The 57,671-nt window shown below is 42.8% G+C and carries 48 protein-coding genes and 2 pseudogenes (2 of these 50 running past the window's edge); 21 read left to right on the top strand and 29 right to left on the bottom strand.

Translation table 11 applies throughout. The annotated features are described in order from the left end of the window. Positions 1–329: the 5' portion of an HMA2 domain-containing protein gene (locus H6G86_RS01365; protein ID WP_190932770.1), read on the bottom strand. The gene continues 316 nt to the left of window position 1, outside the view; only the first 329 of its 645 coding nucleotides appear in the window; its start codon is at positions 327–329; its stop codon lies beyond the left edge, outside the window. A gap of 501 nt (positions 330–830) precedes the next feature. On the opposite strand from H6G86_RS01365, the gene H6G86_RS01360 reads away from it, so the two are divergent. Beyond that, positions 831–3,179 (top strand): WD40 repeat domain-containing protein, encoded by a 2,349-nt coding sequence (locus H6G86_RS01360; RefSeq protein ID WP_190932769.1) that lies wholly within the window; start codon positions 831–833, stop codon positions 3,177–3,179. Between the two features lie 9 nt (positions 3,180–3,188). On the opposite strand, the gene H6G86_RS01355 is transcribed toward H6G86_RS01360, so the two are convergent. The 5 genes from H6G86_RS01355 to H6G86_RS01335 form a co-directional block, all read right to left on the bottom strand. Then, positions 3,189–3,767, bottom strand: a complete 579-nt coding sequence (locus H6G86_RS01355) for an HMA2 domain-containing protein (protein WP_190932768.1) — start codon at positions 3,765–3,767, stop codon at positions 3,189–3,191. Positions 3,768–3,893: 126 nt separating this feature from the next. Continuing rightward, entirely contained in the window at positions 3,894–4,199 is a 306-nt protein-coding gene (locus H6G86_RS01350; protein ID WP_190932767.1) for a DUF5132 domain-containing protein, read from the bottom strand. A gap of 70 nt (positions 4,200–4,269) precedes the next feature. Further along, positions 4,270–6,522, bottom strand: a complete 2,253-nt coding sequence (locus H6G86_RS01345) for a heavy metal translocating P-type ATPase (RefSeq protein ID WP_190932766.1) — start codon at positions 6,520–6,522, stop codon at positions 4,270–4,272. A gap of 137 nt (positions 6,523–6,659) precedes the next feature. Continuing rightward, a complete protein-coding gene (locus H6G86_RS01340; RefSeq protein WP_199338118.1) occupies positions 6,660–7,499 on the bottom strand; it encodes a hypothetical protein in 840 nt (279 codons plus the stop codon). 37 nt (positions 7,500–7,536) lie between these two features. After that, positions 7,537–8,625 carry an HMA2 domain-containing protein gene (locus tag H6G86_RS01335; protein ID WP_190932765.1) on the bottom strand — a complete coding sequence of 363 codons (1,089 nt, stop codon included), beginning with the start codon at positions 8,623–8,625 and terminating at the stop codon, positions 7,537–7,539. A gap of 439 nt (positions 8,626–9,064) precedes the next feature. Between H6G86_RS01335 and H6G86_RS01330 the strand changes: the two genes are divergently transcribed. Continuing rightward, a complete protein-coding gene (locus H6G86_RS01330) occupies positions 9,065–10,069 on the top strand; it encodes an ABC transporter ATP-binding protein (protein ID WP_114084864.1) in 1,005 nt (334 codons plus the stop codon). Continuing rightward, positions 10,070–10,882: an ABC transporter permease gene (locus H6G86_RS01325; RefSeq protein WP_190932764.1), complete on the top strand. Its 813-nt coding sequence runs from the start codon at positions 10,070–10,072 to the stop codon at positions 10,880–10,882. It begins immediately after the preceding gene. 35 nt (positions 10,883–10,917) lie between these two features. Here the strand turns inward: H6G86_RS01325 and H6G86_RS01320 are convergent, their stop codons facing one another. Then, positions 10,918–11,292 (bottom strand): four helix bundle protein, encoded by a 375-nt coding sequence (locus H6G86_RS01320; RefSeq protein WP_190932763.1) that lies wholly within the window; start codon positions 11,290–11,292, stop codon positions 10,918–10,920. Between the two features lie 110 nt (positions 11,293–11,402). On the opposite strand from H6G86_RS01320, the gene H6G86_RS01315 reads away from it, so the two are divergent. The 4 genes from H6G86_RS01315 (at position 11,403) to H6G86_RS01300 (ending at position 15,603) form a co-directional block, all read left to right on the top strand. Then, positions 11,403–13,079, top strand: a complete 1,677-nt coding sequence (locus tag H6G86_RS01315; protein ID WP_190932909.1) for a GldG family protein — start codon at positions 11,403–11,405, stop codon at positions 13,077–13,079. Between the two features lie 50 nt (positions 13,080–13,129). Further along, positions 13,130–13,756: a DUF4340 domain-containing protein gene (locus H6G86_RS01310; RefSeq protein WP_190932762.1), complete on the top strand. Its 627-nt coding sequence runs from the start codon at positions 13,130–13,132 to the stop codon at positions 13,754–13,756. 26 nt (positions 13,757–13,782) lie between these two features. Further along, complete coding sequence (purU, locus tag H6G86_RS01305) at positions 13,783–14,637, top strand: formyltetrahydrofolate deformylase (protein ID WP_190932908.1); 855 nt, start codon at positions 13,783–13,785, stop codon at positions 14,635–14,637. Between the two features lie 150 nt (positions 14,638–14,787). Next, on the top strand, positions 14,788–15,603 hold the full coding sequence (locus H6G86_RS01300) for a GNAT family N-acetyltransferase (protein ID WP_242064647.1): 816 nt from the start codon (positions 14,788–14,790) through the stop codon (positions 15,601–15,603). A 175-nt stretch (positions 15,604–15,778) separates the two neighbouring features. Here H6G86_RS01300 and H6G86_RS01295 read toward each other — a convergent pair whose 3' ends face one another. The 3 genes from H6G86_RS01295 to H6G86_RS01290 all read right to left on the bottom strand — a co-directional run bounded on the left by H6G86_RS01295 (position 15,779) and on the right by H6G86_RS01290 (position 17,890). Next, complete coding sequence (locus tag H6G86_RS01295; protein WP_190932760.1) at positions 15,779–15,988, bottom strand: hypervirulence associated TUDOR domain-containing protein; 210 nt, start codon at positions 15,986–15,988, stop codon at positions 15,779–15,781. 68 nt (positions 15,989–16,056) lie between these two features. Beyond that, positions 16,057–16,191: a hypothetical protein gene (locus H6G86_RS39370; RefSeq protein ID WP_277883517.1), complete on the bottom strand. Its 135-nt coding sequence runs from the start codon at positions 16,189–16,191 to the stop codon at positions 16,057–16,059. Positions 16,192–16,246: 55 nt separating this feature from the next. Then, complete coding sequence (locus H6G86_RS01290; protein ID WP_190932759.1) at positions 16,247–17,890, bottom strand: lipoxygenase family protein; 1,644 nt, start codon at positions 17,888–17,890, stop codon at positions 16,247–16,249. Positions 17,891–18,214: 324 nt separating this feature from the next. On the opposite strand from H6G86_RS01290, the gene H6G86_RS01285 reads away from it, so the two are divergent. After that, positions 18,215–18,892: an ATP-dependent Zn protease gene (locus H6G86_RS01285; protein WP_190932758.1), complete on the top strand. Its 678-nt coding sequence runs from the start codon at positions 18,215–18,217 to the stop codon at positions 18,890–18,892. Positions 18,893–18,925: 33 nt separating this feature from the next. Here the strand turns inward: H6G86_RS01285 and H6G86_RS01280 are convergent, their stop codons facing one another. Next, positions 18,926–19,948 carry a GGDEF domain-containing protein gene (locus H6G86_RS01280; RefSeq protein ID WP_190932757.1) on the bottom strand — a complete coding sequence of 341 codons (1,023 nt, stop codon included), beginning with the start codon at positions 19,946–19,948 and terminating at the stop codon, positions 18,926–18,928. Positions 19,949–20,931: 983 nt separating this feature from the next. On the opposite strand from H6G86_RS01280, the gene H6G86_RS01275 reads away from it, so the two are divergent. Both H6G86_RS01275 and alaS read left to right on the top strand, forming a co-directional pair. Next, the gene (locus tag H6G86_RS01275; protein WP_190932756.1) at positions 20,932–21,102 is read left to right on the top strand and encodes a hypothetical protein; all 171 of its coding nucleotides are present in this window, start codon (positions 20,932–20,934) and stop codon (positions 21,100–21,102) included. A 28-nt stretch (positions 21,103–21,130) separates the two neighbouring features. Next, entirely contained in the window at positions 21,131–23,773 is a 2,643-nt protein-coding gene (alaS, locus tag H6G86_RS01270; RefSeq protein WP_190932755.1) for an alanine--tRNA ligase, read from the top strand. 81 nt (positions 23,774–23,854) lie between these two features. On the opposite strand, the gene H6G86_RS01265 is transcribed toward alaS, so the two are convergent. From H6G86_RS01265 to H6G86_RS01255, 3 genes are all read right to left on the bottom strand, one after another. Continuing rightward, positions 23,855–24,523 (bottom strand): AIM24 family protein, encoded by a 669-nt coding sequence (locus H6G86_RS01265; RefSeq protein WP_190932754.1) that lies wholly within the window; start codon positions 24,521–24,523, stop codon positions 23,855–23,857. A gap of 652 nt (positions 24,524–25,175) precedes the next feature. Then, entirely contained in the window at positions 25,176–26,714 is a 1,539-nt protein-coding gene (locus H6G86_RS01260; RefSeq protein WP_190932753.1) for a sensor histidine kinase, read from the bottom strand. Positions 26,715–26,906: 192 nt separating this feature from the next. Beyond that, positions 26,907–28,619 (bottom strand): sensor histidine kinase, encoded by a 1,713-nt coding sequence (locus H6G86_RS01255; protein WP_190932752.1) that lies wholly within the window; start codon positions 28,617–28,619, stop codon positions 26,907–26,909. A gap of 246 nt (positions 28,620–28,865) precedes the next feature. On the opposite strand from H6G86_RS01255, the gene H6G86_RS01250 reads away from it, so the two are divergent. Next, a complete protein-coding gene (locus H6G86_RS01250) occupies positions 28,866–29,687 on the top strand; it encodes an SDR family oxidoreductase (protein ID WP_190932751.1) in 822 nt (273 codons plus the stop codon). A 424-nt stretch (positions 29,688–30,111) separates the two neighbouring features. Then, entirely contained in the window at positions 30,112–32,016 is a 1,905-nt protein-coding gene (gene dnaK, locus H6G86_RS01245) for a molecular chaperone DnaK (protein ID WP_114084881.1), read from the top strand. A 112-nt stretch (positions 32,017–32,128) separates the two neighbouring features. Here the strand turns inward: dnaK and H6G86_RS38475 are convergent. The 6 genes and pseudogenes from H6G86_RS38475 to H6G86_RS01220 all read right to left on the bottom strand — a co-directional run. Next, positions 32,129–32,260, bottom strand: a pseudogene (locus H6G86_RS38475) (ATP-binding protein); the annotation flags it as partial. A gap of 112 nt (positions 32,261–32,372) precedes the next feature. Then, positions 32,373–34,253 (bottom strand): ABC transporter ATP-binding protein, encoded by a 1,881-nt coding sequence (locus H6G86_RS01240; RefSeq protein WP_190932750.1) that lies wholly within the window; start codon positions 34,251–34,253, stop codon positions 32,373–32,375. 329 nt (positions 34,254–34,582) lie between these two features. Then, entirely contained in the window at positions 34,583–35,590 is a 1,008-nt protein-coding gene (locus tag H6G86_RS01235) for an aldo/keto reductase (protein ID WP_190932749.1), read from the bottom strand. Between the two features lie 82 nt (positions 35,591–35,672). Further along, on the bottom strand, positions 35,673–36,416 hold the full coding sequence (locus tag H6G86_RS01230; RefSeq protein WP_190932748.1) for an SDR family oxidoreductase: 744 nt from the start codon (positions 36,414–36,416) through the stop codon (positions 35,673–35,675). A gap of 329 nt (positions 36,417–36,745) precedes the next feature. Continuing rightward, positions 36,746–37,519, bottom strand: a complete 774-nt coding sequence (locus H6G86_RS01225; RefSeq protein WP_190932747.1) for an SDR family oxidoreductase — start codon at positions 37,517–37,519, stop codon at positions 36,746–36,748. Positions 37,520–37,531: 12 nt separating this feature from the next. Further along, the gene (locus H6G86_RS01220; protein WP_190932746.1) at positions 37,532–37,912 is read right to left on the bottom strand and encodes a (R)-mandelonitrile lyase; all 381 of its coding nucleotides are present in this window, start codon (positions 37,910–37,912) and stop codon (positions 37,532–37,534) included. A gap of 209 nt (positions 37,913–38,121) precedes the next feature. Here H6G86_RS01220 and H6G86_RS01215 point away from each other — a divergent pair, with 209 nt between their 5' ends. From H6G86_RS01215 to H6G86_RS01190, 6 genes are all read left to right on the top strand, one after another. Next, positions 38,122–39,108 carry an AraC family transcriptional regulator gene (locus tag H6G86_RS01215; RefSeq protein ID WP_190932745.1) on the top strand — a complete coding sequence of 329 codons (987 nt, stop codon included), beginning with the start codon at positions 38,122–38,124 and terminating at the stop codon, positions 39,106–39,108. 499 nt (positions 39,109–39,607) lie between these two features. Beyond that, entirely contained in the window at positions 39,608–40,630 is a 1,023-nt protein-coding gene (locus H6G86_RS01210) for a tetratricopeptide repeat protein (RefSeq protein ID WP_190932744.1), read from the top strand. 347 nt (positions 40,631–40,977) lie between these two features. After that, the gene (locus tag H6G86_RS01205; protein ID WP_114084886.1) at positions 40,978–41,196 is read left to right on the top strand and encodes a ssl0294 family protein; all 219 of its coding nucleotides are present in this window, start codon (positions 40,978–40,980) and stop codon (positions 41,194–41,196) included. A gap of 227 nt (positions 41,197–41,423) precedes the next feature. Further along, positions 41,424–42,590 carry a pyridoxal phosphate-dependent aminotransferase gene (locus H6G86_RS01200; RefSeq protein ID WP_190932743.1) on the top strand — a complete coding sequence of 389 codons (1,167 nt, stop codon included), beginning with the start codon at positions 41,424–41,426 and terminating at the stop codon, positions 42,588–42,590. A gap of 56 nt (positions 42,591–42,646) precedes the next feature. Beyond that, entirely contained in the window at positions 42,647–43,084 is a 438-nt protein-coding gene (locus H6G86_RS01195; protein ID WP_190932742.1) for a secondary thiamine-phosphate synthase enzyme YjbQ, read from the top strand. 183 nt (positions 43,085–43,267) lie between these two features. Further along, positions 43,268–44,323 carry a Rieske 2Fe-2S domain-containing protein gene (locus H6G86_RS01190; RefSeq protein WP_190932741.1) on the top strand — a complete coding sequence of 352 codons (1,056 nt, stop codon included), beginning with the start codon at positions 43,268–43,270 and terminating at the stop codon, positions 44,321–44,323. Between the two features lie 504 nt (positions 44,324–44,827). Here the strand turns inward: H6G86_RS01190 and H6G86_RS01185 are convergent. The 5 genes from H6G86_RS01185 to H6G86_RS38360 all read right to left on the bottom strand — a co-directional run bounded on the left by H6G86_RS01185 (position 44,828) and on the right by H6G86_RS38360 (position 49,833). Then, positions 44,828–46,234 (bottom strand): ATP-binding protein, encoded by a 1,407-nt coding sequence (locus tag H6G86_RS01185; protein WP_190932740.1) that lies wholly within the window; start codon positions 46,232–46,234, stop codon positions 44,828–44,830. Positions 46,235–46,391: 157 nt separating this feature from the next. After that, the gene (locus H6G86_RS01180) at positions 46,392–48,056 is read right to left on the bottom strand and encodes an FAD-dependent oxidoreductase (RefSeq protein ID WP_190932739.1); all 1,665 of its coding nucleotides are present in this window, start codon (positions 48,054–48,056) and stop codon (positions 46,392–46,394) included. Between the two features lie 64 nt (positions 48,057–48,120). Further along, entirely contained in the window at positions 48,121–48,330 is a 210-nt protein-coding gene (locus tag H6G86_RS01175; protein ID WP_190932738.1) for a hypothetical protein, read from the bottom strand. 657 nt (positions 48,331–48,987) lie between these two features. After that, the gene (locus tag H6G86_RS01170) at positions 48,988–49,407 is read right to left on the bottom strand and encodes a response regulator (RefSeq protein ID WP_190932737.1); all 420 of its coding nucleotides are present in this window, start codon (positions 49,405–49,407) and stop codon (positions 48,988–48,990) included. 114 nt (positions 49,408–49,521) lie between these two features. Continuing rightward, a complete protein-coding gene (locus tag H6G86_RS38360) occupies positions 49,522–49,833 on the bottom strand; it encodes a response regulator (protein WP_206758420.1) in 312 nt (103 codons plus the stop codon). A gap of 132 nt (positions 49,834–49,965) precedes the next feature. Here H6G86_RS38360 and cpcB point away from each other — a divergent pair, with 132 nt between their 5' ends. Together cpcB and H6G86_RS01160 are read left to right on the top strand one after the other, a co-directional pair. After that, positions 49,966–50,484, top strand: a complete 519-nt coding sequence (gene cpcB / locus H6G86_RS01165; RefSeq protein WP_190932736.1) for a C-phycocyanin subunit beta — start codon at positions 49,966–49,968, stop codon at positions 50,482–50,484. 65 nt (positions 50,485–50,549) lie between these two features. Next, positions 50,550–51,035, top strand: a complete 486-nt coding sequence (locus H6G86_RS01160) for a bilin-binding protein (RefSeq protein WP_114080581.1) — start codon at positions 50,550–50,552, stop codon at positions 51,033–51,035. A gap of 173 nt (positions 51,036–51,208) precedes the next feature. Here the strand turns inward: H6G86_RS01160 and H6G86_RS01155 are convergent. After that, positions 51,209–52,477: pseudogene (locus H6G86_RS01155) on the bottom strand (pyruvate:ferredoxin (flavodoxin) oxidoreductase); the annotation flags it as partial. A gap of 369 nt (positions 52,478–52,846) precedes the next feature. Between H6G86_RS01155 and H6G86_RS01150 the strand changes: the two are divergent. Beyond that, entirely contained in the window at positions 52,847–53,065 is a 219-nt protein-coding gene (locus H6G86_RS01150) for a hypothetical protein (RefSeq protein ID WP_190932735.1), read from the top strand. Positions 53,066–53,168: 103 nt separating this feature from the next. Here H6G86_RS01150 and H6G86_RS01145 read toward each other — a convergent pair whose 3' ends face one another. The 3 genes from H6G86_RS01145 to H6G86_RS01135 form a co-directional block, all read right to left on the bottom strand. Beyond that, positions 53,169–53,546 (bottom strand): response regulator, encoded by a 378-nt coding sequence (locus H6G86_RS01145; RefSeq protein WP_174710419.1) that lies wholly within the window; start codon positions 53,544–53,546, stop codon positions 53,169–53,171. Between the two features lie 144 nt (positions 53,547–53,690). Then, positions 53,691–56,243, bottom strand: coding sequence for an ATP-binding protein (locus H6G86_RS01140; RefSeq protein WP_190932734.1), 2,553 nt, complete (start codon positions 56,241–56,243; stop codon positions 53,691–53,693). Continuing rightward, positions 56,240–57,671: the 3' portion of a response regulator gene (locus tag H6G86_RS01135; RefSeq protein ID WP_190932733.1), read on the bottom strand. It continues 422 nt past the right edge of the window; the window shows 1,432 of its 1,854 coding nt (coding positions 423–1,854); the start codon falls outside the window, past its right edge; the stop codon is at positions 56,240–56,242. Before H6G86_RS01135 ends, H6G86_RS01140 begins: the two co-directional genes overlap by 4 nt.

The following is a 57,671-nucleotide window of genomic DNA, read 5'->3' as shown; positions in this document are numbered from 1 at the left end:
AGATTAACCAGATGTTCGCACATTTGATTATCTGAAATTACACCTACTTTATAATTGATTACAATGGATGCAGCTTTTGGGTTAGCACGGACATTTGTAACTCTAGGATCGGATTCCATCGATAATTTAAGTTTATTAGCATACTCAGTATCTCTGGCTAACAGAGGAATACGAAAACGAATCCGCCCAGGAATTGTATGGACAATGCTATAGAATATCTTTTGGGATGACTCTGCTTTCTTAGCTACGCTTTTAGTTGCCTTTTGTGGTGGTAAATCCAGGTTAATACTAGCAGCGTTGCCAGAGTTAGACCGTTTCATAGAAGTCATCGTACTTTTTTTAATTTCAAAAAATAAAAAACGCAACCATGCTGATAAACTTATCTCTTGATGTTTTAAGAGAGCGCTTTATTGTACTGGATTAACTTTACTCTAGTTATACCTATTTTTCTGAATGAATAAATCTATCTCAGTAGTGAATCTAGTTATCGTTGCTATCAAGTTGATTAAGTTTCTTTAATGTGTTTATTTTAATTTACAGCGATTTAACCACAGAGTTTTATTGACATATAAGGAGTTTCATGTCTTATGTTTGAGTTACTATACTCTTAAGTAGTAACACTAAGGCTATGTATGGATTTACTGGATGACAGTATTACCCTGATTTTATGTAAGCCTTGCTTATTTATTTTATCAAAACAGAATTCAGTAGTCAGGAGTCAAAATTTAGAAGGAATTTTGACCGAAAAAGCGGATAGCGCAGCGTCTCGTAGAGAGCGTCTTGATTATGACTTCTGAATTCTTCTTCAATTAGTTTCTAGGTATATGTTTATGCAGCAAGGGTTAATGTTACTAATTCAACTGGTACTAGAGTTTGCACCTGTTGTTGCAGAGCTAGTACAAAATAGAAATAAATCCAGTTTAGGACTGAGTAAATATGAACCGATTGAGGCAATTCCCGAAATACTTAAAGTTCTAAATCCTTCAAATAAAAAAAGCGGTTATGTTGAAGATTTTGAACAAGCAAGAATTTTTCAACAGCAATTAGTAGCCGACAATCACCAAACGCGATTAAGAATAGCTGCACAAGAGCGAGAAACAGCGCTTAAGTTACCAGAAGTCAATAAAATTTTTGATAGCTGGCCCTTAAGATTATACCCTTCACAAATTTTAGACCACACAAATTATGGACACACTCCACTTAAAATTTTTATCGCTCCTCCTCAAGTAGATTTTGACCAATTTGGCGATCGTAGAGATGAAAATATTTTTCAATTTGAGTTAATGTTAGCTGAAGGATTACGAGATTTTCTCAACAAACATTACTCTTTACACAGTCAAGTTAGACCAACAGAGTTATTGGCAGGAGCCTGGGATAGTAAGCGCTTTCACAGTGAATCAAGTATTAAAGTTCTGTTTGGAATGTTGAAAACAGAGCCAAGTTTGATTTTAGAGTCAGAAAATGATGGAGATTATTTAAATTTTAGGATTGCCTACTGGGGTTTAGGGCAAGACAATTATTATTATAAAACAATTGCTCGCTTACCTTACCGAGAAATTCTAGAAGAGTCTGCTAAAAGACGGGCATTAGAATGGAAGAAAATTAGAGATGAACTTGTGGCATTAGGAGAAAAATTAGAGGAAGTTAATCAGCTTGGAAAAGATAATGTGATAAATTTAGAAATTTTAGAAAAAGTAGAAAAATGGCATGAAAAAGGAATTGATATTAGTAAGTTATCTTTACAATATCAAGTCAATCGTCAGGATTATGAAAAACTTTGTCAGGTTTTGATTACCTATCACTGTTTGGTTGCAGGTTGGGTAGCAGATATTTACCACCTGGTTGATCGTGGTGTACCTCCGCTACTACCAGAGTTGCTGCCGAGTTTGCTGTCAGATACTTTTGATTTACAATCAGTACGGGTTATCGCCTCTGGTTACAAACAAGTTTACCAAGCTCTGGAAAATGAGCGCTGTTACTGGATTCCAGAATTGGCTTTACAATTAGCCCAGAGTTTATGCCATTTAAGCGATGCCTACGGCGGTAAACTACGCTCTTGGGCAAACGAACAGCTAAATTATTCTGTGAGTACATGGTTACAATTACGTCAAATCTCACCACACGATTCTCCTAACCCGCTTGAGGCAATGCAATCAGCCGTCAGCGTTAAAGATGAGGAATATGTAAAAAAGTTAAGAGAATATTTTGTCGCGGTGGGTGATACTCAGAGTATTGCTGATGTTGATGAAATTTTAAATCGCATCGCCAACCTCAAACACGAAGTAACAGTACAACATATCCTTCTCAGACATACCCTAACTGGACATTCAGAAAAAGTGACATCTGTCGCCATTAGTCCTGATTCTGAAACTTTAGTTAGCGGTTGTGCAGATAAAACCATCAAAGTATGGAATCTTAAGACTGGTAAACTTATCCGCACTCTTACAGAAGATTTAGGCAAAATTTCCTCTGTTGCGATTAGTCCTGATGGACATTATTTCGCTGTTGGTATTAGTCAACACCCCAAAAGTAATGTCAAAGTATGGAATCTCAATTCTGACAAACTTCTCCACACTCTGTTAGGACATCAAAAATCGGTTAACTGCATCGCAATCAGTCCTGACGGGCAAATTCTTGCCAGTGGTAGTAATAAAATCAAAATTTGGAATTTGCATAAAGGCAATCGCATTTCTACCCTTTGGCATTCATTCGCAGTTAATGCTGCTGCTATCAGCCCCGATGGTACAATCCTTGCTAGTGGTAGTTATGACAACAAAATTAGGCTGTGGAACCCACACACGGGAGATCCATTACGCACCCTCAACGGACATTCAGGTGAGGTGAAATCAGTAATCATCAGTCCTGATGGAGAAATTCTCTTTAGCGCTAGTGCAGACAAAACTATCAAAATTTGGCATTTAACTACAGGCAAAGTGTTACATACCTTGACTGGACATTTAGAAGAGGTAAGATCCTTAGCTGTTAGTCCTGATGGAGAAATTCTCTTTAGCGGTAGCGTAGACAAAACCATCAAAATTTGGCATTTGCAGACGGGAGAGTTACTGCAAACTATCACAGAACACTCAGGGGCAGTAAACTCTATTGCTATTAGCCATGATGGTCAATTTTTGGCTAGTGCTAGTTCTGATAAAACCATCAAAATTTGGCAGATAAATTAAGCTTTTTGGTTACTCGTTTGCTGATTCTTCTTGGCTAGTTCCATGCAACTTAATAAAGCTATCAAAAGCATACCATGCTAAAACATACCAAGGAATAACTTCTAACTGCAATCCTTTATTTAGTAATTGTCGCAGTGAAAGACTAGCTAATCCCAAAGGGAAAAGAATTCGCAGATCAAAAGCACCATCTGTTAACTGTTTGACATGCTGGTTTAAGTCAACAAGCGCAGATGAGACTTCTGCTGCTGCCTCGGTGTTACCCTCGGTAACATCAGCAAAAATTATTCCTAAATCTTTAAGTGTTGATAGCACATTCTCTAGACTCCCATCTTTAGCATCGTCATTGATAACAATACTGCCATGATGGACATTTATCTTCACTTGATTAATGTGAGGATTTGCTAACAAAGCAGTGGCGATGCGTTGCATTTTTTCTGGTTGACGATGAGAATGAGCCACTCTCAACCGCAATCTTCCAGGAGTCGAACTTACAACTTTTGTAGATATCGGTTGTGGTGATGTCTTGAAGCTGGTTTTGTCTATAATTTCCGGCATTTTATTGTAAGTGCTATAACCATTTGTCAACATACAATTTTTTTGCTATTTTCGTAGGTGCGTTAGGTGGAATACCGTAACGCACCTTACTAATTTGATATTTTGGTAATTGAAAGTTGCCTATGGCCAAGATTTTAACTTGCTAATGGGCAGATGAAATTACGCACCATTATCGGCGACATTATCCACATTGGTGGCACTAGCTTCAAATACGGGTGTTTCTTTTTCATCAGCGAGTTCAGCTCTGGCTTCGGCTACCATGTCTTCCCAGGTTTCTCCCATTTCTGCAATGGTTCCTTTGCTTCTTTCATAAAGACCAATTCCGCCTTTGATGACTGACTTGACGAAGGGTTTACCAACTCCAGCGACAATGGGCAGCAGAACAGGTGCTAAGAGGACTGCACCAATTCCAACTATAATACCGGGAGCGCCTGCATCTTCAACAAAATCACTAATTTTAGCCATATTCAATTTCCTCCTATTAATTGAGAAATCTGGGAAAGCTTTTTAAGATACTCTTGCCGGCATAGTTGCATCATCTTGCCGATGGTAGAGTTTTATGTTGACGACTTTTAAGAATTGGACGCAAACCGTTGACTCCGGCAACTACGGTTGAGCCATTGTTAACTACTGTTGCAGCTAAGGGGTTAAGACCAAACAAAACGGCGATCGCTAATGCGGCTAAATTAGGAACAGCAACAATTCCTGTGTTTTGCCGAATCAATTGCTTGGCTTGACGAGCGATCGCGATCGCTTCTAATAAACCATACAAGTCATTCTGCATCAACACTAAGTCTGCTGTCTCGCGGGCAATCTCAGAACTGTTGGCAAAGGAGACGGAAACATCGGCGTAGGCTAAAGCTGGCGAATCGTTGATCCCATCGCCTACAAATGCAACTGTTTTACCTTGTTCGTGTAGTTGGCGGACAACTGTTGCCTTTTGTTCTGGAAAAGCTTCGGCGTGAGTATGCTTTGGCAAAATACCAAGTTGAGCAGCTACTGCTGTAGCAGTTCGCTTGTTATCGCCGGTTAACATGTGAATCTCTACACCTTCGACCTTCGAAAGTGCTGTGATGACTTCCCGGCTTTCGGGACGGAGAATATCACTATATTTAATAATACCTTGAAGTTGACCGTTGCTGGCTACATAAATCGCTGAATTTGCAGATTTTTGTTGACCATTTAACGCTGCGGTATCAATGCCACTGGAGCGCAAAAAGCGATCGCTCCCAACATAAACTATCTCTCCATCAATCAGAGCTTGCACGCCCAAACCTAGTTGATAATCCCACTTACTACGCGGCAAAATTTCCACTTGCTCTGCTTCGCCATAGCGAATAATTGCCTCTGCTACTGGATGAGTTAAACGCTGTTCGGCGGCAGCTGCCAATTCCAACACTCGCAATCTTGAGGTTGCTGGATTGAGACTTTCCACACTGACTACATCGACTTCTCCTTTAGTCAGTGTCCCCGTTTTATCAAAAACTATAGTATCAACTTCTGCTAGTTGTTCTAACGCCCGCCCGCTACGGATGAGAATTCCCCGCCGCGCTGCATAAGTTAATGCTGCTAAAACTGTTGTCGGGACGGAGACTCGAATACCTGTAGCAAAGTCTAGAGTTAAAATGCTGGCTGTCCGTGAAGGGTTACGGGTTGCGGCAAATACTGCCCCAGCAAGTAACAAAGTTGGCATAACAGCTTTTTGAGCAAATTTCGTGGCATAATTCTCCATCCGCGTATCGTGGACAGGCGCTTCTTGCATTAACTTAATGCTCTGTCCGGCGCGGGTATCATTGCCTATCCATTCTGCAAGAATATAAATTCGTCCTTCTCGTACTAACGTTGAGGCAAAAACTGGTTGTCCTTTTTTCTTCAGTACTGGCATCGACTCGCCAGTTAGTTTCTGCTCATCTAGCAGGGCCTTACCTCGCAAAATGCTACCATCAATCGGCACTTGTTCGCCAGGGTAAACAATTACTGTATCGCCACGCTGCACATCTTGAATGGGAATTTGCTGCTTTTCGCCATTGCGTTCCACCCAGACAAATTGCCCCAGAGAATTAAGTAAATCTAGAGTTTGTTGAGCAGAAGAACGAGCCGTGCGATCGCGGATATTTTCGCCTACTTCAATTAAACCGAGCATCAGCGATGGTGTGAGAAATTGCCCTTGGAAGGTAGTAATAGCGATCGCCATTAAATCCAAAAAGTCAATATTCAATTTTTGCTCTCCCCTAATACCTTCCCAGGCTCGTTGCATAACGGGTAGTGTAGCTAGAGCGATTGGAAGCACCACTATCAAAGGCGGGATCGGTAATCCTAACGGGCCTCCCAGCACTGCTAAAGTAGTCGCAACAGCCGAGAGTTGTAAACCTGGCCAAGAGTTCTCTTTTTTGGTTTCCGATAATGATGTAGAGTTTTTGAGAACGACTACTTCACTTGCAGCCTGAATCAAATCGTGAAGGTGCGATCGCATCTTCGCATCGGAAACTTGATCAGATTTATAAGTAACTGCAACCGACATTGCCGCAGGCTTGACACGAACATTCTTCACCAGCGCATCTGCTGTTAACAATACTTCGAGACGCTTGGCATAATCGGCATCACAGCGTAAACGAGGTAGGCGAAACCGCAGCCTTCCCGGAGTTGTATGGACAATGCTGTAGGTAACGTTAGGGAACTCTCTTCGAGAATGTCCATTAGTGTCAGTTAAAGAAGCTTTTCCATTCCCTTCCAACACAGTGAACTGAGATTTTGGAGGTGATGGGAGTTGCAGTGCTACTTTTGCCATTACTTTTCTTTAATCCAAAATTGTTACACTTCGATAAAAATCAGGCTCTCTGCTGGGGTATAGAGCAAATTAGCCACCAATCCTGCGAGATTGATTAGCTATCAATTTGGTTATTTGTAATTTGCTGAATTTCTTAGCTAACTTATGGCTGTGGCGGGATCATTGGCAGATTCAATTAAATTGATTAGATGAGATATTGGTGTTGACAAAAAGCTTTGCACTCGCTTCTGAGAATCCCGCATCATTCCAGTTTTATAGGTAATGACAACTGATCTCGCAGCGCTATTAACTCGCTCACTGGTAACTGTCGAATCTGATTTGAGTAATGCCTCTAACCGTTGGACATATTTGGGATCGCAGGCAATTTGAGGCACACGAAACCGCACTCTTCCGGGAATTGCATGAGCAATGCTATAAGCTACTTTTGCAGGCTTTCTTGCTTGTTGAATTACAGAATGAGCCGAAGATACCGAATTGCTTTTAGTCTTAGAGACTGATGCATCCGCAGAAGATAAAGAGAATATTGCTGATTTCTGCTTCTGTGGTTGCATTGTTGGCTTTCTATCCTGCCTGTCTTCTGTTGCCACTAACGCTGAGTGTGGTTTCAATTGGTTTGCATTTGCTAGCACTACTTTTTCATTACCAGCCAACTGAATCAAATTAGCCAAATGCGATCGCATATCAACATCTGACACTGTATCAGATTTATAGGTAATGGCAATTGACCCTACCATACTATTATTGACTTGCCGATCTATTACCAAAGGCTCATTAGCAAGCAAGGCAACAAGACGTTCCACATATTTTGGATCTTCGCTAATCTGAGGGATGCAAAACGCCACTTGTCCAGGAAATGCACAAATAATGCTATACACTACCCTTGAAGGCGGCGTTGCTGGGTAATTAATCTTGTCTGTGACTGTTCGCTCTGGTTTTTTGTCTAAATCAGCTACCGATTCTAAATTTAAACCAGCCATAATTCCCCTCCAGTATTCCGCAAATTGAAACTGTATATTAGGTTTCCAAGGGTAAGTTCGCCATAATGCCTAATGAGAAAAACATCGCAGGCGGTTTTAAGTTAGTCCACAGACTGGATAACTCTGAAGTTATTTCGCTTGCTGTTGTTGAGTTGAGAACTTCAGGAGTCTGACTAACATTTAAACTTGTTTGATGTGACTTTGTTGCGTCTGTAATTTGATTCATCTGACTAACTTCTTGGAGGGGTTGGTTAGCCATTGTGATTGGCTGTGTTACGGGGTTTATCTCCAACGCTAATTCCATCAAACTCACCCAATGAGATAATGGAATGTCACGAGACTGATAAGCGATCGCGATCGATGCTGCATCAAAATTCATCCGCACACTTGTAACTTCAGCATCGGTTTTCACTATTCTCTCAAGTCGCCGCCCGTAAGCTCGATCTTGAGCGATTTTTGGCACATGGAAGCGAATACGTCCGCTAATTGCATGGATTACGCTATAGTCAATCTTTGCAGGTGCTACCACCTCGCTAGCTTTCTCAAGATTATTTGTTGACTTTTCTTGTTGGATAGTAGATTGGCGTTCCTCTTTTGATAATTCCGATATCGCAGAACTGGTATGATTAACGTCGTTTTTTTCTGATGTCGGAACTTGAGAGCCAAGATAACCAATTACACCACGGGTTGCATCCGCCGCAATCATATAAACTGGAATCGATACCCAGCCATGAATTCCTAACCCTCCTGTTACCGCCAAGCCTGTTATCATCGGAATTAAGGAAACACCCTGCTCTTTCCAAAATAAAGGTGATTTCCAAGCTGCAAAGGGATCGGTTTTGCTAGGTGAATCAGATGAAGCCTGCGGCTGTTGAATCTCAATATCGGATCTTAACGCCAAAATTTGCGGTAATGACAGCTTCTCTTCATCAAAATTAATTACCAAACTGCCCGTTTGCCCATTTACAGCAACTTCCCTCACTCCCTCTAAGGAGCCTAAATCTTGGGCTATGCTGTCTAATATCGAGTTCAAACTACTGTCAGTGCTGCGGAGTCGCACGCGTCCGGTAGTGACATGAACTATTTGCAACCCACCTGGAGGCTGTAACTTCGTTGACTGTGCCATCTTAGTTGCTTTGTTCTGTAGAGATTAAATTAGGAGATACTTTAGCGACAATCAATATTTAATTTTTCACGATTACTAATATCTTTAGTCATTTAACTGATTACCCAATAGCCAAATCAAGTTAATAGGTTAACAATAGATTAAATTTAGCTTAACTATGAGTATAAAGTATGTGTCTTCAGAATTATTTTTAACAATAATTTTCATGATAATGATTATCTAAGAAAGACGGACTTCCGAAAGCTCCCACTTCAGCCTTTAGGCAGGTGCGAGTTATTTAGTTTAGACATAATAGAGGTAGATTCTCGCTCCCAGAGTTGAACATAATTGCTGAGTACACAATTATGCTAATAATTTGTGTTCAAATACAGAAACCAGAGTATTTGGGTATTTCTAAGGGAGTAAAGTCTGAAAGAATTGATATTGTGTATAAGATTTTATGATCGAAGTTGAACATCTGAGTAAAATATACGGTTCCACCCCAGCGATTACTGATGTCACTTTTAGCGTCGAACCTGGGGAGATTTTAGGGCTTCTGGGCCCCAATGGTGCTGGTAAAACTACAACCATGCGGATTCTGGCGGGTTATTTACCGGCAACAAATGGTAATGCCCGGATTGCCGGTTATGATGTCCATGAAAATTCCCTGGCTGTGCGCCAACGAATTGGTTATTTACCCGAAACACCGCCGTTATATCCAGATATGACTGTGGAGGGATTTTTGCATTTTGTTGCCCAAATTAAGGGAGTACCAGCAGGCGATCGCGCCAAGAAGGTAACAGCCGCCATCAAACGCTGCAACTTAGAAGATAAGCGGCGGGTAATTATTCGCAAACTCTCTAAAGGATATCGCCAACGTGTAGGAATTGCTCAAGCGATCGTTCACGATCCACCAGCGATTATTCTCGATGAACCCACCGTTGGACTCGATCCCCGACAAATAATTGAGGTGCGGAATTTAATTAAAAGCCTTGCTGGGACTCATACAATTATTCTTTCGACGCACATTCTGCCAGAAGTGAGCATGACTTGTAGCCGTGTCGCCATCATTAATCGCGGCAAAGTTGTGGCAACTAATACACCAGAAAACCTGATGACTCAGTTGACAGGCGGTTCCGGGTATGAGTTGGAAATAGAAGGAGAAGCTGCCCTAGCGAAACAGGTATTGCAAAATGTCGCGGGTGTGAGTCTGATCGAATCAATTCCCACCGCCGGGGGTCATCACCCACAGACAAATCGCGCTTATCTACGGGTGATATCGCAACCGGGAAAAGAACCAGGAAAGGATATTGTTGCAACCTTGGTGCGTGCAGGCTTTGGTTTACATGAACTACGGCGAGTTAACGCTACCTTAGAAGATGTGTTTTTGCAACTGACCACAGAAGAAAAGAATTTCGAGACTGAGGTAGACTTAGCAGCAGACAACGAAGGAGAGGCAGCGTAAATGGGTGTAGTACTGAGTAATATTATTGCCATTTATCGCCGAGAGTTACAGAGTTATTTTGTATCACCTTTGGCTTATGCGATCGCAGGCATATTTTGGTTCATCGCCGGGTTATTTTTCGTGATGATTTTGCTAGGTCCAGATGGCATTTTGGTAGGAGTCGCCGCAATAGATGCACAAGGTCAACAACTAGGAGTACCAACACCACCGATAGATGTCCCCTACGAATTTGTCCGAGCATTTTTAGATCGTATGGGATGGCTATTGTTATTTATCTTGCCAATCCTCTCGATGGGACTCTATGCCGAAGAACGCAAGCGCGGCACTTTAGAACTATTAGCCACGTCACCAATCACCAATTGGGCGGTAGCTGTAGGTAAGTTATTAGGCGTGCTAACATTTTTTATCACAATGGTTGTACCCATGCTAGTGTTTGAAGCGATCGCCATCGGCGGATCAAATCCACCAATGGCCCTTTCAATTCCCTTGTTGGGTCATTTGGGATTAATCTTACTAGCAGCAGCAATATTATCTGTAGGAATGTTTATTTCTTCCTTAACAGACAGCACAATTTTGTCTGCCGTCCTCACATTTGCAGTAATTTTATTATTGTTATTGATTGATTTAATCGCCAAAATTGTCCCTGGGCCAGTGGGTGAAGCTTTAGGTTATTTATCATTGTTGAAACATTACAACACCTTAACTCAAGGGATTTTTGATACCAGCGCCTTAATTTTATTTGCTAGTTACATTTTTTTGGGCATCTTTCTCACCGCTCAATCAATTGATGCACTGCGTTTTCAAAGGCAATAATGATTTGTCATTTGTCATTTGTCCTTGGTCATTTTTTATTTATCATCTGGGACATTGCCAATTGAGTTTAAATAGGAGTTTAATTTAGGTGCTAGTTCGTTAATGATTGTTTTGATTGCATTTATCTGTTCGGTAGTTAAAAGGTTACGAGTATAAGCCCGTCTTAACCAATGTTGAGTTTCATTCAAAGAGCCTCTCGCTATTTTGATAAAACGTCTATTATCTTGAAAACTACCTCTTCCTACACCTTCTGCTATATTGGCACCAATACTATCTGCCGAACGTACAATCTGTTTACCAATCGTATCTTTTGCAAAAAAATCCCATTTCTCAACAATTTTCCAAATGTCGTCTGCCAACTGTTCTGATAATTGATAAACCTGTAATTCTTGGAAACGCTTTGTTGCCATTCATTCAGTTGTATAGACTTATTTTTATCCACTCAATTTTCGTCGATATATTTTACAATGTCACTATTTTTAAACAAATGACCAATGACAACTGACAAATGACAAATAAGATGAAGATAGTTGCAAAGAAGAAACTGTGGAAATATCTATTTTGGTTGGGCCCGTTCTTAATTGTTGTCGGCTTAACAGTTGGGTTAGTTTCTGAACAGTGGGGACTAATTCCATTAGTATTTCTGATTACGGGAACTGCGATCGCTGGGTTGGGGATAATATGGCAAAGCTATGAGACTAATTGGTGGAAACGTCGTTCTACCCAAGCTGGGACTAATGCCCTAGTAGCAACTCTAGCAGTATTGGCAATTTTGGGATTGATTAACTTTTTAGGGACTCGCTACCACTTGCGGTCAGACTTAACAGAAAGCCAATTGTTTACCCTTGCGCCACAGTCACGAGAATTGGTGAGTGTTTTACCACAACCAGTTAAGGTGTGGGTGTTTGATATTAACCAAAACCCCCAAGACCGAGAATTACTAGAAAATTATCAACGGCAAAGCTCAAAATTTAAATATGAGTACATCGACCCCCAAGCTAGACCAGGATTAGCAGAAAAGTTTGGCGTTAAAGATTACGGGGAAGTTTATTTAGAATCTGGAGATAAACGGCAATTAGTACAAACAGTAAATCAAAATGAGCGGTTGTCAGAAATCAGATTAACTAGTCGGCTGCAACAACTAACAAATTCAACCACAGCTAAAGTTTATTTACTCCAAGGTCATGGCGAACGCCAACTTTCACCTGGGAAAGATGCAATATCACAAGCAGTTCAAGGATTAGGCGACAAAAACTTCACAACATCACCACTGAATTTAGGAGAAACTTCCAAAGTTCCTCAAGATGCGTCTGTTGTGATAGTGGCTGGCCCCAAGCGAGGGCTATTTGAAGGCGAAGTCAAAGCTTTGCAAGAGTATCTTAATCGCGGTGGTAACTTACTGCTGATGATTGATCCTAATACCGATCCCAAACTTAACAGCTTGTTACAAGAGTGGGGTGTTCGTCTGGATAATCGTTTAGCAGTCGATGTCTCTGGCGAAAGCGTCGTGGGACTTGGCCCTGCTGCACCTTTAGTCACAGAATACGGGCAACATCCAATTACCAAAGATTTCGGTAACGGCAATTCTTTTTATCCCATAGCCCGACCCCTGGAAATTACATCTGTGCCTGGTGTTCAAGCTACTCCATTGCTACGAACCAAACCCTACCCGAACAGTTGGGCAGAAAGCGACCTCCAAAGCGAAAAATTGGAGTTTAATGCAGATAAAGACCTGAAAGGGCCTCTAACCTTGGGCGTAGCCTTAACAAGAAAACAAACACCCAAATCTGCTTCAACTCCCCAACCGACACCGAAACCTTCGCCCCTACCATCACCAACCACTCAAAGAAAAGCTCCCCCTGCTTCCCCTGCCTCCCCTGCCCCCTCTACTCCCACTCCTTCCCCAACTCCCTCATCACAAACAGCCACCGAGTCAAGGTTAGTAGTTTTAGGAAATTCTGATTTCGCCACCGATGGCTTGTTTCAACAGCAATTAAATGGAGATGTATTCCTCAACTCAGTTACTTGGCTGAGTCAACAGGATCAGCAACCTCTTTCCATTCGCCCCAAAGAACCTAAAAACCGTCGGATAACCCTGACAACCACACAAGGCAATCTTTTAATATTGTCGTCTCTGTTGCTTTTACCTTTAATTGGGTTTGCGATCGCAGTTATTATTTGGTGGAAACGACGGTAAAGTTAGGAGTTAGGAATTCTCCCTCAGTCCCAATGACAAATGACTAAAAAATGAAATTGCCGAGAACGACTTTAATTTTGATACTGCTAGCGCTGGGTTTAGGTGGTTTTGTTTACTTCTCTGAGATTCGGGGTGCGACTGTGCGAGAAGAAACCAAAGAGGAAAATAAGCAAATTTTCTCTTTTGCCGCCGATGATGTGCAATCTCTAACAGTTAAAACAAAAAAACTCACCCTGAATCTGGAACGTAATCCTGAATCTAGTAGTAACCCCAAGTGGTTAATAAAATCTCCAGTACCGGGCCAAGCAAATGACGCTATTGTTTCTTATTTGATGGATTTACTAGTCAAAGGTAAGAGCGATCGCACTTTATCAACTCCACCAAAAGAGCTTGGGCAATTTGCTTTAGATGAACCCCCAGCAACTATCAATATCACCTTAAAAAATCGGCAAAACCATCAGTTGATTTTGGGTAAAGCTAACTTTAACGGACGTTTCTTATATGCTCAAGCAGACCCTGCTGCTAAACCCGATGGAAATATAAACGTGCTGTTGGTATCTACAGATTTTGCAAATGCCGTGAATCGGGAATTATCAGAGTGGAAGCAACCTGTAGACAATAGTCAGAAACTTCCTCCGCTAACGATTCCTAAACCGACTCCGACAAACAGCAAATAATTAATTCCAAATCTGGCGATATTATGATGACAAATCCCACAGCAACATTGCTGATTTCCTGCCCAGATCAACGGGGACTAGTGGCGAAATTTGCCAATTTTATCTATTCTAACGGTGGTAATATTATCCATGCAGATCAGCATACAGACTTTGCTGCTGGCTTATTTCTCACCCGTATTGAATGGCAGCTAGAGGGGTTTAATTTACCACGTGAGTTTATTGCCCCAGCTTTTAATGCGATCGCACAACCTCTTAGCGCTAAGTGGGAAATACGTTTTTCTGATACAGTACCACGCATTGCTATTTGGGTAAGTCGACAAGACCATTGTCTATTTGATTTAATTTGGCGACAACGCGCTAAAGAATTTGTGGCTGAAATCCCTTTAATTATTAGTAATCATGCTAATTTAAAGGTAGTAGCAGAACAATTTAATATCGATTTTCAGCACGTTCCGATCACTAAAGACAATAAATCAGAACAAGAAGCTAAACAATTAGAATTACTCCGCCAGTACAAAATAGATTTAGTTGTATTGGCAAAATATATGCAGATTATTAGTGCAGATTTTATTAATCAATTTCCGCAAATTATTAATATTCATCACTCATTTTTACCAGCTTTTATTGGTGCAAACCCCTATCACCGAGCTTTTGAACGCGGGGTAAAAATTATTGGGGCAACTGCTCATTATGCCACTGCTGATTTAGATGCAGGGCCAATTATTGAACAGGATGTGGTGCGAGTTAGTCACCGTGATGAAGTGGATGATTTGGTGAGAAAAGGCAAAGATTTGGAGAGAGTTGTATTAGCAAGAGCGGTGCGATCGCACTTACAAAATCGTGTATTAGTCTATGGTAATAGGACAGTAGTATTCGAATGATTGATTTTATATCAGAACGAATGTAATTTTACAAGAGATGAGTATAAAAATATTAAGAGTTATCGCTGGGTCTGCAAAAGCGAAGTTAAATAGTTAACAACCTCATAGTCATAAGATATTATGATCCCTGACAACTTCATCGTCCGCACAATGAAAAGGTCGGAAATTGATTTGGCAATTACTTGGGCAGCAAGCGAAGGTTGGAATCCAGGAAGGTATGATGCTGAATCTTTTTATCAAACTGACAAGAACGGTTTTTTATTGGGCGAGTTGAATGGTGAGCCAGTGGGGTGTATTTCTGCTGTCGCTTACGATCAACACTTTGGCTTTCTAGGTTTTTACATTGTGAAACCCCAGTTTCGTGGGCAGGGGTTGGGTATGAAAATTTGGAAGACAGCAATCGACTATCTTGGTACCGATCGTAACATCGGCTTGGATGGTGTAGTAGCTCAACAAGATAACTACAAAAAGTCTGGTTTCCAAATCGCTTATAAGAATATTCGTTATCAAGGGGTGGGTGGCGGTGTTATGCCTGCTGGTATCATCGACCTGAAAACAGTGCCTTTTGAAGAGTTGGTGGCTTATGATTGCCAACTTTTTCCTTCTAAGCGTCCAGTGTTTCTGCGACATTGGATTGAACAGCCAGAAAGTACTGCTTTCGGGTTTCTCAAAAATGGATATCTTGTTGGTTACGGAGTTATCCGGCCTGCCCATACAGGTTTTCGGATTGGGCCACTGTTTGCTAATGATGAACAGATTGCTGAAGCATTATTTCAAGCCTTGCTTGCAGAAAATCCTCATGCTCCAGTGTTTTTTGATGTACCCGATGCAAATGTACAAGCAATTAACCTAGTTCAACGTTACCAATTGGAGCCAGTCTTTCAAACTGCTCGGATGTACACTAAAGAAATTCCTAATTTACCTATTGATCGCGTCTTTGCTGTGACAAGTTTGGAACTAGGTTAGAAACGCACTATTGTTTAATTGCCTTTCTTACAGGCTTCAATTCTGCGATCGCAGCTATCAGTTTGCCAGGATCGGCTGGTTTACCGATATGGAGTTGAAATCCGGCTTATCAAAACCTGTTTTTGTGTCGCTTCTTCGGCGTAAACATTTAGAGCGATCGCAGGAATTTGCCCACCTATACTTTCTTCAGAGCATCAGGCTTGTGAGCAGCTTGTTTTCCTGTCTTCTCACTTTCAACTAAGTATTCAGGGTTATCTTCACTTGCAGCAATATGGTGTTCTTTAATTTCTGTAGGTGAAGTGAGCTTCTTTACAACTTTGCCAGTTGTCTTACCTTGTGAAGTGTTCCATTCAACCCGATCGCCTTTTTTTAATTGTTCAGCCACATTCATCCCCTATTTGATGTTTTATACCTACTAAAGTCACATTATGTCTGCGACTTGAAAATTAGCCATCATTCTGGTGATAGAGAAAACATCCGTGTCTCTACACCAAGATTCATATATCTAATCAGTAACGCCATCTTTTTGGATTGAATTGCTGGTTTTTCAAAAGAACACTGCGATCGCATATTACTAAACAAAAACATCTCCAAAAAGTGTGACAGCTTTTGGAGATGTCTAATCAACTGCAATGATATTAAGTTACACGCTGATGCTATTAGTCACAAGCCTTGGTTTCAGATAGTTGTAATTTATTAAACGACTCTTGTTATTCAACTCAATTTCCCGCTCTGCTTCATTCAACTCCTGCTGGAATTTAGCTAAAACATCCTGAGCCTCTGGGTCTAAAAATTTATCATCATAGTACCCTAATCTGTCATAACGGTAAGCCGACAGGATAAATAAAATCGATAATTGGTCAGCCGTTTGCTTCGACGGTGGCAGAAATGATAATAGACTTTTACGGTCAGGAATAGTGCCTTCTGCTGTCATTTGTTTATAAGCAGCAAGAGGCATATTTGGCATGAAAGTCATATATTCATATTGTGAGTAGTTAACAGCAGCGTGTTGCGGCCCACAGGTGAAGATAACCGCAGTAGCAATATCAACTAATTGGTCTAATGTGTCGATGCGATCGCTAATACCCTTAACTCGCCCGCCTGATTGGGAAACTAATTCCTGCGCCCAACTTTGTAATTCCAAGTCTGCTGCTAAGTCTTGAGGAGTTTTGTAGTATATCTGCAAGTATTCAGACACAAACTTTTTAATGGCATTCCACAATAATAAGCCATCGTCTCGATAGGGATAGTGAGGTAAGTTATTTGGATCATCCATACCCCGATTTTTTAGTTCAGTAGGTAAGGAAAACTGATCTAAGCTCCATTCTGTATATGCGTTAACGACAATTTGTAATGACTCTTGCAGAGTTCCGGCTAGCAATTCGTCAACAGGGCCACCTCTATTAACTAGGCGCTTACGAGCCAAGTCATTATTAGCCAACATGAAACGGAAGTGAGGTTTTAGTAATAAGTTGAGGGGATGGTTCTCGGCTAGTTGACGGGCTGTGACAATAGCAAAGGGTTCCATAACAAAGTGAGTTCGACACAGATGGCTACTCATTTCATGATGGTTAGCATCAGCAATTTGAACACAAAGCTTGGCATGAAACCAGGTTAAAGGGTCATCAAAAGGTGTAATTAGCTGGCTCTGTTTACCATTTGCGGGGTTGATTTGGATAGCAATCGGTACTAGTTGACCGCGATCGCTAAAACCAGAACTGCGCCAACAAAAGAAAGCTATAGGGGTTGGTAAATATTTCTTACCTCTTTCATAAGTACCTCCTTTAACAAACGCAAGCGCTCTGTAATCAGCTACATATAAATTTCCATTCGCAAGTTTTTCTACTAAGTCGATAGAGTCACCAAACTTTTCTTGCAGTTCTAAAATGGTAAAGGCGAAGCCATCTGGCATCTGCTCAATTCGACGTAAAACAAAAGGATTTGCCCCACAAAGCCGTTGTTCACAAAAAGAGTCATCAGTTTGGTATGTTTTGATAACATTAGGTTTAGGCAAAACTGGAAAATAGTCTTCATAGTCTTGCAATTCATCTAAAGGGTCCCATAAAGAACGGGTTTTAACGGCTAACATATTTATAGGTAGTTCTGCTGTCTCTAATGTCCGTTCAGCAATATACTTAGTTGAAAAACTTTCTATTGAAGGTACATTTTTTAGCATTGCCATAGGTGCTAAAAAGTCGTAATCAAATTCATACTCCCCTTGATTTCTCTCTAGCAATATTTTGCGTTTTGTAGGGTCAGGATCATTCTGAGGAAGGTATGGTTTCATAACTTTTTATGCCAATTTAAGGTAAGAACAATAACAGGTAATTTTACCTCTAAAATCTGCATTTTAAATTTTCACATAAAATATTTAACAGCATTTATTTTGGTCTATCTGCAAACGGCATCTATAGGTTTTAAACCGTTTACTATGAATCAGGCTGACTTATTGCTGTTATGCAGAATATCCATATTTGTAAGATTTCTTCACTGATAGTCAAATTCTCATGGGGAAATTACGTCGTCAAGGGATTTGTAGAGACACTTGATACAGAAGGTGTGCGATCGCATCATAATAAAGAAATATTAAGCTGCACTCAGAAAACTCTCAATGAGCCAGACTACCTTAAATTTAGTTGCAATATCTATCTTTCTCATGACCCTATCGGTACTGCTGGGGCCATTCTTGAATTTGTCGCCAGCAGTACCGGCACTTGCAACCTTCGCTATCTTAGGCATAGCTACGTTAGATAGTTTTAGCTTGCAAGGCAAGGGTGGTACTATTTTTTTGGATTGGATTGCTGGTTTTTCAAGTGAACACCGCGATCGCATCGTCCACCACGAAGCAGGGCATTTTTTGGTTGCTTACTTGCTGGGGATTCCTGTTACCGGCTACACACTCAGCGCTTGGGAAGCCTGGAAACAGGGGCAACCTGGGCAAGGTGGTGTTAGCTTTGATGATGGCGAATTAGCTTCTCAATTAGAAGTGGGTAAAATTAGTGCCCAAATGCTAGACCGCTACTGTACTGTTTGGATGGCTGGTATCGCTGCTGAAACCCTAGTTTTTAATAATGCTGAGGGTGGATCTGATGATAAAAGCAAACTGATTGGAGTCTTGACAGTTTTGGGCTTTTCTGAATCAGTTTATCAACAGAAACTGCGGTTTCATGCTCTCCAAGCAAAAACCCTACTACAAGAAAATTGGTCTAGTTACGAAGCTTTAGTTAATGCTATGCGACAACGCGCTTCAGTAGAAGATTGTCATGCTGAGTTAAGAATGCGGGAGTAGGGGAAGAATTAATGACAAATGACAAATGACAAATTATGAAGAAACAACTTTCAAATGTGAAACATGAGAGAGGTAGTTTGAGTGAATAACCCGATTACGCCCAGCATTTTTAGCCTGTAAGAGACATTGATCGGCACGATTCAGCAGACTCTCTCCTTGTTCATCATCATCAGCTTGCAGACTGGCTGTGCCCAGACTAATGGTGATATTAATAGTCAGCTTATTACTGAGTGCAAATGGTTCATCGCTAACTACGCGATTAAGACGACGGGCTACTAATAGTGCTTCCTCATCGGTAGTGTTAGCTAGAAGAATCACAAATTCTTCGCCACCATAGCGGAATCCTGTGTCTTGACAGCGCAGATTGTGTCGCAAACGCTGACATAAGATTTGCAAAATGCGATCGCCTACTAAATGCCCGTGAGTATCGTTAACTTTCTTGAAATGATCTACATCCAGAATAATCAAACTCAGGGAAGTTTTTTGAGTTCTAGCTTTTTGGATTTGTCTGGGTAAGTCCCATTCTAAAGCACGACGATTATTTAATTCTGTCAACGAATCGGCTAAGGCGATCGCTGATAACATATCATTTGTCCGAATCAAATCTCGATATTTTTGTGCTTTTCGCAAACCAACAGTCAATTGAGCAAGTATTAATCCATGATTGGCAGTCAACTCTGCTAAATTATGGTCTGTTTTTTCATCAATAAGATGCCAAATATAAGCATCGGCTCCTTGCTTTAGGGCCGCAGCACTCATCTCTAATTCTCTGTGCCAACCCTTATTTCTATCAGTAAACTGCTGGAAACGATCCTCAAATAAAATACAATATATCCAGGATAGTTTGGTCTGCTCTTTCAACCAATTGCACAGTTCCATACTGCCATCCAAGCTAGCCTGCACAAGCATTATATCGGGAGGCGCTATTTTAATCCGCGACACTGCTTGATTCAGATTGTCTATAACTTCTACATTAAAAGCAGTCGCATAACGGATCTGATCTGGAAGTGTGGCGATAAAATTATTTTTTCCAAAGACCAGAATAGAAATATTCATTGTTTTATTATTTATCCTATTTAAATTTTAAAGAGATTAAGTTGAGTAATTTACTACTATCCTTGCCTAATATTAAATATTATCTTTTAGGCTGAGTTAGATTTCTGGTTATATACTTTTTTTTACGCCGAATCTACAATATTTTCCCAATTCTTATCTCCTTTCAAGGGTTTATATTCACTACTAGCGTTTCTGAAATATTCACTTATGACAACTAATGTCTTATTTACGCTATGTTTTTCAAACAGTAAAAATACTGAATAATATTGAGACATATAAAAACTATTCATGTGCTTTCTTAAGTGTTTTTTGACTAATTAAATTGCGAAAATAAATAGTTTGGAATAACCTCCACATTAGATAAATGAATTTCTTTTCACAGAAAAAAATAAAGAAATTATAAAATTTTCAATTCAACGATCAAAATGTAAATTTGATCGTTGAATTAAAAATTTTATTTTTCATGGGATACTTCAGCCTTTTGGTTTATAACCTAGGCTTTAATCAAGTATTAAAGTAGGAGTGGAATTGCAAAAGCAATGCGAACTACATAGACAGCAAAGCTCCCTCCTGCTATGGACAGGAGCTTTCTGGCACTAACAAACTCTATAATTACAGAGCGAATTTGTCGGGTGAAAAATCCCCAAATTAAATGAGACGTGAAACTTGGGTTCACAATGTGTTAGCAGGATAAACAAAATATCTCTGCCTACGTACTTTATTTGTGTTTCTTGACTTAACTCACATCTTTTGTTTAATTGATTGCAACATCATAAATTTCGAAAAAAGAAGCTAAATAAAAAGTTTGATGTCAAAACCTGCCCCTAATGTGGGTAAATCAGTGAAATTCCGCTCTTAGAAAAGTAAGCAATATTTGATACTTTCAGTTTTAGTGCCATTTGCTACCCTAGTATGGGAATTTTAAACTATTTCTTAAGGATTAATCTTAAAGACCAAAATTCTGATGTCTAGGACGGGCGCAGATGCAGCACATCCTACCAGAGTCAGATAATGTGGCTTTAAAAGCATCCTCATCACTGTGTATAGCTCACAGACTTGTACAATTTGCTGGCGGTAATATGAAACAAAATGCAAGAATATATAAAGCTATTTATGAAAATACACTTACCCAGTGCCGCTACGCCCAAGTCTAGAGTCTAAAGTCTCAAGTTAAAAACACCTATGTCTTCAAATCCCCAGTACCTAAGCGGTAACGAAATTCGCAACACATTCCTCAACTTCTTTGCCCAACGGAGTCACCAAATCCTCCCAAGTGCGTCTCTCGTGCCAGAAGATCCAACCGTACTGCTGACGATCGCGGGGATGCTACCATTTAAGCCGATATTCTTGGGGCAGAGGACACCAGAATTTAAGCGGGCTACAACTTCACAAAAGTGTATCCGTACCAACGACATCGAAAATGTCGGACGCACTAAACGGCATCACACCTTTTTTGAGATGCTGGGTAATTTCAGCTTTGGTGATTATTTTAAAGAACAAGCGATCGCTTGGGGCTGGGAAATCTCTACGCAAGTCTTTGGCTTTTCTCCCCAAAATTTGGTTGTCAGCGTTTTTGAAGATGATGATGAAGCCTTTGCTATCTGGCGCGATCAAATCGGTGTACCGATAGCGAGAATTAAACGCTTAGGTGAGGATGATAACTTTTGGGTATCTGGCCCGACTGGCCCTTGTGGCCCTTGTTCAGAAATTTATTATGACTTCCACCCAGAACGCGGTGACGAAAATATCGATTTAGAAGACGATTCCCGGTTCATCGAGTTTTACAACCTCGTCTTCATGCAATATAACCGGGATGCTTCCGGGAATTTAACGCCGCTACAAAACAAGAACATCGACACCGGTATGGGTTTGGATAGAATGGCGCAAATTCTCCAAAAAGTGCCCAATAACTACGAAACTGACCTGATTTTTCCAATTATCCAAACAGCAGGGCAAATTGCTGGTGTTGATTACCACAGCAGTGATGAAAAAACTAAAACTTCCCTAAAAGTCATTGGCGATCATATTCGCGCTGTTATCCACATGATTGCTGATGAAATTCGCGCTTCCAATGTGGGAAGGGGTTATGTGCTGCGGCGATTGATTCGGCGGGTGGTGCGTCATGGCCGATTAATTGGGATTTCTGGTGAATTTACTACCCAAGTGGCTGAAACTGCGATCGCTCTTTCCGAATCAGCTTACCCCAATGTGCGCCAACGGGAAGCAGCAATAAAAGCTGAGTTGCAACGAGAAGAATCCAATTTCCTCAGAACTCTCGATAGAGGCGAAAAACTCTTAGAGGAAATTATCCAAGAGGTAAAACAGCAAGGAAACACTCAAATTAGTGGTGAAAGTGCATTTACCCTTTATGACACCTACGGATTTCCCCTCGAACTTACTCAAGAAGTTGCCGAAGAAAATAATCTCACAGTTGATGCTGAGGGATTTGAGGCACAAATGGAAATTCAAAAAGGACGTGGTAGAGATGCACATGAAACCATCGATTTAACTGTCCAAGGTTCCCTCGACAAGCTAGCAGAACACATCCAAGTCACCGAGTTTTTAGGCTACACCCAATCGGCGACGACGGCAATAATCGAAGCGATTTTGCTAGAAGGTGTTTCTCAACAAGAAGCAGAAGCGGGAACACAGGTACAAATAGTCCTTGATAAAACGCCATTTTATGCTGAATCTGGCGGACAAATTGGCGATCGCGGTTATATCTCTGGTGATGGTATTGTTGTTCGCGTGGAAGACGTTAAAAAAGAATCTGATTTCTTTGTTCACTTCGGACGCATCGAACGCGGTACACTGCGCGTAGGCGATCCTGTCACCGCCCAAATTGATCCAGCTTGTCGCCGTCGCGCCCAAGCTAACCATACCGCAACGCACTTGTTGCAAGCGGCGTTGAAGAAAATTGTTGATGATGGCATATCTCAAGCAGGTTCTCTAGTTTCCTTTGATAGATTACGCTTTGACTTCAACTGTCCCCGCGCTTTGACAGTAGAGGAAGTGCAACAAATTGAAGAACAGGTGAACAGTTGGATTGCAGAAGCCCACGCCGCAAAGGTGGAAGTATTACCTTTAGCCGAGGCGAAAGCTAAGGGTGCTGTTGCGATGTTCGGCGAAAAATACGGTGATGAAGTGCGAGTGATTGACTTCCCTAGCGTATCAATGGAACTCTGCGGTGGCACTCATGTCAGCAATACTGCTGAAATTGGCGTGTTTAAGATTATCTCGGAAGCTGGCGTGGCTTCTGGGGTGCGGCGCATTGAAGCTGTTTCGGGGCCAGCAATCCTAGATTATCTGAATCTGCGGGATAAAGTAGTTAAAGATTTGAGCGATCGCTTTAAAGTGAAACCCGAAGAATTACCAGACAGAATTACAAGTCTGCAAAGCGAACTCAGAAATAGTCAGAAGGAATTGGAAACCTTGAAGGTACAATTAGCGATCGCTAAATCTGACAGCTTGCTGCAAACAGTAGAAACTGTAGGCGATCATAAAATTATCGTCGCCCAATTAGAAGATATCGATCCAGAATCATTGAAAACCGCAGCCGAACGCCTGTTACAAAAAATCGGTAACGGTGCAGTGGTGCTAGGTTCTGTTCCCGAAGCCGATAAAGTCAGCATAGTTGCAGCTTTTAGTCCAGAAGTCAACAAAAAAGGTTTACAAGCTGGTAAATTTGTCGGTGCGATCGCTAAAATCTGCGGTGGCGGCGGCGGCGGAAGACCGAACTTAGCCCAAGCTGGCGGACGCGATGCGAGTAAATTACCAGATGCGTTGGGACAAGCAGAAAGTGATTTAAAGTCCGCATTGGCTTAACCCACATCTAAACAATCCCCAGTTCGTTGCTATTAGCTTTGGAATTCTATTCTGAGGCTAATAGCTAAAATCCTTTGATTCTTAGCTAGAAGTTTTTGGTAGCGCGGCGGTAATTTGTCGAATCATCATGACTTTCCAGTAAGGTATAGGAGCAAGCAATACAGTCCCAGTTCCCTCAAAAGTATTGACGAGAAATTCACCAGAAGTCATCGAACCTAAAAGAGATTTGGTAGCTTTTTCAACGCGATAATTTAAGGTATTTGTGCGAGCGATCGCAAAATTTCCATCGACAACTAATCGGTCATTTTGTAAATTTATTACTTCTACAGGGCCTTGTGCTACCATTACCACTTTGCCCCTACCTTTGACTTTTGTTTGAAACAAACCCTCGCCACCAACTAAGCCTGATAAAAATTTATTTCGTTCAATTCCTACTTCTATACTGCCATCGCTAGCCCAATAAGCGCCAGTATCTAAAATCCATTCACTACCATCTAATTCTAGAATGTGATATCCCGCTAAAGACGGCTCTAAATATAATTCACCCGTACCTGTATATGTAGGACGGAAAATGTTTTCTCCCGTGGCTAAGGATTTTAAAAACCCACCTGCTGAAGGGGCTTTAGATTGCATCTGAACGTTGCCACGAATATAGTACATAGCACCAGATTCAGTTCGTACTGTTTCGTTTTGCAAAGTGACCTTGACTAAACGTAAGCTTTCTTTTTCGATTATTTCAAAATGTGCCATAATTCTCCTGTTGGTTTTTGCACAAATGTGTACTTGGCTGTTAGAGAATGTTTGAAAAGTCCTCTTGTCAGTATTAAAAGTTCTAGATCCTCCTAAGTCCCCCTTTTTAAGGGGGACTTTGACTCCTATTCCCCCCTTTTTAAGACTAGGGGGGATACAAGTGCTGTAGTACAACTTTAAAAGACTTGTGTGTACACCGTAGCTTTTTAAGCAGGGTGTATCTCAAAGTGCCTAAAGTCACAGCAAAATACTTTTCAAACAACCTCTTAGACAGAATTTATATCCATTTTTGGCATCTATTTTTACAAATGGCAAGTCATACCATTTCTTTGTGAGGCTGCGCTAAATTTTCTTTCTTTGTGTACTTTGCGCCCTTTGCGGTTCGTTTTTTTCTTATACTTCACTCCTAATATGGTTTAGCGTATCTTCATACAGAATTGGTATCAGATAAATTTAATTATTGTTTAATTTAATGTGAGATAAATTAGTCTAACAGAAAGACCTCTCCCTGGTTTTTACCAAGTAAAATCTGTCCCTCTCCAACTCGGATAGGGACAGACTTGAACGAAAGTTCAAGGCAGGGAGAAATTTCTTTAACTGACGTTAATTTAGAGCGAATATTTATAATTTAAAAAATATAGTTGATGAATATTCACTCCCAAGTTTTAGCTCCAGATTTATGCTTATTGCTAACTTCTAAGGGAAGGAAAATCGTCAAAACTTCCCCATAATGTGGACGCTGACGCACAATCAATTTCCCACCGATCGCCTGAAATAAATGCTTGGTTGCGGCGATATTCAAACTAATCGTACCCGTTTCTGGTTGGAACATCAGCAATTGACCAAGAGCTTTGCGAATTGGTGGCGTTGCAGGTGTTGCGGCTTTACTGGAATCTTTGCACCCAAATTGGGGCGATAATTGTAACTTCAGTTGATCTCCAGCCGGAATAACTTGCACTTGAATATGGCTACCAGAAGGTAAGCTGCGAGTGAAATTCTCTATCAAACCGGTGAGTACCTGATCGAGCATCATGGGATTACTTACCACAGTTGGTAGTTGCTGGGGTAAAACAACATTTAAAGTTAAGTTCCGGCGATGCGCTGCTTGTTCCCATCGAGGAATACTCTGCTGCAACACTTGATCTAAAGACATGGGTGTGAGTTGAGTTTTTGCCGATTTTGTAGAAGCAGTAGTTTCTAATTCAGCTGCCTTAAACAGCAACTCCATGCGATCAATTTGCTCAGTACACTCATGATCGATAATTTTTAAGCGATTGATCACACTAGCATCTAAATCTCGCCGCTTCAGCAGTAGACGAGTCATGGTGCGAATAGTTGTTAAAGGTGTGCGGACTTCGTGAGCGAAGGCTTGGAGCAGTTCGACATCAGGATTTGGGGATTGGGGATTGGGGATTAGGGATTGGGAATTGGCAATTGGGAATTGGCAATTGGTATTTTTCCCCCTGCTCCCTGCTCCACTTCGGCTACGCTCAGTAACCACCGGCTCCCCTGCTTCTTCCCCAGTCTCTTCTGCTTCCGTTAATTCCTGAAGCAACAACTGACTAAACTGAATCATGATGCGGCAATCTGGTGCTACTGGAGAATATTGTTGTACTAATACATCCAGGCGGGCAAAAAATTCTGGATTAGCCAGCATTACTCTCGCACCTAGCGATCGCCAAGCTTGTTCTACTACTTCTGGCTCAAAAGAAAATGAAAAGGTTTTTTTACCGTTTTTGTGGGTTGCTAAAACCAGTACTAATCTAAATTTATCTGTAAAAACTAAGCAAAACTGCTCTGTCCCCAGAGGATCGGCAGGTAATAAAGGAAGTACCGATTCATGAGGAGCGATTTCTTCATTTATAGTTGCGTTGGCGTTGCCCAACCCAGGCATCGCATCTGGCATCTGAAATGGCATCAGTGCCAAGGGATTAAATGGTTTTGCTGTGAAAGTTACTGTTTGTAAGTTTTGAGTCAGTTTTGGCTGACTAAATAAGGGTGCAGGCGCAGCTAAAACTAATCCTTGGGTTGTGTCAACTGAATTAGCTGCTAAAGTATTTAATAGCAAATGTTCAGTTGCTGCGAGGCTGACACGCCACTGCCGCTCTGCTTTACCAGGTGAACATTCAGCCACACTTGATTGATTTTGGGCCAAGATTTCGCTCAGACTTGGCAATATCCATTCGTACACAGGCTTTCACCCCTTAATTCAAGAGCGACTAACAGCGTCTAAGGTAGACATTTCACTACTACCTACGAGGTTATAACCATTTGTGTACTGTTGAAAGTGGTAGAACCGAACAATTCGGGCGCAATTTCCCCTACATGGCGATGTCTACGACGGGCTATGCCTACGCAGTTATGGGCTGAGAAACACTCATACTTAACCTATTATGCGATCGCTGATTGATGATTGTGCTAATTTCCCTGCTCTAATCGGGATTGCAATCACAAACTCTGCACCCTGTCCTGGTGATGAAATACATTCCAAAGATCCACCATGCTTTTCAGTAATTATCTGGTAGCTGATCGATAATCCCATACCAGTCCCCTTACCAACTGCTTTTGTGGTGAAAAAAGGGTCAAATAAACGCGACTGAATTTCTTTTGGGATTCCCCATCCATTATCAGTAATCCGAATCACAGCATTTTCATTTACCTGTTCCGAAGCAATACGAATCAAGGGATTTGGACAAAGTTCTTTTTGGGAAGCCTCTTCTAAAGCATCGATTGCATTTGCCAAGAGGTTCATAAATACTTGATTCATTTGCCCTGCAAAACACTGAATTTTAGGCATTTCCCCATACTCTTTGACCACCTCAATTTGAGGGCGATTATTTTGTGCCTTGAGCCGATGTTGCAAAATTAACAGGGTACTGTCGATTCCTTCATGCAAATCAGCCGTTTTAAACTCAGCTTCATCCAAGCGAGAGAAAATTCGTAGACTAAGAACAATTTCCCGGATGCGTTTAGCCCCCATTTTCATTGAGGTTAACATCTTAGGCAAGTCTTCTATTAGGTACTCAATTTCGTTCAGTTGGTTAGCATTTTGAATTTCTGGCTCTGGATAGGGGTAGTGTTTTTGATAAAGCCTAATTAACAGCAACATCTGTTGAGTGTAGTCATCAGTGTATTCGAGGTTGCCGTAGATAAAGTTAACTGGATTGTTGATTTCATGGGCAACTCCCGCTACTAGTTGACCCAGACTTGACATTTTTTCAGATTGAATTAATTGGATTTGGGTTTTTTGCAGGTCTTTCAGAGCTTGCTGAAGTTCCGCTTCTGCTTCTTGGCGTTCGGTAATTTCGTCTCGTAATTGTTCATTGGCGTTGACCAATTCATTTCTAGAATATTGCAGATCGTCCGCCATTTTGTTGAATGAGGTGGCTAACTCGCCAATCTCATCCTGAGAGCGAATACTAACTCTGGTATCCAGCTTACCTTCAGCCAGATTCATCACAGCTTGCTGGAGTTGTTTAATTGGTTTTGAAATGCTTCTAGAGATCAAATAGCCTACTAATAGTGCCAGGATGCCACATACCAAACTGATGACCGACGTGGCAACAATATTTTTTTTGGCTGTTACTAGTGCTGCTTTATAAAGCGGTGTATATTCGAGAATGACTGCACCAATGGTTTCACCCTTGCCAGTCTTAAAAGGAACAGCAATCAATCGAATCCCATTTGGGTACTCAGGACTGAACTCAATATATGTTCTTGGTATACCATCTTGAATAGTTTTACCAACTTCATTATTGCGATCGTGATCTAATCGCGTACCAATGTCTTCTGGAACTACATCTGCCAGAATGATTTTATTGCGGTCTACAATTTCTAGATCGCGCTGGCGTTGCTTGTGTAGCGAGATAACATGCTCTTGCAATTCGGCTAACATCTGATCTCGCGATCCAATTTCGTGGTATTCATAAACTTCATGACTGACGAAATATCCCACTAGTCCAGCAACTTCCTCAGCCTCTTGTTGAGCAATATACTTAGCTATTTTCAATTGCTGATGAGCATTAATAGCACCAGTAATTACTGAGAGAGTAGCTATTCCTAGAATTCCCGAAATTAATTTCTGACTAATTTTCATCCCTTGCTCGGAACCTCAAGTACTGACTACTGCGCTAATTCACTTTTGGGGAGTTTGCCCTGATTTTAAAATTCCCATTTGTCAGCCTGAAACCTACAGAATCAACAGCTATTAGCCAAATTTTTAATCTGAGCCTATTTTGGCGCTACCTTCTGTGCGAGATGCTACGCGTAGCTTTCTTTCCCGCAGGGTACGCTAACCCATTTATTTGAGTAGATTAAAAAGAGACTATCTCAAAGGCAATTTATGACTTCTTTTGAAACTTCCGCTCAAGATTTGGTACTAGTTGCTGGTGCTACTGGTGGAGTCGGGCAACTAGTGGTAGGCAAACTCCTAGAAAAGGGTTTGAAAGTTCGCGTTCTGACACGCAATGCCCCAAAAGCCGAAGAAATGTTTAACCAAAGAGTGCAAATTGCCGTTGGTGACATCCGCCAGCCAGCTACACTCCCAGCTGCAACACAAGATGTCACCCACATCATCAGTTGTACTGGAACCACTGCCTTTCCTTCTGCGCGATGGGAATTTGACCAACCCCCGAACTTGCTTGAATGGGGAATAACTTTCCTTAACCCCAAATCTAGCGAAGCAAAAGCAAAGAATAGTCCAGCCAAGGTTGACGCCCAAGGTGTCAGCAACCTAGTTACAGCAGCACCCCAGAATTTGCAGCGATTCGTTTTCGTCTCTTCTTGTGGAATTCTCCGTAAAGATCAGTTTCCTTTTAGTATTCTTAATGCTTTTGGCGTGTTGGATGCCAAACAAAAAGGTGAGGAGTCCATTATTAATTCAGGATTGCCCTACACGATTATCCGCCCAGGACGCTTGATTGACGGGCCCTATACTTCATACGACCTCAACACACTGCTAAAGGCCAAAACAGATGGTAAATATGGTGTGGTTATAGGTACTGGGGATACACTTTCGGGTGATACCAGTCGGATTGATGTAGCAAACGCTTGCGTAGAATGCCTTTTTCAGCCAAGTAGTTCCAAGAAAATTTTTGAAATAGTCAACCAGGGACAAAGACCACCTGTAATTGATTGGGAAACTCTTTTCTCTAGACTTGAGTAAGTGCTGAGTAATATTTAATTCAATGCCCAATGCCCAATGCCCAATGCCCAATTCTCAGTGCTTCTGTAGTTTATTACCTCTAAAGACGGCAAACACCACTCGGACGTTACGGTTCACCCTAATTACTGAAAGTATTAATTCTCATACATTAGACAGAGTGAAGGCAAATCAATCCATGAACCAACTAAAAAAACTATTTAGTTAGTTTAACCGTCCTAAGCAAGGTTCGGGAAACCACCCTTCATGGACTGGCTACCACTAAGCTTCAGTATATATATCAGCATAGTCTGGAGTTTTAACCCCAGGAAAGCCAAATCAAAGGTATTCATGCTGAATTGGCTGATTTATTGACCCTGTTGGTTCAAAATTTAGTCCTTTATATTCTCATTCATTCATTTGTAGTTATACGGAGCCAGCACCTAAAATGGCAAAAGTAGTTGGAATTGACTTAGGAACAACGAACTCCTGCGTGGCAGTGATGGAAGGTGGTAAACCTACTGTAATTGCTAATGCTGAAGGTTTTCGGACAACCCCATCAGTAGTGGCATTTGCGAAAAATGGCGACAACTTGGTTGGCCAAATCGCCAAACGCCAAGCGGTGATGAACCCCGAAAATACGTTTTACTCAGTCAAACGCTTTATCGGTCGCCGCTACGACGAAGTGAGTAACGAAGCAACTGAAGTTTCTTACAAAGTTCTCAGCAGCAACGGCAATGTCAAATTAGATTGTCCGATAGCTGGTAAACCGTTTGCTCCTGAAGAAATTTCTGCAAAAGTTCTTCGCAAACTAGTTGAAGATGCCAGCAAATACCTTGGTGAAACTGTTACCCAAGCTGTAATCACCGTTCCCGCATACTTTAACGACTCTCAACGGCAAGCGACAAAAGACGCTGGTAAAATTGCAGGTATTGAAGTTCTGCGGATTATCAACGAGCCAACTGCTGCCTCTCTAGCTTATGGGTTTGACAAGAAGAGTAACGAAACCATTCTCGTATTTGACCTTGGTGGTGGTACCTTCGACGTATCCGTGCTGGAAGTAGGAGATGGAGTTTTTGAAGTACTAGCCACATCTGGGGATACACACCTTGGTGGTGACGACTTTGATAAAAAAATAGTTGACTTCTTAGCTGAAAAGTTCAAGAAAGCCGAAGGCATTGAACTACGCAAAGACAAACAAGCTTTACAACGTCTGACAGAAGCCGCAGAAAAAGCCAAAATTGAGCTTTCTAGCGTTACCCAAGCAGAAATCAATTTACCATTTATCACTGCTACCCAGGATGGGCCTAAGCACCTGGATACAACCCTGACTCGTGCCACCTTTGAAGAACTTTGTTCTGACTTAATCGACCGTTGCCGTGTTCCTGTGGAAAACGCTTTGCGCGATGCCAAGTTAAGCAAAGGCGATATTGATGAAGTGGTGTTAGTTGGTGGTTCTACCCGTATTCCCGCAGTCCACCAGATTGTGAAGCAGGTATTGGGTAAAGACCCTAACCAAAGCGTTAACCCTGATGAAGTCGTGGCAATTGGTGCAGCGATTCAAGCAGGTGTACTGAATAATGAAGTCACTGGCATCTTACTGTTAGATGTATCACCACTTTCTTTGGGTGTGGAAACATTGGGCGGCGTGATGACCAAAATTATCCCCCGCAACACAACAATCCCCACCAAGAAATCGGAAGTCTTCTCCACCGCAGTGGATGGTCAAACCAACGTAGAAATTCACGTCCTTCAAGGTGAACGCGAATTTTCTAACGATAACAAGAGTTTGGGAACCTTCCGCCTTGATGGTATTCCTCCTGCACCACGTGGCGTTCCTCAAATTGAAGTGGTGTTCGATATTGACGCTAACGGTATCCTTAACGTCACCGCTAAGGACAAAGGTACTGGCAAAGAACAGTCCATCAGCATAACTGGTGCTTCCACCCTGGATAAAACTGACGTTGACCGGATGGTAAGAGAAGCTGAACAAAACGCTTCATCTGACAAAGAACGGCGTGAGAAGATTGAACGCAAGAACCAAGCCGACTCCTTGTCATACCAAGCTGAAAAGCAGTTACAAGAATTGGGCGATAAAGTTCCGGCTGCTGACAAGACTAAAGTTGAAGGTTTGGTAAAAGAACTGCGGGAAGCAGTTGCCAAAGAAGACGATGAGCAAATCAAGAAGCTCACCCCAGAATTGCAACAAGCCCTATTCGCTGTTGGTAGCAACATCTATCAACAAGCTGGTGCTGGTGCAGCACCTGGTGCTGAACCTCAAGATGGTGGTTCCACCTCTAGCTCTGGTAGCGGCGACGATGTGATTGACGCTGATTTTACAGAGAGTAAATAATTCCCCTAGTTCTTTCGGGATAATTATTTTGTCCCGACTCATATTACCCATCCAGGTATTAACCTGGGTGGGAATTTTTTTTAGGAGTTATGAGTAAAAATAAATAATATTTCAACTCCTCAATCAGCCTGCCACCGCGCACTGAGGAAAAATCAATATAGTACTTTCTATCCTCGGTATTCTCTACTGCCAAGGTCTTGCTAAAGTTGCACGCTTGGTAAAACTTCTGTAAATCCAGTTTCATTAACTACGTCACAAGAAGGCTTTTCTTTATTGTCAACACAAATGCTGTTACATATTCCGCAAAATTTTTAATTTATTTCTGTAGTTCATCTTAATTTTTTCATACCCCTGTTTTAGCTTCCCAACATCTGCAAGTTATGCAAAGTTGCATAAAGCCCTCCCTGTTCCAGTAGTTCATCGTGACTTCCCTGTTCGATTAATTCGCCACGCTTGAGAACAAAAATCCGGTCTACATTGCGAATCGTAGACAGGCGGTGAGCGATAATAATGGCGGTACGTCTGAGCAATAGCTGGTTTAATGCTTCTTGCACTAAAGCTTCTGTCCCAACATCTAAACTAGCGGTAGCTTCATCTAACACCAAAATTTGAGGATCGCGAATAGCAGCCCGCGCAAAGGCTAAAAGTTGCTTTTGACCACTAGAAATATTTGTGCCCCGTTCTCGAAGTTGAGTATCATAACCCTGGGGTAGTTCTTCTATAAATTGGGCAATGTTGGTTTGCTCTGCTGCTTGTTGAATCTGTTCAATGGTATAGCCATCTCCTAAAGAAATGTTACTTTTAACATCGCCAGCAAACAAAAAGCCTTCTTGTAAAATTACTGCCATGTAGCGCCGCAGTTCTGCCTGTGGGACTTCTCGAATATCCACGCCATCGATGAGAATGCGTCCTTTGGTGGGTTCATAGAGGCGGCATAAAAGCCGGATGATCGAAGTTTTACCCGCACCGGTGGGGCCAACTAATGCCACTTTTTCGCCAGGACGAATGGTAAAATCTAAGTCTTTAATTACGTAATCATCATTTTTATAAGCAAACCAGACATGATCAAAGCAAATCTCTCCCAGTTCAGGTGGGGAAGTCGTATCTGGGGATTCTAGATTTGCAACGATTTCGTCTATGTAGCCGAATTTAGCATCAAATATTGAGAAGCGCACATTGGCGCGATCGCGGATTTCTATCGGTTCATCTAATATATCGCCTACGCGTTCAATGGCAGTAAAACCAGCTTGAATTACTGTAAATTTTTCGGCAAAATCTCTTAAAGGATCAAATAATCGCTGGGCATACAAGACAAATGCCGATAAAGTCCCAAAAGCTATACTTTTTCCTAACAGTAACCGACCACCCATACACAAAACAGCTGCGATCGCAATCAGCCCAATCCATTCTAAGGTTGCTGAAATAAATGAATCATAAAAGATGGTTTGATCCATTTGCTGAGTGTAACGGCTGTTGGTGGCACGAAACAGTTCGGCATTAAATTTTTCCCTGCGGAATAACTGCACTACGTTAATGCCAAGGACATTCTCTTGTAGCTGTGAGTTCAATATAGAAAGTTCTTCTCGCCCTTTGTAGTTGGCTTTGCGGTACTGTTGCTGAATGTAAACAATTAACCAAGTAACTGGTAACAGCATCAATACCAGCAAGCAAGTCAGTTGCCATTCGATGGAAAACATTAAACCCAAAATCACCAGCATGGAAAACAAATTGGACACGATGCCAATTGCCCCAGTGGAAAAGACATCGCCTAAGACTTCCACATCGCTGGTGATTCTGGTGATTAATTTACCTACGGGTGTGCGGTCAAAAAAGCGTACTGCTAGGGATGTTACGTGCTGAAATAAATCTTGGCGAATTGCGGCGGTGATTTGTTGCCCTAGCTTCTGTACTAAATAACCTTGGTAGCCTGTAAAAATCAATCGGATTGCGATCGCCACAAACAACAATCCCTCCAGGATATTTAACCCTTCGGACAAGGGGCGATTCTTGAGAAATTCGTAAGCGCTTGGTTCATTGCGAATTAGGGAGATAACTTGGCCAATCAACAGAGGTTGGACAGCATTAGCTAGGGCGATGGGTATGAGTAGGCACATCGACAGCGCCAATAGTTGTCCGTTACGACGGGCATAAGGCACTAAACGCAAAAACAACCGCCAGTCATTTTCACGCCGACGAGGTTGCGTATAAGATTTTTTGAGAGATTGATAAATGCTCATAGTAAGAGCATTATATTAATGTTTCTAAAAAAATACGCATATTTAAAGTGGCCTTTGTGCTGCGACTCTGATACCATGCCTGAGATAGAAACCGCAAGATTCCTACTCAGACATAGATGTAGCGTATTATGCTCTAGCTTGTTCAAAATGGCAGCTAGTAGTCTGCCAACCCAAAAATCCGCTTGTGAGGTCTGGGGAAAGGGGAAAGGGGAAAGGGTAAGGGATTTAAAACCTTTCCCCCTTAACCCTTACCCTTTACCCCGCTTTCATCACGAAAGCGAACTACTAGATGATTCTCTTGACCATTTGTATTACTATTTTTTTGCCGCTCAACGATCGGTCATTTGCTCCAGCTTTTCGGGGTACCGAGCGCCTTGCACCGCGATCTTCGAGGCGGCATCATCGATGTCACGCAGATCGTCGGGCATGAGTTCAACTGAGACTGCCCCAATGTTTTCGTCCAAGCGATGCAGCTTCGTGGTGCCTGGGATCGGAACAATCCACGGCTTCTGCGCCAGCAGCCAGGCGATCGCAATTTGAGCAGGTGTCGCCTGTTTCTGTTTTGCAATGCTGCCAAGGAGATTAATCAGAGCCTGATTTGCCTTGAGCGCTTCCGGCGTGAAGCGAGGCAGGGTGCTGCGGAAGTCGGAACTGTCGAATGTGGCATTTTCGTCGATCTTGCCCGTGAGAAAGCCCTTGCCCAGTGGGCTGTACGGGACAAAGCCAATTCCGAGTTCCTCAAGGGTCGGTATCACTTCCTTCTCAGAAGTCCTCGTCCACAGCGAGTATTCGCTCTGGAGAGCAGTGATCGGCTGAACTGCGTGCGCGCGACGGATAGTTTGCACTCCTGCTTCAGAGAGTCCAAAGTGTTTCACTTTACCCTCCTGAATCAGTTCCTTCACTGCCCCTGCAACGTCTTCGATCGGCACGTTCGGGTCAACCCGGTGCTGATAGAGCAAGTCGATTGTTTCGACCTTGAGTCGCTTGAGCGAACCCTCCACGACTTCCTTAATATGCTCGGGTCGGCTATTCAGTCCGGGTGAACCCTTCATGCCACGGGGATCAGAATTCGGACTGATGTCGAACCCGAATTTGGTGGCGATGACCACTTGGTCACGGAAGGGAGCGAGAGCTTCACCCACAAGCTCTTCGTTGGTGAACGGGCCGTAGACCTCGGCAGTGTCAAAAAATGTAATGCCGCGATCGATGGCGGCCCGAAGAAGAGCGGTCATCTCCTGCGTGTCTTTGGGTGGGCCATAAGAAAAGCTCATTCCCATACAGCCCAGCCCGATCGTCGAAACTTCCAGATTACTGTTTCCCAGTTTTCGTTTTTGCATTATTTGAATTCCTGTTTTTGCGTTAAAGGTTGTAGTCCCACCGGACAGAGATCGCACTCAGTCTTAACCGCCAGCACTATCCTTACCAAGGCTGCGTGGTTGGGCCAATCGTAAATTCGTTCACGTTTGTGTCTTCTGGCTGGTCAATCGCAAACGCCACAACATTGGCTACTCGATCAGGTGAGATGCCATATCGTTCATACAACTTTGTCATTGCTTCAGCCGCATCTGGGTCAGTAATCTGACTTAACAACTCCGTGTTAATAGCAGCAGGATAAATGGTTGCAGTCCGAATGTTAGTCCCTTCTTGAGCAGATTCTATGCGTAGAACTTCCATGAAATTGCGTACAAACCATTTCGTCCCACCATACACCGCACCACCTGGATAAGCTTTTAATCCAGCCACCGATGAAGTTGCGATAATATGCCCAGATTTTTGGCTAATAAACGTTGGCAACACAGCAGCGATACCATTTAGCACACCCTTAATATTGATATCAACCGTTTGATTCCATTCATCAGTTTTCAATGCAGAAAGTGGAGAAGTTGGCATGATACCAGCGTTCAAGAAAATAACATCGACGCTTCCAAATGTTTCCTTGGCAAGTTTGACTATCTGGGCGTTATCAGATGGGCTGACCACATCCATCACTTGATAGACTGCTTGTCCGCCAGCTTTTTGAATTTCATCAACCAGTTGTCTCAATTGCTGCTCGCGTCGCGCACCTAATACGACTTTAGCTCCTTTGCTGGCAAGCAATTTCGCACTTGCTTCACCAATTCCTGATGATGCGCCGGTAATAATTACAACTTTGTCTTTAATCATCTTCTTCCTCTTTTTATTGGTTTTCTAAACGGGGGAGTGCGTCAACGACTGAGATGCTGATTGAAAAAGGATGTAAGTTTTTCCTACGGATCAAGTTCACTCGGTCATACAAATCGACGTGTCCCGCATTGGGAACGATGTAGAGATCCTTTGGCTCGGCTGCGCGTTTGTAAGCATCTTCGCTGAACTCTCTCGAATGTGCATTGTCACCCGTGATGAACAGTATGGGACGAGGTGAAATCGTCTCAATGTCGTTGAACGGGTAGAAGTTCATGAATTTGATGTTGCTGGTAAACGTCGGGTGCGTTGTCAGTTTCGGCGACGAACAATCACTGCACCGTTTGACCGCCATCGACAACCAAGGCGTGTCCGACGATGAAGGCAGCCGCGTCTGAACACAGCCAGACAACGGCATTGGCAATCTCTTCGGGCTGACCCATCCGTCCGACCGGCTCCTCCGAAATTACCTGCTTGCGTCCTTCAGCAGTGCCGCCAGTGAAGCGCTCCATCATCGGTGTGTCAATGTAACCGGGGGCAACGGCGTTGACGCGGATGTTCTGCGAGGCATAGTCAAGAGCAGCCGACTTGGTGAGTCCGATCACGCCGTGTTTTGCGGCGGTGTATGCGGCTCCGCCCTTGATGCCTATGACCCCGGCACCCGATGATGTGTTTACGATCGCGCCGCCGCCTTGCTTGAGTAGCAGTGGAATTTCATACTTCATGCACAGAAAAACGCCGCGCAGGTCGATGTCTACGATCCGATCCCACTCTTCCTCTTCGATTTCCGCTGTTGCTGTATTTTTCTGCTCCACACCGGCGTTGTTGAAGGCAAAGTCCAGTCGCCCGAAGGTCTCGATGGTCTTGGAAAGAGCCGCCTTCACGTCCTCGGTTCGCGTCACATCGCACTTGACGGCGCTCGCTCGTCCGCCGAGTTCTTCGATCGTGCGAACCGTTTCTTGGTTGCCCTGTTCTGACACGTCGGCGACCACTACATTAGCGCCCTCACGAGCAAATGCCAGCGCCGTAGCTCGACCGATGCCGTTCGCTGCTCCGGTTACAAACGCAACTTTTCCTGTGTAGTTTCCATTCTCGTTCGTTGTCATGATTTTTTTCCTTTAATTCTTTACCTTTTCCAGCCAGTCCACAGGCTTACCATTGAGCCATTCCTGAATGGCGATGTGCGTCATCGCTGTGGTTGCTGTAGCACCGTGCCAATGCTTCTCACCCGGCGAGATCCAGATCGCGTCCCCCGGTCGAATTTCCTTGATCGCGCCGCCCCAGCATTGTACGAGTCCACAGCCAGCTGTCACGATCAGGGTTTGTCCCAATGGGTGGGTGTGCCATGCTGTCCGAGCGCCAGGCTCAAACGTGACACTGGCTCCAGACGTGCGTGCTGGATCGTGTGCCTCGAACAGGGGGTCAACGCAAACAGTGCCGGTAAAATAATCAGCCGATCCTTTGGCAGAAGGCTGTGAGCCACTTCTTTTAATGTCCATTTTCTTAATTCCTTCACTTGATGCAATTTTGGTGGCTAGGAGGCAAGTCTCCTACCCAATCAAAACTGAGTTTTCTATTAAATAAAAATCCAGAATACTTATAAGAAGCCGAAATAATTTTCCATTGCTTTAGCTTCATTCTAAGAATCCTGAAGAATAAGCAATAGGACGATCGTCTAAGATCGTTGTACAATTCTGCAAACTTAGAAATGAACGCTGCCAAAACGAGTGAAAAGACCGATCGCTATTTAATGAACGATCCGCAGGCAGAAAAGCGCGAGGTAGACAGAGCGCAAGCCAACAGAGACGAACTGAAAGAGCGGATTGCACACGCGATTCCTCATGATGGGACGATTGAGCCTCTGAAAGGATTGCACTTCAACCGCTCCTCCTCGCCTTCGGAATGCGTTCATAGTGTCTCTATCCCTGCGTTTTGTGCGATCGCTCAGGGCAGCAAAGAAGTTCTTCTGGGCAGCGATCGCTATCTGTACGATCCGATGCATTATCTGCTTGCTACGGTCGAACTGCCAATTATCAGCCAAATTCTGGAAGCCTCAAAGGCGCAACCGTACCTGAGTCTTCGCCTTGATCTTGACCCTACCCTTGTTGGCTCAGTGATGGTCGAGGCAGGGTATCCCTCATCGCGCAACCATGCTGATGTGAAAGCTATTGATGTAAGTCCGTTGAATGCAAATCTGTTGGACGCTGTGGTGCGACTCGTCAGGCTTCTAGATTCCCCTGCTGAAGCTCATGTTCTCGCACCACTGATTAAGCGGGAAATCATTTACCGACTCCTGATGGGAGAACAAGGTAATCGGCTCCGTCATATTGCAGTTCTGGGTGGCTACACCTACCACATCGCCAGAGCCGTCGAGCGACTTCGTAAAGACTTTAACGAGCCGATCAAGATTGAAAGCATCGCACGAGAGCTGGGAATGAGTGTATCGGGCTTCCACCATCACTTCAAGTCTGTCACTGCCATGAGTCCCTTGCAGTACCAAAAGCAACTGCGGCTCCAAGAGGCTCGCCGTCTGATGCTGGGGGAAAAGCTTGATGCTACCAGTGCTGCCTACCGCGTGGGTTATGACGATGCCTCGCATTTTAACCGGGAGTACAAGCGGCTCTTCGGTGCGCCACCGATGCGCGATGTAGAGCGGCTGCGAGAAGCTGCTAGGGAGACTGCTAGTTCAATCTGATCTCCTGTTCTGGTCGCGGCATCTTGGTAAGACTGCCTGTACTCTAGAATTGCCTGCTAATAAGCTGTTACGCAAATCAGATTGCACATCAACTGGTGAGGTTGTCCTTTGTCAATTGTCCTTGGTAAACACTAATGACTAATGACTAATGACTAATGACTAATGACTAATGACGGTCTACACGGAAAATATTGCAATATGTAGGCGCGTTAGCTTATCTGACAACAAAATTGCTGAATTCTGTCAAAATTCGGCAATCTCAGCCTTTCAATTACTTGGAATATAGGTTTTTACTAGGGATGCACAAATTTACGCCCTTATTGGAGTATTTGTATTAATTGCTTCATAAATATTCCTATAAATATGGCACAATATCATACTTCTCTATTTACGTCTTATATCTAAAGATAGAAGATTAAGGTTAAAATTTGGGAAACCTAAGAGGGATTACTCCCAAGAGATTTCCTGCCTACTTATCGCAGAAAGCAACTGAGGTCAGATGAAGCAACCTTTAAATCAAGTCAAAGAGTGGGAACAACGTCGTGATGAAGCAAACCGCTACTACCAGCGCGGTAAATTTCAAGAATCTCTCGATCTTGCAACCAAAAATTTACATTTGGCTAGAGCAATTCGAGATCGAGCCAGAGAAGGCCATACATTAAACGATCTCGGTTTAGCTCACCTCAGTTGCTGGCAACCTCAAAGAGCATTAGAGCGCTTTAATCAGGCGCTTTCGGTTGCTATTGAAATTGGCAACCCGCCAGCAGAAGCAACTGCACTTAGCAATCTGGGTTCTACCTACAGCCGTCTTGGACGCTTTTCGCAAGCTTTAGAATATTTTGACAAAGCACTGCCAATCTTTAGGCGATCGCAAGATACTCAAAGTGAAGTTTCTACTCTTAATGATGTAGCGCTAATTTATACCCGCTTAGGAGAACCGAAACGGGCACTGTTGCTACAACACCAAATTTTGAGGATGCGGCGATTGTTAGGTGACTTTTCTGGTGAGGCAACAACGCTCAATGGCATTGGGTTTGCTTACAATGTCTTAGGCAAGTTTGAGCAAGCGCTAGAATTTTTTGAAGCAGCACTTCCAATTCAACGAGCCGTCAAGAATGTGGTTGGTGAAGCAACCACTTTGAATAATATCGCTTCAATCTATAGTGATTTAGGAAAACCGAAACAAGCGCTATTACTCTACTATCAAGTTCTTTTGACACGTCGGGCAATCAGCGATCGCTCTGGTGAAGCAACAACTCTTCACAACATTGGTTTTACTTACAGCACCCTGGCACAGCATCGCCAAGCAATGAAGTTCTACAAGCAAGCCATTGTGATTTATCAACAACTGGGCGACAATCTCGGAGAAATTTCAACTTTGCTGAATATGGGAACCCTTTACGCCACAACGAAACGTAAAAAAATGGCGCGATCGTGCTACCAAAACGCTCAAGATTTAGCAGAGCAAATCGAACACCAGCCACTCTTGGAAAAAGTACAGCAGTTTATAGATTCTCTGTAGCTTGATATTCATGGGGCCGGAGGCAAAGGGGAAGGGAGCAGAGGGGCAAGGGGGACAAGGGGACAAGGGGACAAGGGGACAAGGGGGAATTATTAAACAAGTCTTTCCGTCTCCCACCTCTTCCTTGTCTCTTCTTCATACCCCTTCCCTTCTGCTACCTACTCCCTGCTCCCTCCTTATTAATGCCGCAAGCTCAAATTCCCGAATTCTTAAAGAATTTGGGAATTTTTTGTTCGAATTGAAGCTCAAAAAGTTCGCAACTTCGTTACCGCCGACCATATACTAATCAACAGGTTACGATCAATTAAGAAGTAATAATTTTTGATGGCACCGCCAGGAGTCTTTTTATGTTCATTAGTGAATTGTCACCTATATTCAGAGAATTTATCCAGCATCCAGCCTCATTTGTGGGTGGGTTATTCTCTGGTGTGCTTCGGCTCAATCTTGCAGACGATCCTGTTAAAAGCTGGCTGGCTCAACAGGGTGGCTCAAATAGTTATACTAGCAGCACAACAGAAGCACATAATGGCAAAGCAAGTGGGCCTCAACAGATTTCCATTGACTAAATTTTTGAGTAATCGCAAATCCGGTTAATTATTATTGGGAATTGGGAATTGGGAACAGGGAATAGTGATAGAAACTTTAATTATGGGTCAAAATCCCATTTGAAAAAAGATGTTTTTCGAGACGCGCAGCGCTCTTAAATCGGTGTCCTTGTTACAATCCCACGCTTGAAACCCGTGGGTTTCCCAATTCCCAATTCCCAATACCCAATTCCCAATTCCCAGTAAATATGGAATCCCTAACCTCTCGTATGCAGGGTGTACAGTCGCCGATTATTCCTGTGGTTGGGGAACTGATTAAAAACTCTCCAGGAACAATCTCTCTAGGACAGGGTGTTGTTCATTATAACCCTCCACCGGAAACTATCGAATTTTTACCCAATTTTTTCGCCGAACCCGCTAACAATTTATACAAATCAGTTGAGGGAATTCCCCCATTGCTGACAGCACTTGCTGGAAAATTGCAAGCCTTCAATGGTATTGAAATCAATGAGGAAAACTGCATCGTCGTGACAGCAGGGAGCAATATGGGATTTATGAATGCCATTCTTGCTATTACTAACCCCGGCGATGAAATTATTTTGAATACGCCTTACTATTTCAACCATGAAATGGCGATCGCAATTGCTGGTTGTCATCCGGTGTTAGTGGCGACAGATAAAAATTACCAACTACGCCCAAATGCGATCGCTCAAGCAATTACTCCCAAAACACGGGCTGTGGTAACAATTTCACCAAATAATCCCACTGGAGTCGTCTATTCAGAAGCAGCGTTGTGTCAAGTAAATCAAATTTGTGACACTAATGGCATTTACCACATCAGCGATGAAGCATATCAACACTTTACCTATAACGGTGTAAAACACGTTTCTCCTGGTGCATTTGGGAGTAGCAAGTACACTATTTCTCTATTTAGCCTTTCCAAAGCATACGGTTTTGCTAGTTGGCGTATTGGCTATATGGTGATTCCCAAACACTTATTTGTCGCTATCAAAAAAGTCCAGGATACAATTTTGATTTGTCCGCCAGTCATTTCTCAATATGCAGCTTTAGGGGCATTGCAGGCAAAAGAGGAGTATTTGCAGAATAATATAGGTGCAATTTCTCAAGTGCGGCAATTAGTACTCGACTCCCTTAACCGCTTACAAGGTTTATGTAGTATCACGCCTGCTAATGGCGCTTTCTATTTTTTCCTCAAAGTTAATACTCAAATGGATGCTTTTGAGTTAGTTAAAAGACTAATCCAGGAACATAAAGTAGCAGTCATTCCAGGTACAACTTTTGGCATGGATGACGGATGTTACCTGCGCGTTGCTTACGGTGCGCTGCAAAAAGAGACTGCCAAAGAAGGTATAGAAAGATTAGTACAAGGTTTAAAAACTATAGTTAGGAGTTAAAAGTCATTCGTTCTGCCTCCTGCCTCCCCTACAATCTTAAATATAAAATTGAACAGATGCCGATTATTAATAAGCTAATTGAAATTGAGACTGAGCCAAAAATTAATATTCATAATATCACACCACAAATTCAAGATTTTCTTGCTTCAACATCAATTAAAAATGGACAAGTGTTAGTATTTTCTCGACATACAACAACAGCTTTAGCTATTAATGAGAATGAAGTCAGACTGTTAGAAGATATAAAAGTATTCTTACAAAAACTAGCGCCAGACTCAGACAGTTACTTACATAATGACTTGCATTTAAGAGATGTTCCAGAAGATGAGCCGATTAATGCTCACTCTCACTTAATGGCAATGATGCTGACCACTAGTGAGATAATTCCCATTGTGGATGGGAAATTAGCTTTGGGAACCTGGCAATCTGTGTTGTTTTTTGAGTTGGATGGGCCGCGCAAAAGAACGGTATTCGTCCAAATTTCTGGCGAATAATGCAACCTCACATCTACAATCCTCTCAGAACAACCCAAATCTGAGAGAATTACGAACACGACTAACAAGTGCATCAGTTGAATTTACTTACAGCAATTAAAAATCTGAAAGAATGTTTCTAAGCATAACCTTCCTTTCCACAAACCAAAACTTTCGTTGTGTCAAAGGCAGAGGCAATTAGTGATGAAAAATAACGATAACTTTGTATTACGTAATACTTGGTACTATGCTCTGCCTAGTAATCATATCAAGCCAGGTATGATGATCAGCCGCATTTTCTTGGGTGAACCTGTGCTGTTAGTCCGAGATCAAAATGGTAAAGTCTCGGCTATGAGAGATATTTGTCCTCATCGTGCTGTGCCTTTGAGTTGTGGTAGATTCGATGGGCAAGAAGTGGAATGCTGCTATCACGGTTGGCGCTTTAACCCGGCTGGACGCTGTACTGCAATTCCATCTCTTGTTGAGGAGCAGCAGATGGATTTAAGCCGCTTTGACGTACAATCCTACGAAGTTCGGGAAGCCCAAGGGAATATTTGGATATATATGGCTGATCCCGATAAATCTCAGCCTGCTGCTTCTGAGATGGAGATTCCGGTGATTCCAGGGTTTGAAGAGCAATCGCCCCAATTTATAGAGGTGATGAGATTTCCCTGTTTTGTGGATCATGCAGTAGTAGGTCTGATGGATCCTGCTCATTCACCTTATGTTCATCGTGCTTGGTGGTGGCGAAGTGGGCAACTGCATGAGGAAGTCAAGCAATTCGATGCTTCGCCTTACGGCTTTACTATGCGACGACACCGATTGCCTGCAAATGGGGGTCGATTATACTTGCTGATTGGCGGTGGTGTGCCGGAAACAGAGATTTCTTTTCGTTTACCTAGCGTCAGAATAGAAGAAACCACAATTGGCAAGCATAGAGTTGTTAATTTAACGGCAGTTACCCCCATTTCAGACACAGAAACTGAGGTAACTTTTGTTCTTTACTCGACACTTCCCTGGGTGGGATTTTTCAAGCCACTGCTGCATGTATTGGCACAAACCTTCCTGGGTCAAGACCGAACGGTTGTGGAAAAGCAACAGATTAGCCTTAAATATAATCCTGTTCTGCGACTGATTAAGGATTCAGATATGCAGGCGCAGTGGTATTACCAGTTAAAGCGGGAGTATGCTCGGTCTGTCGCTGAAGGACGAGAATTTGTGAACCCCGTTAAGGATCAAGTACTTCGCTGGCGTGCTTAAATTACTTCAAATTACTTCAAAGTAAATTCTGCAAATTTTGGGCACTTTAGCTGATGATGATACCCTGACACAATTAATAGAACAATTCCAGCAATCAATAAAAGCGCCGCCAGAATCAATGATTCATTGATTTGACCTTTGTTTAATTCAAATAGGACTTACGCAAATTATCTCTCAAACTCTGATTTCTCCGTGCCTTCTGTGCCTCTGTGGTTCGTTATTCCGTAACTCGTGCGTAAGTCCTATCAAAATGCAAAATTCAAAATTCTGTTAGGAAGAATAAAGAAAATTTTGAATTAATTAATTTCGAGTTACAGGCTCCCCTGACTTTTCAGGTTATGTGGAAAAGTCCACCAAAAACCTAACCTCCTAACCCCCTTCCTGACGCGGGAAGGGGGAAAATTCAAAGTCTCTCCTAAAAAAAGAGAGGTTTTACAGATGCCGTGAAAAGTCAGACAGGTTCTCACTTATTGTCTTTAATTTTTAATCTTTAATTTTTAATTTTTAATTCCCCAAAGGGGCTGACTTGGGCAAGCAAATAGTAAAACAAGTTCTACCTGGCTGTGATTTAAATGAGAGCGTACCGTGATGACGATTTTCTACAATCCGGCGAACGGTTTCCAAACCGAGTCCAGAACCACGCCCTACTGATTTGGTAGTGAAAAAAGGTTCAAAAATGCGGGTTTTGATTTCAGGTGGAATTCCACTACCAGAATCGATAATGTCAATATGGGCAAAGCGATCGCAATGGTGTGTTGTAATTTCCAGCAGTCCCTTACCATCCATTGCATCTATGGCATTATCAATCAAGTTCGTCCACACCTGATTTAGTTCACTCCCATAAGCAAGAATTTTGGGAAGATGTTGCTCGTAATTGCGTTGTACTTGGATGCCGCACTTGAGTTTATGAACAAACAGTCGCAATGTATCTTCTAAACCTTGATGCACATCGACTTCTTGCTGAACGCCTTGATCGAGGTAAGAGTATGACTTCATCGCTTGCACAAGTTCAGAAATCCTCTCAGCTCCTCGTAAACCATGTTTAATCATTGACATGACTTCAAATGAGAGCGATAGCCAGTGCAATCCCATTTCTCGCAATTCAGTCTCGTCGTTGCGCCAACGTTCCATCATCTTATCTAGGGTTTCGACCTCAACACCACCTTCTGCTAAAGGTTCGGCTAATTTCCATGCCTGCTTCACACCATAATCTTCTAACCATTCCAGCAAGACATTTTCGCGATCGCTTAATGTCACTGGATCTAGGCGATTATTCAAAATTGCATCATAGCCCTGATCCCGGATTCTCAACCAGTCTTGAGTATGGGCTTCTTCAACATTGCGTTGCCCATAAACTAAGTTCATTCGTTGTAGTTCCAGGATGGCGGCCGGCATTTCCCCTAAAGTCCGAACGAGGGCTGAGGCTGGGTTGTTGAGTTCATGAGCTAGACCGGCGGAAAGTGTCCCTAAAGCGGCCATCTTTTCCCGTCCCCGAATAAAGGACTCTAGTCCCCGCATCCGACGTTCCATAATGCGGAAGACCATCCGCTCAAAATTACGACATTCATGCAGCAGCTTACGGAAATCTTCTCCTTTGAGTTGATAGAGGTGGCAATTTGTGAATGCCCGCATTGTGACAGGTGCAGGTTCATCCGTGAGTACTGGAATTTCACCAAAAAAGGATGGGGCTTCGTGTTGCCCGATGGGAATTTCAACTCCTTCACTGCGGCGGGTGATGTTGATTTTACCTTTGACTAAGATAAATAAGCGACATGCAGGGTCTCCCTCATGGGACAACACTTCTCCACCAGAAAGTTCAACTGTTTGAGCGCGATCGCAAACCCACTCCAATTGCTCTTGAGAAAGCTGTTGAAACGGGTCTAAGTTGATCAATTCTTCAATACACAACATGAATCAACCTCCTTGAGAGGGCAGGGGGCAGGGGGCAGGGGGCAGGGGGCAGGGAGCAGGGAGCAGGGAGCAGAGGAGGGGGTTTGCAGATTTTACTTAAAATGATAGATAGTAATGCAATTTGCTAAGTACGGTAACTGAGTCTATCCCGCTTCAGCTAAACATTGCTCAAGTAGCGGTGAACAAATTGAATCGCGATCGAACCTTCACCCACACCGGATGCCACCCGCTTAATTGACCCAGATCGCACATCTCCGGCTGCAAAGATGCCAGGAACGCTGGATTCTAGCAAGAAAGGTGAGCGTTCCAAAGGCCAACCTGGAGGAGATTTGCCATTTTGCGTTAAGTCGGGGCCTGTGATGATAAACCCCTGAGTATCGCGTCGAATAACACCATCGAGCCAATCAGTTTTGGGGATAGCACCGATGAAGATGAAAAGCGATCGCGCTGGCATGGTTTGGGTTTGTCCAGTCTTGGCATGGGCAATCACAATTTCTTCTAGATGTTCATCTCCCTTCACTTCCACAACACTGCAACCTGTACAAACTTTGATATTTGCAGTCGCCGCAATTTGGTCAATCAAGTATTGGGACATACTCGATGAAAGCGACTCGCCCCGCACCAGCATAATCACTTTGCTGGCATATTTAGAAAAGTGCATGGCTGCTTGTCCAGCAGAATTTGCCCCACCGATAAGGTAAACCTCTTCATTGCTACAGGCGATCGCCTCAGTCATCGCAGCACCGTAATAAATTCCGGCTCCTGTCAATTTCTCGGCTCCTGGAACATTTAGCCAACGGTAGGAAACGCCGGTTGCAACTAAAAGTGCATGGCAACTAATCTCACTGCCATCCGCCAATTGCAGAACCCGATAAGGATCTTGCAGCTTAACTCCAGTTACTACTTGAGGAGTGAGAATTTCTACCCCAAATCGCCGCGCTTGGGTGACTCCCCGCCTGGCCAAATCACTACCGCTCAAGCCAACAGGAAACCCCAGATAGTTTTCAATGCGCGAACTCGTGCCTGCTTGACCACCCGGAGCTTCACGCTCAATTAACACCGTACTCAATCCTTCAGAAGCGCCATAGACTGCGGCTGCCAGTCCAGCAGGGCCACCACCAACGATCGCCAAGTCATAAAATGGTCGCTCTGCCTGGGTTTGCAGTCCAATTTTAGCGGCAATCTCTAAATTAGATGGTTGGATTAATCTGGAACCATCGGGAAACAGCACCAAGGGCAATTGCTGTCTACCATCAGCTTCTGCGTATTCTAATAATTTGGCTGCATCCGGCTCCAGTTCAATATCCAACCACTTGTAGGGAATCTGGTTACGCGCCAGGAAGTCTTTTACCTGATGGGAAAAAGGCGACCAGCGATTACCAATGACTCGAATCCCTTCAAAGGGTGGACGGAATCCCGCTAGCCAGTCATCGAGTAAATCATCCAAAACTGGATATAATCGCTCTTCTGGTGGATTCCAGGGCTTAAGTAAGTAGTAATCAAGTCTGGCACTATTAATTGATTTAATCGCTGCATCTGTATCTGCATAGGCCGTCAGCAAAGCACGTTTCGCATCAGGAAATATAACTTTTGCCTGTTCAAGGAACTCGACACCTCCCATTTGGGGCATTCTTTGATCCACCAAGAATAAAGCAACTGCTTCATTCCGTAATTTGAGTTGCTGCACCGCATCCAGAGCGGTAATCCCGGAATCTGCCCGGACAATGCGGAAGCGATCGCCATACTGATGCCGCAAGTCTCGTGACACTGCTTGCAACACTTCTGGATCGTCATCGACGGTTAAAATTGCAGGTTTCGCCATAACTACTGTTACTTAACAATTACAGTACTCAGCTGTTATCTTCAAAAAATTGTCGTTAAAATATCTACTGTTTAACCAGTTGCTTTAAACGAAAGTATGCCTCTTCTGGTGTCAGCGCTTCTGATTGACTTTCATTAGGTATATAAAATACCCAAGTATCTGGAAAGTAATGCACCACAAAGCTGGGAATCAGACCCAAACTTATTGCTTGCTTTCCAAGTTTCTCAGCTTGCTCCTCTAAACTCAGTTGGTCATGAAATGGGTGTTCAGCCATACTTTTCATCTCCCTGCACTTTATTTGACCCTGGAAGAACGTTCAATACCCAGATTGCACGAATCACTTTTAAGTAATTTACTATGTTTCAGACTGAGCTTGAAAATATTTAGGTCTACTACCACAATATTTTCAAATATGGTTTTGTAGAGAATCATAAAGCTATTTTGGTCATTCAGGGTAACGCGCGGTTTCACAGCCCATACAGCATGGGGCATATTACTGGATCTATGGCATTAATTTTGAGGGATAAGAGAATGAACCGCGTACTCCTGCAAAGAAGCAAGCTACACGCAGCGGCTCGCAGAGAAGGAAGAAGAGAAATAGAAGAATTTATCTACTCGTCAAAATTAATGACATGAACCACTATTGGTCTGTCCTATTAATTCCGAGGGATAAAAGAACGAACCGCAAAGGGCGCATAGACACGTTCGCGCAGCGTCTCGTAGAGAAGTGGCTTCCCGAAGGGTAGAGCGCAAAGTAGAAGAGGTAAAGAAGAGAAATTTAAAAGTGATTCACCTATCAAAACTTTTGGGACAGACCACTATGCAGTTTAAGGGTTTTGGCACTAACTAAACCGTATTCCTTTTACACGTAAAACAACCGGGAGCTTGGTAGCCCGTCGGCTTTAGACAGGGGTGGAAAAGCGACACTTTTTTAATTTATTAGTGAAGTAAAATCCCAACCCAGCAGTGTAGCAATCTGAGCAGGCAGGGTAACTGGATCAAAAGGTTTGAGGATTAAACCTGCAACTTCATACTGTCGCAGAATTTGCGAATTCAGCCATCGTACTTTAGCACTAAGCAAGACTACAGGAATAGCTTGAGTTTCTGGATTATTTCTGATTTTATTTATAAGTTCAAAACTAGCAGTGTCATGGATTGAGATATCTAATACAATTGCATCGGGACTATCGCGTACTGCACTCTGTAATCCTTCTAATGGAGAATCTGCTGTCACCACATTCCAACCAGCTAAATCTTGGAGGCAAAGTTTTACTATCTCACGTACATTCAATTCATCATCAATTAGCAATATCGTTTTGCTAATTGTATTTACCTCCTTTACTATATTCATTTCATTTAATTAGACTTTCCTATCATTCAAAATAATTTTATCTGTAACTAAGAAAGATAAATCCAAAACATAAAAAACTAATGAAGATATAGAATTTGTTACAAAACCTCAAAATTAATTGTCGCAACCCAGAATTTCTATAACTTTTTTGTAAATAGAGTTGGGTTTAAAAAGTTTGGTAATCACCCCAGAAATTCCGATCTGAGGGAAACGGGTGCGATCGCGAGATTCAGCCATAAAATAATGGCGAATGTAACATTTTTGAAATAATTCGAGTGTAAAGAATAGTATCAATGAAACAAAAATTGCAGCTAAGGGTAAGAGATGAACTGCTGAGTTCTCTGTCCGAAACGCAGTTTCCCAGCTGGATTTGTCTCCTTTTTCTGCACCCTCGCAGACATTAGTGCAATTACCTTCAACTCTCATTGATGCGAAAGGTATCAATGATTTTTCATAAAAATGTTTCTCACTGCATTGTACAAACAGATTACAAAGACTGAACCTCTTAGTTTTGAGACATAACTTTACTCAATTGAACAAATTTAGGAGACTGGATTAATGTTAGATGCCTTTACCAAGGTTGTTTCCCAGGCCGATACTCGTGGTCAGTTAGTCAGTAACGAGCAAATTGATGCTTTGTTGGCTGTGGTTAAAGATGGTGCGAAGCGCACCGATGTTGTGAACCGGATTACAAGTAACTCTTCAGCGATCATCACCAATGCAGCTCGTGCATTGTTTGCAGAGCAGCCCCAGTTGATTGCTCCTGGTGGAAATGCTTACACCAACCGTCGGGTTTCTGCCTGTATGCGCGATATGGACATCATTTTGCGCTATGTCACCTATGCGATGTTCCTGGGAGATTCCAGCGTTCTGGACGATCGCTGTTTGAATGGTCTGCGTGAAACTTATTTGGCTTTGGGTGTTCCTGGGCCTTCCACGGGAATCAGCATCATCAAGATGAAAGAAGCTGCCATTGCGATCGCCAACGATCGCAACAATATCCAACCAGGTGACTGTAGCTCTTTGATGGCTGAATTATCTAGCTACTTTGATCGGGCGGCAGCAGCAGTAAGCTAACGCTCTTTGGCACTAAAACTTTGTCCAGATAAAACTTTTTGAAACATTAGGAAAATATCATTTAAATGAAAACACAATTGACAGAAGCGGTTGGATCTGCTGATTCTCAAGGTCGTTACTTAGGCAACGTCGAACTTCAAATTGCATTTGGTCGCTTGCGCTTGGCTACCGCAGACCTGGAAGCAGCAAAGCAGTTGGGTTTGAAAGCTCAACAGTTGGCTGAAGGTGCTGCGAATGCAGTCTACCAAAAGTTCCCCTATACCACCACCATGCAAGGCAACAACTATGCTTCTGATGGTCGCGGCAAAGCTAAGTGCTTACGTGATATCGGCTATTATGTGCGAATAATTCAATACTGCCTGATTGCAGGCGGTACGGGCCCTGCTGATGATTATATGTTGGCAGGTCTGGCTGAAATGCACAGTAGCTTTGAATTGGTTCCCAGTTGGTATGCTGAAGCGCTCAAGTATATCAAGGCTAATCATGGTTTAACAGGCGATCCTGGACTTGAGATCAATTCCTACATAGACTACATCATCAACGCGCTCTAGTAGTCTGCTAAGGAAACTTTGTTTGGTTCTCAGCAGAGGGCAGAGGAAAAAAGACTTGGTATTTGCCTCTCCTCTACTCCTCTGCTTCTCTGCTCAAGAGCCTTCCTCCATCTAGAAATTTTGTGGTTGTTAAATTACTAAACACAGGATCTCGTCAATATTTAGATGCGTTTGCCTTGCGTTACTCTCTTTTTTCGTTCAGTAGCAGCAAGGTTTTCAAAGATAGCTTTAATCATGGCTGGCGTGAATTCTTTGGAAGATAAACCATACCGACCACCAATAATTTTAGGCAAAGGTGCAGAGGGACTCGGGGCCCCCACAGAGTGGGGGAAGGGGAAAAGATCCTCCCCTCTGCTCCCTGCTCCCTGCTCCCTTGCTTTTTCTCCCCATGACTCACGGATAGCAGCGACTACATCCAAATACAATGGTTCACCAGATGCACCTGGTTCTTTGATGCAATCTAAAACTGCGATGCTACGGGTAGTTTCTGGCAAAGCAGCGACAAAGCATTTGGCATCATAAGGGCGATATAGTTTAACTTTTAAAACGCCCACTTTCTGATCAAGGGTGTTAAGGTAATTTACTATTTCATGTACAGCTTCGCAACCGGAACCCATCAGCACAATAACTCGTTCGGCTTCTGGGTCGCCGTGGTATTCAAATAGTTGGTACTGTCGCCCTGTCATCGCAGCAAATTCATCCATGACTTTCTGGGTAATGTCTGGACAAGCTAAATAGTAAGGATTAACAGTTTTCCTGGCTTGGAAGTAAACTTCAGGGTTTTGTGTTCTACTGCGCAAAACAGTTTTATTGGAGGTAAGGGCGCGTGACCGATGGGCGAATATCAATTCATTGGGAGTGAATTCTCGCAGGTCATCATCTGTTAAAGTCTCTACTTGGTTAATTTCATGGGAAGTACGAAAGCCATCAAAAAAATGCAGAAAGGGTATTCGTGATTCTAAAGTTGCCCGTGTTGCGATTAGAGCAAAGTCTTGTGCTTCTTGCACTGATGCGGCACACAACATGGCAAAACCAGTATCACGTGCTGCCATCACATCGCTGTGGTCGCCGAAAATAGATAGAGCTTGCGCGGCTAGCGATCGCGCTGCTATATGAAAAACTGTAGGTGTGAATTCTCTGGCAATTTTGTACATATTGGGGAGCATCAACAATAAACTCTGCGATGCTGTAAATGTGGTTGTCAGTGAACCAGTTTGCAAAGCATCATGTACATTACCAGCAACACCTGCTTCACTCTGCATCTGTACCACTGAGGGAACAGTACCCCAAATATTGCGTTTACCTTCATTAGCCCAAGCATCCACCCACTCAGCCATTGGTGAAGAAGAAGTAATCGAGTAAGCAATGACTTCATTTAGTCGATAGACAACTTGGGCAACAGCCTCATTGCCGTCTATAGTTGCAAAACTTCTGTTGTTCATCTTCTTACACCTGCGAGATTCTCTAAGCGCTAGTCACAATTAAATTGAGACTTTCAAAAAATAATCTCTAAATCTAAAGATTTGGTGAGGATTCTAGTTTTTTACAAAAAAAATAATTAGGGAAGACCGCATTCGTTAATCTATTCGTGAAGTTAAGATGCAAACCCAACAGTGTAGCAACCTGATAAAAGAGGCTAACTAGATCAAAGGGTTTGAAGTTAAAAATGTGATATTGAAGCGATATCTTTATGGGTTTTAACAGTTTTTACTGCCAGATATAGTTTTTGAGAAATATCATTCATTTTCAGAATGCATATTCGCCTCTGATTTAAATAATTGTCTGCAATTTGTCCCCACTGTTGGGGAGGAATGCCAGTACATCGACCTGCAATGCGAATGTATCGACTTGCAATGTTAATGCATCGACCTGCAATGCGAATGTATCGACTTGCAATGCGAATGCATGAACTTGCAATGTTAATGCATCGACCTGCAATGTTAATGCATGGACTTGCAATGCTAATGCATCGACCTGCACAAATTAGCCCACGCTATATTACACAACAACTCTCAAAGATTTCTATGTAGACGACGACACGGTAGTATTTTTAAGACGGGTTGGAGAGATCAAAAGCTGACGGATAATATTTAGAAAAATAAATTACAAAAATAAAAAATTAAAACTTCAAAATTAATCGTCCCATCCAAGAATCTCAGTAACTTCTTCGCAAATAGAGGTGGGTTCAAAAGGTTTAGTAATCACCCCAGCAATTCCAATCTGAGCGAAACGGGCGCGATCGCTTGCTTGGACTTTCGCAGTTAAAAAAATCACTGGTATTGCTTGAGTCGCGGAATTTGCCTGAAGTTTTTCATATACTGCAAAGCCATCCATATCAGGCATAGACACATCAAGCAGAATCGCATCAATGGGTTCTGTCTGGGCGATTTTTAATCCTTCTTCCCCTGATGCAGCTGTCAGTGTGTCCCATCCTCCCAAGTCTTCTAAACAAGCTTGTACTAATTCGCGGATTCGTTCTTCATCATCCACAATTAACAATTTTTTTGTCATTTGTCATTGGTCATTTGTCATTGGTCATTTGTCATTTGTCATTTGTCATTTGTCATTTGTCATTGGTCATTTGTCATTTGTCATTCTCCCCCTACTTCCCCTGCTTCCCCTGCTCCCTGCTCCCCTGCCCCTCTGCTCCCCTGCCTAATTTCCCGGTAATGGCAGAGTGAAGAAAAACGTGCTACCGACACTAACAGTACTTTCAACCCAGATTTGCCCACCGTGCTGATCAATAATACTACGACAGATTGCCAATCCCAAGCCTGTGCCGCCTTTGGTGCGAGAATCAGAAGCATCTACTTGCTGAAATCGTCCAAAGATTGTTTCTAACTTTTCTGCTGGGATGCCTCGTCCTTGATCGGCTATTTGGAACAGGACGCGATCTGTTTGCTGTTGGACACTCAGAGTAATAGTAGAATCGGCAGGCGAGAATTTAATCGCATTACCTAAGAGATTGGTGAGTGTTTGAACAATGGCATCAGCCGCCGCCCAAACTTGAGCATTGGTGGGGTGGATCTTAAAGGTAATATTTTGCTGATTGGCGATCGCTTGCACTCCCGCTACTGCTTGTTGAATTAAATCAGCCGCATTGCAGGTTGTTTTTTCTAACAAAGTTCGATCCGACTCTAACCGTTCCAAATCGAGAATATCGTTGACAAGACGCACTAAGCGATCGCTGTCTATGGCTGCAATCTCAATCATCCGCTTAAACTTGTCTGGTTTTTTGTCGTAGATCCCACTTTGTAGTAAACCCAGTGCTGCGCGAATTGCAGTTAAGGGAGTGCGGAGTTCGTGACTAACGATGCCAATAAACTCACTCTTGATCAGATCAATTTGCTGTATTTCACTGATGTCTTCGGCAATCCCAGCAATCCGAACTAACTCTCCTAGTTCATTTTTGATCGGAAATGCGCGATCGCGAATCCAACGGATTGAACCATCAGGACGGATAATTCGATATTTTTTATCGTATTGCCCTGTTCTCATCTGTTCAACGATTTCAAATTCGACGCTCTGGCGATCTTCTGGGTGAATTGCATCGAACCAATCTGAATAATTTTGGTAAAGACTTTCACAACTGCTTTGCCAAATGTTTTCATAAGCACTGCTCACATAGAGGACTTGCTGATTTTGAATATCGGTCATCCAAAATACTGCTTGGATATTTTCTGCCAACTGACGAAACTTTTCTTCGCTTTGGCGTAAAGCTTCTTCAGTTTGTTTGCGAATAGTGATATCTTGATGAACTGCAACTAGAACATCGCCGTAGTCAGGATGATTGAATATAGAAGTCGTCACACTACACCAAAATGGTGTGCCATCTTTTTTAAGATTATGGACTTCATAAGTGGCTTCACTATTTTGTAAGATGGCAGATACAATGGCTTGATTTACATTTTCACCAGTTAAAGATTCACTGGCATAGTTCACAATTGAAACATCCTGACCGTTGAGTTCACCAGAGTCATAGCCAAACATCTGCTCAAATTTCGGATTGGCATAGACAATGACTCCATTATCGATTCTGACTAAGCAAATCCCTTCTGCCATATTTCGGGTGATTACAGCCTGAAGTTCTAGCTTATGCGCCTGTTCTAAAAGTATGAGCTGGGTTTGTTGCTGCTCTCTAACTGTTTCTTGCAGGCGATCATTTGTATCTGTTAGTTGTGCAGTGCGTTCTAGCACCCGTTGCTCAAGTTCGGTATTCAGTTGTTGCAGGGCAACTTGTGCCTGTTTACGCTCCATCAGTTCTGTTTGTAACTGTTCAAATAAAGCTGCTTGCTGGATAGCAATGCTTACCTGCGCTCCTAACTGCCGCAACAGGACAATTTCTGAAGATTGCCACTCACGAGGAGCTGCACAGTGATGAGCTGCTAGTAATCCCCACAATTCATCTCCTAATGAAACAGGAACGACCAGATTTGCCCTTACCTGGAGACTTGCCAAAAATTCAACGTGACAGGGACTAATTCCGGCAGTATAAATATCAGCTTTCGCAGTAACTAAGCCTTGTTTAAAAGGTTCGACGTTTTCTTCACCAATGCAAGGGTCGTAAATCTGGAGTGGTAAAATCGCCATCCATTCCGGTACAACAGACTCAACCACGACTGTTCCACCCCAACCTGGATAAAATTGGAAGATAATGACGCGATCGCACTCAAGAAACTGCCGCACTTCATCGACGGTGGTTTGCAAGATATCTTGTAACTTGAGCGATCGCCGGATGCGTTGGCTCATCTCCATCACTAAACGTTGTTGCTCAAATTGCTGTTGCAGCTTTTCTTGTGCAAGCTTGCGATCGTCAAGAGTCATCCGCAATTGCTCGGCATTTTCCTGAGACAATTGTTGATTGAGTTGTTGAATCTTCTTTGTGCTGTACTTAAGATTGCCTGTTATGAGGTTAATTATCAAGGCAACCACTAGGAAAAGACCTAGCCGCAATATATCTTCTGATTGATTAATCCCCAATTGATATCGCGGAAGGATAAAAAAATAATCAATCGCCAGTGTCGAAAGCACAACTGTAACGATCCCTGGTCGAAAGCCACCAGACCAAGTACTGGCGATGATAGCTATATAAAAAAAAGCACCAATAGTTGGAGATATAAACGGTTCTAGCCAGAGCGATAGCATTAGGGCGATCGCAGTTGAGCCAATAGCGACACCATAGACTAATAATCGCTGATAATTTCTCATAATTCTTTACTTCTCCCTACCTGAGAGCGCCAGCGCGTTCTTTGAATGCGGCTCAGTACCCTTGTCACAAGTTCAGGCCCTAGCACTGGCTTGCTAATAAAATCATCGGCTCCGGCAGCGAAGGCTTGCTGAAGGGATTCTGCTTCAGTATGGGCTGTTACTACCAAAACAGGTAAATCTCCCCACTGGGCATCCTGTCGCACGACTTGGCACAACTCTAATCCATTAACTATTGGCATTTCTAAATCTAGTACTACCAAATCTGGAGATGTTGCCATCAAAACCTTCCAAAATTGCTGTGATTGGGAGAGGGTTGTTACTTCCACTCCCCAAGGGGTTAGCAACGCCGATAGTCCAGCCAGGATTACAGGGTCATCGTCTACGATTAAGACTTTAGCTTCAGAAATTTTCGGTTGAGGTAGGACACGAGCGATCGCCTGAAAAATCTCTTCGGTTGTCGCAGGCTTATGCAAAAATTGTCTAGCTCTTAAACGCGATACTGCCAATCGATCTGCCAAGGTATCTCGTCCTGTAAAGACAATCACTGGGATATTTGGCGATCGCTGTGCAATCTCGCTCAATAATATTAATCCGTCTTCCTCTGTTCCCGGAAAACTCAAATCGAGTAAAACTGCGTCAGGAGTTTTTAAAGCTAGACGCGATCGGGCCGCTGCTAAGTTGGGTGCAATCTTCATCCTGATCCCCCATGAGTCGGCTTCTGCTTGCAACTGCTTTGTCAACGTCACATCATCATCGATTACTAACAACCGATAAGTTGGCTTCATCGGGACGCTTTGAGCGGTGGAAATGACAGCAGGGTGAGTTAATTCTTGCTGTAATGTTGTTACCAATTGCGAAAAATCAGAGATTTTATCTGCTAAGAGGGGGAAATCTGCAAGCAGCAAATGTTCTATTTTCCGTGCTAGCCGGGAACCTTCTGGATAACCGAACGTTCCCATCGAACCTGCTAGCTTATGCGCTTCGTGCAATGCTTGCTGATGTAATTCTTTATTTAGATTCCTTGCTAAGAGTGCAATTTTTGCCTGCTCCAGTACTACAACCTGTGCGCCAAAAGAATTACGAAATCGCTCTAGCACTCGATTAACAGAAGTTATATCTTTGGGGCCGGGTTTTTTCCCATCTTGATTTGTTTCCCCAACAGTGATGGAAGGATTAGGTACAGGCTTGATGCGATAGCCCATGCCATATACTGTTTCTAGAAATTCCTCTGTTAGACCTCCTGTTTTCAGTTTCTTTCGTAAATCTTTAATATGAGTCGTAACTGCATTTTCAGTCGGTGCATCATCAAATCCCCAAAGCCGATCTAGAATCACTGCACGACTAAAGATGCGATCTGGGTTTTGCAAAAATAACTCCAGCAGTTTGTATTCTGTCGCCGTCAGCGAAATTTCTTGCTCATTACAAGTC

Origin of the sequence: Nostoc sp. FACHB-133, from assembly GCF_014698055.1 — a bacterium.
Classification (GTDB): domain Bacteria; phylum Cyanobacteriota; class Cyanobacteriia; order Cyanobacteriales; family Nostocaceae; genus Nostoc.
The sequence above is the reverse complement of the archived record's forward strand: the minus strand, read 5'-3'. Positions and strand labels throughout refer to the sequence as shown.

Coding starts and splice junctions, on each gene's coding strand:
- H6G86_RS01230 (WP_190932748.1), bottom strand. CDS start 36,416: ATGATTAAAGACAAAGTTGTAATTATTACCGGCGCATCATCAGGAATT.
- H6G86_RS01140 (WP_190932734.1), bottom strand. CDS start 56,243: ATGAGAAATTATCAGCGATTATTAGTCTATGGTGTCGCTATTGGCTCA.
- H6G86_RS01235 (WP_190932749.1), bottom strand. CDS start 35,590: ATGCAAAAACGAAAACTGGGAAACAGTAATCTGGAAGTTTCGACGATC.
- H6G86_RS01250 (WP_190932751.1), top strand. CDS start 28,866: ATGACTTCTTTTGAAACTTCCGCTCAAGATTTGGTACTAGTTGCTGGT.
- cpcB (WP_190932736.1), top strand. CDS start 49,966: ATGTTAGATGCCTTTACCAAGGTTGTTTCCCAGGCCGATACTCGTGGT.
- H6G86_RS01285 (WP_190932758.1), top strand. CDS start 18,215: ATGAGCCAGACTACCTTAAATTTAGTTGCAATATCTATCTTTCTCATG.
- H6G86_RS01345 (WP_190932766.1), bottom strand. CDS start 6,522: ATGGCAAAAGTAGCACTGCAACTCCCATCACCTCCAAAATCTCAGTTC.
- H6G86_RS01255 (WP_190932752.1), bottom strand. CDS start 28,619: ATGAAAATTAGTCAGAAATTAATTTCGGGAATTCTAGGAATAGCTACT.
- H6G86_RS01170 (WP_190932737.1), bottom strand. CDS start 49,407: ATGAATATAGTAAAGGAGGTAAATACAATTAGCAAAACGATATTGCTA.
- dnaK (WP_114084881.1), top strand. CDS start 30,112: ATGGCAAAAGTAGTTGGAATTGACTTAGGAACAACGAACTCCTGCGTG.
- H6G86_RS01310 (WP_190932762.1), top strand. CDS start 13,130: ATGAAATTGCCGAGAACGACTTTAATTTTGATACTGCTAGCGCTGGGT.
- H6G86_RS01150 (WP_190932735.1), top strand. CDS start 52,847: ATGCCAGTACATCGACCTGCAATGCGAATGTATCGACTTGCAATGTTA.
- H6G86_RS01240 (WP_190932750.1), bottom strand. CDS start 34,253: ATGAGCATTTATCAATCTCTCAAAAAATCTTATACGCAACCTCGTCGG.
- H6G86_RS01195 (WP_190932742.1), top strand. CDS start 42,647: ATGCCGATTATTAATAAGCTAATTGAAATTGAGACTGAGCCAAAAATT.
- H6G86_RS01325 (WP_190932764.1), top strand. CDS start 10,070: ATGGGTGTAGTACTGAGTAATATTATTGCCATTTATCGCCGAGAGTTA.
- H6G86_RS01320 (WP_190932763.1), bottom strand. CDS start 11,292: ATGGCAACAAAGCGTTTCCAAGAATTACAGGTTTATCAATTATCAGAA.
- H6G86_RS38360 (WP_206758420.1), bottom strand. CDS start 49,833: ATGAGAGTTGAAGGTAATTGCACTAATGTCTGCGAGGGTGCAGAAAAA.
- H6G86_RS01340 (WP_199338118.1), bottom strand. CDS start 7,499: ATGGCTGGTTTAAATTTAGAATCGGTAGCTGATTTAGACAAAAAACCA.
- H6G86_RS39370 (WP_277883517.1), bottom strand. CDS start 16,191: ATGTTTTTGTTTAGTAATATGCGATCGCAGTGTTCTTTTGAAAAACCA.
- H6G86_RS01200 (WP_190932743.1), top strand. CDS start 41,424: ATGGAATCCCTAACCTCTCGTATGCAGGGTGTACAGTCGCCGATTATT.
- H6G86_RS01330 (WP_114084864.1), top strand. CDS start 9,065: ATGATCGAAGTTGAACATCTGAGTAAAATATACGGTTCCACCCCAGCG.
- H6G86_RS01210 (WP_190932744.1), top strand. CDS start 39,608: ATGAAGCAACCTTTAAATCAAGTCAAAGAGTGGGAACAACGTCGTGAT.
- H6G86_RS01360 (WP_190932769.1), top strand. CDS start 831: ATGCAGCAAGGGTTAATGTTACTAATTCAACTGGTACTAGAGTTTGCA.
- H6G86_RS01185 (WP_190932740.1), bottom strand. CDS start 46,234: ATGTTGTGTATTGAAGAATTGATCAACTTAGACCCGTTTCAACAGCTT.
- H6G86_RS01280 (WP_190932757.1), bottom strand. CDS start 19,948: ATGAATATTTCTATTCTGGTCTTTGGAAAAAATAATTTTATCGCCACA.
- H6G86_RS01290 (WP_190932759.1), bottom strand. CDS start 17,890: ATGAAACCATACCTTCCTCAGAATGATCCTGACCCTACAAAACGCAAA.
- H6G86_RS01215 (WP_190932745.1), top strand. CDS start 38,122: ATGAACGCTGCCAAAACGAGTGAAAAGACCGATCGCTATTTAATGAAC.
- H6G86_RS01350 (WP_190932767.1), bottom strand. CDS start 4,199: ATGGCTAAAATTAGTGATTTTGTTGAAGATGCAGGCGCTCCCGGTATT.
- alaS (WP_190932755.1), top strand. CDS start 21,131: ATGTCTTCAAATCCCCAGTACCTAAGCGGTAACGAAATTCGCAACACA.
- H6G86_RS01335 (WP_190932765.1), bottom strand. CDS start 8,625: ATGGCACAGTCAACGAAGTTACAGCCTCCAGGTGGGTTGCAAATAGTT.
- H6G86_RS01300 (WP_242064647.1), top strand. CDS start 14,788: ATGAAAAGGTCGGAAATTGATTTGGCAATTACTTGGGCAGCAAGCGAA.
- H6G86_RS01225 (WP_190932747.1), bottom strand. CDS start 37,519: ATGACAACGAACGAGAATGGAAACTACACAGGAAAAGTTGCGTTTGTA.
- H6G86_RS01315 (WP_190932909.1), top strand. CDS start 11,403: ATGAAGATAGTTGCAAAGAAGAAACTGTGGAAATATCTATTTTGGTTG.
- H6G86_RS01265 (WP_190932754.1), bottom strand. CDS start 24,523: ATGGCACATTTTGAAATAATCGAAAAAGAAAGCTTACGTTTAGTCAAG.
- H6G86_RS01205 (WP_114084886.1), top strand. CDS start 40,978: ATGTTCATTAGTGAATTGTCACCTATATTCAGAGAATTTATCCAGCAT.
- H6G86_RS01275 (WP_190932756.1), top strand. CDS start 20,932: ATGCAGCACATCCTACCAGAGTCAGATAATGTGGCTTTAAAAGCATCC.
- H6G86_RS01355 (WP_190932768.1), bottom strand. CDS start 3,767: ATGTTGACAAATGGTTATAGCACTTACAATAAAATGCCGGAAATTATA.
- H6G86_RS01220 (WP_190932746.1), bottom strand. CDS start 37,912: ATGGACATTAAAAGAAGTGGCTCACAGCCTTCTGCCAAAGGATCGGCT.
- H6G86_RS01160 (WP_114080581.1), top strand. CDS start 50,550: ATGAAAACACAATTGACAGAAGCGGTTGGATCTGCTGATTCTCAAGGT.
- H6G86_RS01145 (WP_174710419.1), bottom strand. CDS start 53,546: ATGACAAAAAAATTGTTAATTGTGGATGATGAAGAACGAATCCGCGAA.
- H6G86_RS01175 (WP_190932738.1), bottom strand. CDS start 48,330: ATGGCTGAACACCCATTTCATGACCAACTGAGTTTAGAGGAGCAAGCT.
- purU (WP_190932908.1), top strand. CDS start 13,783: ATGACAAATCCCACAGCAACATTGCTGATTTCCTGCCCAGATCAACGG.
- H6G86_RS01190 (WP_190932741.1), top strand. CDS start 43,268: ATGAAAAATAACGATAACTTTGTATTACGTAATACTTGGTACTATGCT.
- H6G86_RS01180 (WP_190932739.1), bottom strand. CDS start 48,056: ATGGCGAAACCTGCAATTTTAACCGTCGATGACGATCCAGAAGTGTTG.